The sequence below is a fragment of the Desulfatibacillum aliphaticivorans DSM 15576 genome, from assembly GCF_000429905.1.
Lineage (GTDB): Bacteria > Desulfobacterota > Desulfobacteria > Desulfobacterales > Desulfatibacillaceae > Desulfatibacillum > Desulfatibacillum aliphaticivorans.
On record NZ_AUCT01000042.1, the window covers coordinates 1 to 43,570 of the forward strand.

29 protein-coding genes and 2 pseudogenes are annotated in these 43,570 nt (G+C 53.8%); 18 read left to right on the forward strand and 13 right to left on the reverse strand.

The window, feature by feature from the left end; translation table 11 throughout:
* The 8 genes and pseudogenes from G491_RS0125000 to G491_RS0125040 all read right to left on the reverse strand — a co-directional run.
* Window positions 1-706 (reverse strand): annotated as a pseudogene (locus G491_RS0125000) (hypothetical protein); the annotation flags it as partial.
* A gap of 339 nt (window positions 707-1,045) precedes the next feature.
* Window positions 1,046-1,276: a hypothetical protein gene (locus G491_RS0125005; protein ID WP_028316482.1), complete on the reverse strand. Its 231-nt coding sequence runs from the start codon at window positions 1,274-1,276 to the stop codon at window positions 1,046-1,048.
* A 261-nt stretch (window positions 1,277-1,537) separates the two neighbouring features.
* Window positions 1,538-2,686, reverse strand: coding sequence for a hypothetical protein (locus G491_RS0125010; protein WP_028316483.1), 1,149 nt, complete (start codon window positions 2,684-2,686; stop codon window positions 1,538-1,540).
* Between the two features lie 41 nt (window positions 2,687-2,727).
* Window positions 2,728-3,984 (reverse strand): RHS repeat-associated core domain-containing protein, encoded by a 1,257-nt coding sequence (locus tag G491_RS36445; RefSeq protein WP_248635523.1) that lies wholly within the window; start codon window positions 3,982-3,984, stop codon window positions 2,728-2,730.
* Window positions 3,985-4,768: 784 nt separating this feature from the next.
* Entirely contained in the window at window positions 4,769-5,005 is a 237-nt protein-coding gene (locus G491_RS35685; RefSeq protein WP_157468564.1) for a hypothetical protein, read from the reverse strand.
* Window positions 5,006-5,312: 307 nt separating this feature from the next.
* Window positions 5,313-6,413, reverse strand: a complete 1,101-nt coding sequence (locus G491_RS36450; protein WP_028316486.1) for an RHS repeat-associated core domain-containing protein — start codon at window positions 6,411-6,413, stop codon at window positions 5,313-5,315.
* A 213-nt stretch (window positions 6,414-6,626) separates the two neighbouring features.
* The gene (locus G491_RS0125035; RefSeq protein WP_028316487.1) at window positions 6,627-8,678 is read right to left on the reverse strand and encodes a TRAP transporter permease; all 2,052 of its coding nucleotides are present in this window, start codon (window positions 8,676-8,678) and stop codon (window positions 6,627-6,629) included.
* Window positions 8,679-8,902: 224 nt separating this feature from the next.
* Window positions 8,903-9,895 (reverse strand): TAXI family TRAP transporter solute-binding subunit, encoded by a 993-nt coding sequence (locus G491_RS0125040; RefSeq protein WP_028316488.1) that lies wholly within the window; start codon window positions 9,893-9,895, stop codon window positions 8,903-8,905.
* 675 nt (window positions 9,896-10,570) lie between these two features.
* On the opposite strand from G491_RS0125040, the gene G491_RS34615 reads away from it, so the two are divergent.
* Window positions 10,571-12,562, forward strand: coding sequence for a PP2C family protein-serine/threonine phosphatase (locus tag G491_RS34615; protein ID WP_051327517.1), 1,992 nt, complete (start codon window positions 10,571-10,573; stop codon window positions 12,560-12,562).
* A 41-nt stretch (window positions 12,563-12,603) separates the two neighbouring features.
* On the opposite strand, the gene G491_RS0125050 is transcribed toward G491_RS34615, so the two are convergent.
* Both G491_RS0125050 and G491_RS32450 read right to left on the reverse strand, forming a co-directional pair.
* Entirely contained in the window at window positions 12,604-13,362 is a 759-nt protein-coding gene (locus tag G491_RS0125050) for a slipin family protein (protein ID WP_028316489.1), read from the reverse strand.
* A gap of 85 nt (window positions 13,363-13,447) precedes the next feature.
* Window positions 13,448-14,755, reverse strand: a complete 1,308-nt coding sequence (locus G491_RS32450) for an NfeD family protein (protein ID WP_035220129.1) — start codon at window positions 14,753-14,755, stop codon at window positions 13,448-13,450.
* 213 nt (window positions 14,756-14,968) lie between these two features.
* Between G491_RS32450 and G491_RS0125065 the strand changes: the two genes are divergently transcribed.
* From G491_RS0125065 to G491_RS0125100, 8 genes are all read left to right on the forward strand, one after another.
* Window positions 14,969-19,363, forward strand: a complete 4,395-nt coding sequence (locus tag G491_RS0125065) for a lectin-like domain-containing protein (RefSeq protein ID WP_157468565.1) — start codon at window positions 14,969-14,971, stop codon at window positions 19,361-19,363.
* 249 nt (window positions 19,364-19,612) lie between these two features.
* The gene (locus tag G491_RS34620) at window positions 19,613-22,306 is read left to right on the forward strand and encodes an ATP-binding protein (protein WP_051327518.1); all 2,694 of its coding nucleotides are present in this window, start codon (window positions 19,613-19,615) and stop codon (window positions 22,304-22,306) included.
* Between the two features lie 482 nt (window positions 22,307-22,788).
* Window positions 22,789-24,243 (forward strand): 4-hydroxyphenylacetate 3-hydroxylase family protein, encoded by a 1,455-nt coding sequence (locus tag G491_RS0125075; protein ID WP_028316491.1) that lies wholly within the window; start codon window positions 22,789-22,791, stop codon window positions 24,241-24,243.
* Between the two features lie 3 nt (window positions 24,244-24,246).
* On the forward strand, window positions 24,247-24,525 hold the full coding sequence (locus G491_RS32460; protein ID WP_012610355.1) for a hypothetical protein: 279 nt from the start codon (window positions 24,247-24,249) through the stop codon (window positions 24,523-24,525).
* Window positions 24,522-25,916 carry an acetyl-CoA hydrolase/transferase family protein gene (locus G491_RS0125085; RefSeq protein ID WP_028316492.1) on the forward strand — a complete coding sequence of 465 codons (1,395 nt, stop codon included), beginning with the start codon at window positions 24,522-24,524 and terminating at the stop codon, window positions 25,914-25,916. The genes G491_RS32460 and G491_RS0125085 overlap by 4 nt, the downstream gene beginning before the upstream one ends.
* Before the next feature lie 142 nt (window positions 25,917-26,058).
* Window positions 26,059-27,495 carry a permease family protein gene (locus G491_RS32465; RefSeq protein ID WP_035220132.1) on the forward strand — a complete coding sequence of 479 codons (1,437 nt, stop codon included), beginning with the start codon at window positions 26,059-26,061 and terminating at the stop codon, window positions 27,493-27,495.
* Window positions 27,496-27,714: 219 nt separating this feature from the next.
* Entirely contained in the window at window positions 27,715-28,428 is a 714-nt protein-coding gene (locus G491_RS0125095; protein ID WP_157468569.1) for a hypothetical protein, read from the forward strand.
* The gene (locus G491_RS0125100; protein WP_028316494.1) at window positions 28,412-28,807 is read left to right on the forward strand and encodes a hypothetical protein; all 396 of its coding nucleotides are present in this window, start codon (window positions 28,412-28,414) and stop codon (window positions 28,805-28,807) included. The genes G491_RS0125095 and G491_RS0125100 overlap by 17 nt, the downstream gene beginning before the upstream one ends.
* Window positions 28,808-28,929: 122 nt before the next feature.
* Here the strand turns inward: G491_RS0125100 and G491_RS0125105 are convergent, their stop codons facing one another.
* The gene (locus G491_RS0125105; protein WP_028316495.1) at window positions 28,930-33,648 is read right to left on the reverse strand and encodes a VWA domain-containing protein; all 4,719 of its coding nucleotides are present in this window, start codon (window positions 33,646-33,648) and stop codon (window positions 28,930-28,932) included.
* 478 nt (window positions 33,649-34,126) lie between these two features.
* Here G491_RS0125105 and G491_RS36000 point away from each other — a divergent pair, with 478 nt between their 5' ends.
* The 5 genes from G491_RS36000 to G491_RS0125130 all read left to right on the forward strand — a co-directional run bounded on the left by G491_RS36000 (window position 34,127) and on the right by G491_RS0125130 (window position 37,616).
* Window positions 34,127-34,300 carry a hypothetical protein gene (locus G491_RS36000; protein WP_169829521.1) on the forward strand — a complete coding sequence of 58 codons (174 nt, stop codon included), beginning with the start codon at window positions 34,127-34,129 and terminating at the stop codon, window positions 34,298-34,300.
* A 107-nt stretch (window positions 34,301-34,407) separates the two neighbouring features.
* A complete protein-coding gene (locus tag G491_RS36005) occupies window positions 34,408-34,731 on the forward strand; it encodes a tetratricopeptide repeat protein (protein ID WP_051327519.1) in 324 nt (107 codons plus the stop codon).
* 132 nt (window positions 34,732-34,863) lie between these two features.
* Window positions 34,864-36,258: a hypothetical protein gene (locus G491_RS0125120; RefSeq protein ID WP_028316498.1), complete on the forward strand. Its 1,395-nt coding sequence runs from the start codon at window positions 34,864-34,866 to the stop codon at window positions 36,256-36,258.
* A 191-nt stretch (window positions 36,259-36,449) separates the two neighbouring features.
* On the forward strand, window positions 36,450-37,076 hold the full coding sequence (locus G491_RS0125125) for a LysE family translocator (RefSeq protein WP_028316499.1): 627 nt from the start codon (window positions 36,450-36,452) through the stop codon (window positions 37,074-37,076).
* A gap of 33 nt (window positions 37,077-37,109) precedes the next feature.
* A complete protein-coding gene (locus G491_RS0125130) occupies window positions 37,110-37,616 on the forward strand; it encodes a hypothetical protein (RefSeq protein WP_028316500.1) in 507 nt (168 codons plus the stop codon).
* Between the two features lie 326 nt (window positions 37,617-37,942).
* Here the strand turns inward: G491_RS0125130 and G491_RS0125135 are convergent, their stop codons facing one another.
* Window positions 37,943-38,953, reverse strand: coding sequence for an alpha/beta hydrolase (locus G491_RS0125135; protein WP_028316501.1), 1,011 nt, complete (start codon window positions 38,951-38,953; stop codon window positions 37,943-37,945).
* A 760-nt stretch (window positions 38,954-39,713) separates the two neighbouring features.
* Between G491_RS0125135 and G491_RS0125140 the strand changes: the two genes are divergently transcribed.
* From G491_RS0125140 to G491_RS0125155, 4 genes are all read left to right on the forward strand, one after another.
* Window positions 39,714-40,352 (forward strand): anthranilate synthase component II, encoded by a 639-nt coding sequence (locus tag G491_RS0125140; RefSeq protein ID WP_028316502.1) that lies wholly within the window; start codon window positions 39,714-39,716, stop codon window positions 40,350-40,352.
* Window positions 40,339-41,718, forward strand: coding sequence for an aminodeoxychorismate synthase component I (gene pabB / locus G491_RS0125145; protein WP_028316503.1), 1,380 nt, complete (start codon window positions 40,339-40,341; stop codon window positions 41,716-41,718). Before G491_RS0125140 ends, pabB begins: the two co-directional genes overlap by 14 nt.
* Window positions 41,719-41,731: 13 nt before the next feature.
* Window positions 41,732-42,598 (forward strand): aminotransferase class IV, encoded by an 867-nt coding sequence (locus G491_RS0125150; protein WP_028316504.1) that lies wholly within the window; start codon window positions 41,732-41,734, stop codon window positions 42,596-42,598.
* Window positions 42,599-42,800: 202 nt separating this feature from the next.
* Window positions 42,801-43,313: an AAA family ATPase gene (locus G491_RS0125155; protein WP_028316505.1), complete on the forward strand. Its 513-nt coding sequence runs from the start codon at window positions 42,801-42,803 to the stop codon at window positions 43,311-43,313.
* A gap of 115 nt (window positions 43,314-43,428) precedes the next feature.
* Here the strand turns inward: G491_RS0125155 and G491_RS36795 are convergent.
* A pseudogene (locus tag G491_RS36795) lies at window positions 43,429-43,570 on the reverse strand (IS66 family transposase); the annotation flags it as partial.

The following is a 43,570-nucleotide window of genomic DNA, read 5'->3' on the forward strand; positions in this document are numbered from 1 at the left end:
AACTTCCCAGGTGATCCTTGGAAAAATACTGAATCCCCTCCCCGTCCGTGATCTTGGCGATGCGCCGGTCCGCGCCGAAGATGTACTTGGTCGCCGCGCCGTCCTTGACTTCATACAGGCTGCCTGCGTAGAAGGTCGTGCTTTCGCCGACCACTTCCTTGCGCACCCGGGCGCCGTTTCCGTCATAATAGAAATTGGTGGTCACATCCGGCTGGCCGGACACGGATTTCACCACCTGGGTTGGCATGTTGTCCACGTTATAGTCAATGGCCAGGGTGGCGCTGATGCTGCCGGCCCCTTCCAACTTGGGGCAGGCCGTGATGTTGCCGTTGGCGTCGTAGGAGTAGTTATATACGGTTCCGCCCGCCGTCACCGCATCCAGCTTGTGGGTGACGCTGTTGTAGGCGTAGGTCATGGACGCTCCGTCCTGAGACTTGGTCAGGATGTTGCCTATGGAGTCGTAGGTCCAGGCCATGGAGCCCGTGGTGGAGGCCTCGCTCGTCAGCCGGTGCAGATCGTCGTAGGCGTAGGTGTATGCGTGGCTCCGCATGTTGTCGGTTATGGAGGCGATATTGCCGCCGTCCGTATAGGTGTAGGCGTAGTTCTGGTAATCGGTCGCGCCATGGGAGGTCTGGATGGCCATGAGCCGCGTGGAATCCGGGTCGTAGGTATGCTCCGTGGTCACGCCGTTGGCGTAGTCCACCATCTTTTGTTTTTGGGTAGCCCTGGCAGAGCCCTATCCTGCCAGGGTCGCATAGCGACATGTTGTTCACCCGAAGAGATCGTAGATAGCCTGCAACTTGTCGTAACCGCCGCGTTTCCCATGCCTAAAATCAAATGAATGTTCACCTGTTTCAACGTCATTTCGGCCCTGCTTTATCCCTTATCAAAACCAAAATTATCTAAAATAATATATGATTTCAAAAGGATATAGAGTTAGTTACTTATTAAGGGACGTCCCCCAGAAACAATTTATCTAAAAATAACCCATGATTTCAAAAAGATATAAAGTTAGTGACTTAGTAAGGGACGTCCCCCAGAATTCTTATAAAATGAGCCGGGAGCAGTATTTGGAGTACCTGGAAAGATCGTCCGCCATGGCCCGCAGCAAGATTGCGGCGCTCATGGCCACAAGCAGATGGCGGAGGATGACCGATGAGGCAAAGGGCGCGGCGGTGGAGAAGATTGTCCGGTCTGCCAGGAGCAGAGTTAGGGGGAGGATGAAAAGGGTGGTGCATAGAAAAGCCAGGGCTGCTTGAGAAGAAACCCAGGCCAAAAGCAGTCACAAATCACCCATTATTTCAAAATGATATAGAGTTACTGATTTACTGAGGGACGTCCCGTAGAATCCAAATCACCCATTATTTCAAAATGATATAGAGTTAGTGAATTAGCTAGGGACGTCCCCGAGATTCTATAGAGTTAGTGAATTAGCTAGGGACGTCCCCGAGATTCATAGGGACGTCCCCGAGATTCTTTAAAAGTTAAAATTACCGTTGACAGGAGGCATTATAGGATGTCCCCAACTTCACCAACTTCAATTGTCGTTTTCCTCCGTTGGCAAGTTATCTATCCATACGTATTTGACTCTATGAGTGCCATAAGCTCCGTCAACATGATAACATTTGGAGCTGTCATTGGTATCCACGACCAATACACTGAAAATGTTTTTACTACGGTGGATAATACCTGAACTGGGCCTCATGCACATTAGGAACCTACCGTCGGGAGAAAACATAATGGGAAACCCTGGCAAATTGGAAAGACCAAATGGTTTGGTTGCTTTTGTTTCTAAATCCACACAGATATTTTCATTCATACCCCTGCACAAAATATAGTTACCAGAGGAATTCAACATAGGCCAACTTCCATCTACAATGTATTCTGATTCCCAAGTATTGATATCAAGTTTGAATACCCCCTTGACAAACCGAGGAGCCCCAAATATTGTTTTTATTCCCGGTTCGTCATCTAATACGAACCTTAAAGAACCTTCTCCTTTAGAACCCTGGTCTTCATCATAAAGGGAGGTGTCTTTAAAAGCGCTGTACACAATCGCCTTGGAATCAGGAAGCCAGCATAAACCAGCATCAGAGGCCAATAGGCTATCCGGCGAGATTATTCTGCCGGATGCAATATCTAAAACTACTAACCGACACCGAACTCCCAAGTCAAACCTTTCATTTTTCTCATCCACATAATGAATTTTGTTAACTCCCAATAGGCAGGCAATTTTGGTTTTATCAGGAGAGATTTCAAGGTCCAAAACATTTGAAGCGATTGGTCCGATCTGCATCTTCCGGCAATGTCCTTCTCCTGCAAATGGCACCATGTATATCAGATTATCCTTCGTTTCAGCCCAAACCATAAAATCATCAAGTAGGTCCCACGCTCTTGGGAATGTATAAAAAAAGCGCAACTCGTCCTGAAGGCAAGGGCCGTACTCACTCCAATTATCAAGGCTGGCGTTATAAACCATAAAGGGGTACTTGTATTCTGAATCATCTACTCTAACAATTTTCCCGGGAAGTAAACTGGCTTTAGAAACTGCAGCAACTGTATTTTCATCCACATTATGCAGGATGCCATCTCCCTGTTGGGAAAGAGCATATCCCCCGAAAAATATAAAAAAAATGCTGAACGAGAAAATTGACCGTCTAACAAACAGCTCTAAATATTTGGACATAGTTGGCCTCCCTCTTATCATTTTACAAAACAATGCTGTTTCTAAGGCAATCCGCCACTATAATCATTGCCTTCATCCTCTCCTCCAAATTCCTGTGCCCCCCAGTTGTCATCTTCGCTGAGTTGCCTATCAAAAGTGTCTGGATTAGGGATGCCCCCATCATTTTCTCGGCCGCTTGGTGTTTCTATTCCGTCGACATCTAATGCACTAGTAGTTGCCGTAACACAATTCTCCCCTTCATCTGCATTTAAATCATAGCTTAAATCATCTTCTTCCACTCGTCTGTTCTTTTCCAACATGTTTTTATATACTTCCTTTGCAACTTCATTGGGTACTTCCATTGTATAGTGTTTCCCATATTCATCATTTCTATTCAATAATTCAGTATCGTCGCGATACGCTGCATCCACTGGTTGTCCTGTTAATACTGAGAATGTGGTTGCTTCCTCCGATGGATACAACCCTCTCGTATAAACGGTACCGTCATCAAGAGATACAGTCAATGCAACATGCCCTGCACGATGCCCAAAACTTATCATCCCCTCCTTTCCTGGCGTTGGGTCATGAACAGATATTGTGACTGAGGCATGCCCCGTCGGATCGACATAAATCAACGGATTATTGCTGCAATAAGCGTAGGGATTGAGCTGTTGGGGATCGTAGACATTAGGTATCAAAGAATCCGGGCTGATGAACCGGCCAATGGCGGGATCATAATGCCTGGCGTCGTAATTGTAAAGGCCCGTGGACTCGTCCAGTTCCTGGTCCGTGTATTTGTAGGGCGTGGGCGTTGCCACGGAACCGGTGTAAAAGCGGTCCTCGCCGAAGGGCCGGTAATCGGCCTGTTCCACCACGGCGCCGGAGTCGTCCGTCACCACGGTGGAACTTCCCAGGTGATCCTTGGAAAAATACTGAATCCCCTCCCCGTCCGTGATCTTGGCGATGCGCCGGTCCGCGCCGAAGATGTACTTGGTCGCCACTCCATTTTTGACTTCATACAGGCTGCCCGCGTAAAAGGTCGTGCTTTCGCCCACTACTTCCTTGCGCACCCGTGCGCCGTTTCCGTCGTAATAGAAGTTTGTGGTCACGTCCGGCTGGCCGGACACGGATTTCACCACCTGGGTTGGCATGTTGTCCACGTTATAGTCAATGGCCAGGGTGGCGCTGATGCTGCCGGCCCCTTCTAACTTGGGGCACGCCGTGATGTTGCCGTTGGCGTCGTAGGAGTAGTTATATACGGTTCCGCCGGCCGTGACCGCATCCAGCTTATGGGTGACGCTGTTGTACGAGTAGGTCATGGACGATCCGTCCTGGGACTTGGACAGGATGTTGCCTATGGAGTCGTAGGTCCAGGCCATGGAGCCCGACGTGGAGGCCTCGCTCGTCAGCCGGCGCCTTTTTTGGGTAGCCCTGGCAGAGTCCCTGCTTTACGCCGCCGGGATCGCGGAGCGGCATTTTGTTCAAGCAAAGAGATTGTGGATAGCCTGCAACTTGTCCGAGTGGGCAATGCTTGGATAGCCTTCAAACCAACGGCATTTCCACCCGCCTCACCGCCGTTTTTGCTAAAATATGGCCCCTATGTAATGAAAAATAATATATGATTTCAAAAAGATATACAGTTAGTCACTTATTAAGGGACGTCCCCACGAATTCATTAAGGGACGTCCCCACGAATTCACAGCAAGGTGTGGGACGCCGGATACTGATAACGATGAGGCCAAGGGAGCGCCATTAGGAGGGAAACCCGCCATACCAACCGCAAGGCATTGCCTGCAAATGCCTCAGGACTGGTGCGGCCGAAAAAGTGGCAAATTGATATCTGCTTGATTTTATGGGAATTACAAAAAATCAAAATCACCCTTGACAGGAGACATTATAGGATGTCCCCAAGAAACTTCACCTGTTTCACCGTTACTTTTGCCTTAATTGCCCCTCACCCAAACCAAAATTATCCAAAATAATTTATGATTTCAAGAGGATATTGAGTTTCTTAGTTTCTTAAACACGTCCCCCAAAGTCACTCATTTTTCCCTTGACTTTACTTATCATGGATGTCCCGCAGAATTTAAAAGTCACTAAAAGTCATTTTCGACGCATTTGTCCAATTCTACCCCACTCAATATCAATTTTGTACAACTCCAAAAAGGAAAAAAAATCATCTTGAAATGCAGGGCATCCATAAACTCTTCCATCCTTTAGAACAAAATGTACAGCAATATTTACTAGCATTGAACGCAAGTCACTAAGTGGAAACTTTATTGGTTGATTTTTAAAAAATAACCAAATAGTTATCTCTCTTTTTTTCATATCAAATATCATCTTATAAGGCATCCTAAAGAAAAATAATCTTACAATAATATATAAAAAGCAAAAAACTGGGGCTATAAAAGTGAGGACTGTTTCTGGGTACAGGGATGAGATTGTTGGGCAATGGGTCCACCTATCATATGCTTCAATAGATAGTAATAGCAGGAGCAGAACGATTATGATATATAGAATATTATTGAAAAACTTTGATATCAATCCCATATCATATGAGTATATCATCCCATCAATATTACTTACCATGCTCATTTCCACTCCATGCCTGACAACAAGTTCATCGCTTGAAGACAATCCTCTACTGTTATAGTTGATTGTCAGTACTACCCTCAGAATTCTGAAATGATTCGGAATTCATACTATCCTCTTCCCCAGAACGGGCATCTGAATGGGAGTTAGATTCTTGATCGGTATCTAAAGAAGAGCCTCCTGTAGGAGCATTGGAACCTGTTGAGGTATCATCGGAAAGAGGTCCATACTCTTGTTCATTATTCTTTTTCTTATTGTTCCTGTAACCTCCAATGAGGTTCTGCAAAAGTCCTTCGAGAGATTCCAATGTAAATGTGACTGTCAAACCAGTGAGATTTTCAAGTCCTTTTTCTTTTCCAACTCTACTTACAACTGCTTTCACGGCCGTTTGTGCAACCTTTGCATTAGTAACGCCAAGGGTTGTATCCACTATCTCAGAGACAGGATTGCAGGCTTGGTTCCTTGCTTTAGCTAATGCCTTTTCTTTTGATAAACCTTCCTCCACTCTTGCATCATGATAAGTACTTGCAGCTCTGTTAGCCATTCCACCAGCAAGTGCGCCAGCGGCGGCCCCTAAAGTTGTCGCAACCTTATCACTTGCACCCAAAAGGCCGACTGAACCAAATATGCCGCCTACTACACCACCAACAAGTGCCCCAGTTACCGCTCCAACTATACTTCCCATGGGAGAAGTATTAGAGGAAAATCCTGCAACAGCCCCAGATACTGCTCCTATTGCCGCCCCTGCAACAGCCCCTGCCCAATGCCCAGTCGGATCAATATAAATCAACGGATTATTCCGGCAGTAGGCGTAGGGGTTGAGCTGTTGGGGATCGTAGACATTGGGTATCAAAGAATCCGGGCTGATAAACCGGCCGATGGCGGGATCATAATGCCTGGCGTCGTAATTGTAAAGGCCCGTGGACGCGTCAAGCTCCTGGTCCGTGTATTTGTAGGGCGTGGGCGTTGCCACGGAACCGGTGTAAAAGCGGTCCTCGCCGAAGGGCCGGTAATCGGCCTGCTCCACCACGGCGCCGGAGTCGTCCGTCACCACGGTGGAGCTTCCCAGATGATCCTTGGAAAAATACTGGATGCCCTCCCCGTCCGTGATCTTGGCGATGCGCCGGTCCGCTCCGAAGATGTACTTTGTCGCCACTCCATTTTCGACTTCATACAGGCTATGCCATAAATCGGGTCATGCTCCCGATTCCGTCCTCAGCACGGCCGAAGGACACCGTCATCCCGTGGAGGAAAACGGCGGAACAATGACAGGCATAATAGCGAAAATACAAACGGCCCGAGGAAAATTCCCCAGGCCGTTTTTTTGTTATCATGCGGTAAGGCGGGACGCCCTAATGCTTCCGGGTAATCAGGCCGCCTCCACCAGGTTTTTTTTCCTCATGCTTTGCATGAAGACGGGGATGGCGTAAATCGCCAGGCCGAGCAGGAAGAAGTAATACTTGTATTCCTCCCCAACCCCGAATCGATGCGCGACTCCTCCCGGATGGAAAAGAGTAAACGAGGCCGCCAGGAAGAAGGGGATATCGTACCATTTGTTTTTTATCAGGCACCAGTTCTGGGCGAAGCACTCAAAGGCCGACATGGCGACCAGGGCCATGACGAAAATCATGATGGCCTGGGGCCAGCTTGTGATCTCCCAAAGAAGCAGATCCGGGTTGAACACGAACAAGAAGGCGATGACCGATGTTCGGATGTCGTACTTGAATCCCTGGATGCCTGTGGGGATGGGATCTGAGTCGGCGATGGCCGAGGCGGCGTAGGCCGCCAGCCCCACCGGAGGCGTGTCGTCCGCCAGAATCCCAAAGTAAAAGCAGAACAGATGGGCTGCGATCAGGGGCAGCACAAAGCCGAAGTTTCCGCCTACCTGCACAATGATGGGCGCGGTCAGGGAAGCCATGACGATGTAGGTCGCCGTGGTGGGCAATCCCATGCCCAGAAGCAGGCTGGCGATGGCCGTAATCAAAAGCAACAGGTAAATGTTGCCCTGGCTGAGCGTCTCCACGATCTGGGCGACCATGCCGCCTATGCCCATGTTCACCACGCCCACGATAATGCCGGCTGCTGCGCAGGCCAGGGCCACGGGCATCATGTTCTTGGATCCCTGGATCATGCCCATGCCGATGATTCGTATGGAGTCCATAAATCCCTGGCCGATTCCGGTTCCCGCTTTGAACGACCTCCTTAGCTCCTGATAGAAAATAACGACGAAAAGAATCAGGATGGCCCTGAACGCCGCCATTTCCGGCGAATGACGCAGGATGATCAATTCGTAAAGCAGGACGCCCAGGGGCAGAAGGTAGTGCAGCCCCCCCTTGAGGGTCTGGAAAAATACGGGGACCTCATGCTTGGCGAGTCCGCTGATTCCCAGCTTGGAGGCTTCCAGGTGCGTGATGCAAAACAAGCCGAAATACGAGGCGAAGGCCGGAATGGCCGCGGCCTTGACCACCTCGATGTACGGCACGTTTACATATTCCGCGATGATGAACGCCGCAGCGCCCATGATGGGCGGCATCAACTGGCCGTCCGTACTGGAGGCCACCTCCACGGCGGCGGCTTTTTTGGCGGGATAGCCGACCTTTTTCATCAAAGGAATGGTGAAGGGCCCGGTGGTCACAATGTTTGCAATGGAGGACCCGGAAACCAGGCCGGTCGCTCCCGACGCCACGACAGCCGCCTTGGCCGGCCCGCCCTTGTATTTTCCCAAAAAGGACAAGGCCAGGTCGGTAAAAAATTGTCCGGCGCCGGCTTTATCCAGCAAGGCGCCCAAAAGGACGAAGAGATAGACGATGGAAGCGGACACTCCCAACGGGATGCCGTAAATGCCTTCCGTGCTCAGGCTGATGTTGCTGCAATATTTACGGAGGGAAACCCCTTTAAAGGCCAGGAAGTCCGGCATGTAAGGCCCCAAAAAGGCGTACACGGTAAAAACAATAGCAATGATGGATAATGCGGGGCCTATCACCCTGCGGGCCGCTTCCAGAAGCACCACCACCAGAACGACGCCGAACGCAATATCCCGGGTAATGGGCATGCCCGCCCGATAAGCCAGTCCGTCGTAATCAATCACAATATACAGGGAAGCGATGACGGCTATGACAGCCAGGGCGTAATCCATTAAAGGAATGCGGTCCGTGACGAAAAAATACTCCATTCCTTTGCGCGCTTTGCGCATGAGCGGAGTTAACAGGAAAAGCAGGGCTATGGCGAAGGCCAGGTGGAAGGCGCGGGTTTTGGTGCCGTCCAAAATAAAGGCGCCCCCTGCCAGAGCCATTTGGAAAACGGCCCAGCCGGTGGCGATGATCCCCACCAAATATTTTTCAAAAGGACGGAGGGATCGGACGTCTCCGCTCTCCGCCTTCAATAATTCTTGTGCGTATGTCAGATTTTGCTGCTCACTCATGGAATCCCTTTGGCAGAGAGCGCGAGCGCTTAAGCATATGGCATGACGCAACGGGCCGGGCTTCAAACCGGCCTGGGGGCCCTTTCAGCAGTAGATTGAATGGGTTGCGATTCAGCGCTATCCGGTGCGCGCCAAAGCAGCCGTTGCTATCTCACACTCCCTGTGAAAAAAGGCGGCGGGACGTTGTGATGCGATAAACGTCCGGCCGCCTTTGGGTGTTTCAGTTATTTGATGAGTTCGGGCTTGATGTATTTCACCAGACCGGCTTCTTTGTAGTACTTGAGGGCGCCGGGGTGAATGGGAGCGGAAAGGCCCTGAAGCATTTCCTCGGCGTTCAACACAGCATAAGCCGGGTGCAGTTTTTTGAAGGCTTCCAGGTTATCGAAAACTTCCTTGGTGACGGCGTACACCACGTCGTCGCTGACATTGGCGGAACTCACCAGAGTGGCCTTGACTCCGATGCTGGGAACGTCTGCATCATTCACGGCGTTGGGGTAGTTTTCCACCTTGATGAAGCTCTTGGCGTAGTAAGGATACTTTGCAATAACAGCGTCCAGGCCGGCGCCCGCGATAGGCACGATGGAAACCTTAATGCGGCCGGAGGTGGCTTCCTTGATGTTTCCGTTGGGATGACCCACGGTGTACACAAAGGCGTCGATTTTTTCGTCCTGGAGCAGGCTGGGGGCTTCCACGGCCTTGGCGTATTCGGCCACAATATCGTCTTCCGTCATGCCGTAGGCTTCCAGCACGTCCTTGGAGTTCTGCAACTGGCCGGATCCGGGGTTGCCGATATTCACTCTTTTGCCCTTGAGATCGCCGAAGTCTTTGGCCTTGAGGTCCGCGCGGGCCACACAGGTCATCAACTCAGGATGGATGGAGAATACGGCGCGCAGGTCTTTCTGGGGACCGGCTTGTTCCCATTCAGCCATGCCTTTGACAGCCTGGAACTGCCTGTCTGACTGGGCGATGCCGAATTCCAGGTCGCCTGACAAAACCGCATTGATGTTGTAAACGGAGCCGCCGGTGGATTCCACGGTCGCTTTGATGTCATACACGCTGGACTTTTGGTTGACCATTCTGCTGATAGCGCCGCCCGTGGGATAGTAGACGCCCGTGACGCCGCCCGTACCGATGGTCACAAAAGTCTTGGCGAACGCGGGTCCAAACCCGGTGATGCAAAACAGTACGGCAATGAACAGAATTAGCGCTTTTTTCATAATTTCCTCCTTCGATTGTGTTTACGACGCCAAACGCAAAGATCTACTATGCCTGTTTCAGGCTGAATCCAAACGCCTGACGCCAGATTTTGATCAACTAGTGGAGAACGGGTTTCTTGTCCGCTCCTGGGGTTAACCCCGGAACAGGCAAGTCCGGATTTTGCTTGAGGTGTATTCCGGTGTCCAATACTTAAATCACGTATAACATAAATTTCACGTTCTTGAAAAGAAATTAGGAATCTTTCTCCAAAACACAAGTCCATTCTAGGGAAAACACATTGCCCTCCCTGCTACGGCCGGTTTCAACTTAAAGTAAATATTCCTCGCCCGAAAAACTTACAAAAAATCGGCCGTTGATTTTACCGTTGGGCTCCAGTTCCGGGCTTGAAAGCCCTTGGCGCCTATGCTAATGTTTTTTCCGTTGTTAAGACGCCTTTTGCCCTAACAAAGCATTTTCGCCGTTTTTTTGAATGCGGACCAGGAGTCCGGCAACTCGCCCTTTCTCGGATTTCTTATAAACTATGGATACGAAATCCTTAGAATTTTCGCCCCTGCGTCAATACAACTCCGACGGCGCAGGCTCGGCCCTCCTCCCCTGGCGCACGGCCTTGCCAATGAAAATCACTTTATCCATGCCGTCTGGTCAACCTCATTCGAGAGCCGAAAGGACATAACATGCGGACTCTCAAACTAACGATCAGATGGAAGTACTTCACCACGCTTTTGGCCCTGTGTCTTTTCCCCCTTCTCGTCATCACCCTGGCAAGCCATGCAGGCATAACGCAAATTGTGGATATTATATCCCTGGACACGCGATCCGCTTTTAAGGAGCTCTCGCAAAGGACGCTGCTTCAGACAGCCCAGACCCAGGCCCTGATATTTCAGCGAACCCGGCAAGCCATTGAACTCGGCCTTTTGGAGCTTAGCAAAGAAGCTCAGTTGGCTGAGTTGGAACAGGGCGGCTTCCCGGCGGACATGTTTCAGCCCATGGCCGCGTTATTGGCAAACTTTCCCCATTCCGCAAAAAAGGTGGTTCTGATCAGCGAATCCGGCCAATCCATGTCCCTGGAAGCCGGCTCCGTGACCACGGAATCCTTGGACGCGGCGGCCGTGGGCTGGTTTCAGGAGGCCATGAAGAATCGGCGGGAATCCGGAAGCGTGTCCTGGATGGAACATGACGTCTATTCCGACAGAAACTCCTCAAAATATACAGCTTTGGCCGTTTTCGAGGGGACTCATGGATTCAAACGGATTGCCGCTTTGGAAATCGACGCCCTGGACAAGCTCAATCAGGGAGTCACCCCCGCCCCCTGGAGGGAGACAACTCTTTCCTTTTTGGTGGAGTTCGGAACCAGCGCCAGCAAAGGAAACCCGGTCCTGAAAATCCTGGCGCAAAAATCGCCGGGGTCGGATAGTTGGTCCGGGCCGAGGCACGGGCGATGGTTGGCTTCTCCGGATGCAAAGCGCATGAAAAGCGTCCTGGACTCCATTTCCCGGGGCGGATCCGGCGCCGGCGAGCTTCCGTATATGGGTCAGGACTACGTGTGGGCCTGGGCCCCAACCCAGAAAGGGCCGTGCTTCGTCATCATGGCGCCTCTCTCTGTGGTGGAGGCCAGGTCGCAGCAAGTGGAGGAAACGCTGCACGGCTACACCCGCTCCACACTGATACTTTCGGGCATGGCGGCGCTTGCCACCTTATTATTGGTCACCCTGGCCGCCTTTGTAGGCGCCCGCCGTTTTTCGCGCCCCTTACTGGAAGTCATCCGAGGAGTGACCAAAGTCTCCAGGGGCGACTTCTCCGTCAGGGTTGACCTGAAAACAGGCGACGAGTGGGACTCCCTTATCCAGGGGTTCAACAGGATGGTTCCCATGTTGGAGGAAACCATGGCCTGGCGCAAGCGCCTGGAACTGGCCCGGGAAGTGCAGCAGAGCCTGCTGCCCAAGCGGCCGCCCAAGGTGAACGGCCTGGACATTGCAGCCAGAAGCGTTTCAGCGCAGCAGGTGGGCGGGGATTATTTCGATTTTCTGAAGGCCAATGAAGAACAGCGTTTGACTGTAGCCGTCGGAGACATCACCGGGCATGGCGTGGGCGCAGCGCTGCTTATGACCACGGCCCGAGCCCTGGTGCGCAGGCGATCCAGGCGTGACGGGGATCTGGCGCAAATCGTGTCGGACATCAATAAGCAGCTGGCGCCTGACGTGGCCGACTCGGGCAAGTTCATGACCCTGTTCCTGGCGGAAGTGGATATCAGCAAAATGGTGGTCCGTTACGCCAACGCCGGGCATGATCCGGCCATGGTCTACGATCCCACGAACAAGGTTTTCGAAACTCTGGAAGGCGGCGGCCTGATTCTTGGGCCTTTTGAAAGCTCGGTTTACGAGCAATACGAGACCGGCATCAGCCCCGGGCACATCATCATCCTGGGTACGGACGGCATCTGGGAAACCTCGAATTTTGAGGGAAAATACTACGGCAAAAAGAACCTGCAAAAGGTTGTTGCGGACAAAGCGCATCTGCCCGCGGAGCAAATTGTGGACAAGGTGCTTGAGTCCTTGAATGCGTTCCGTTCCCCCAAAGTGCAGGAAGACGATGTAACCCTGGTGATCATCAAAATCCTGGAGCAGGGCGCGGAGTATAAACAGCTTAAGCTGCCTGACATGGTTTAACCGAAGCGGACGAATGAACTCCGCCCGCTCCGGCTTCCCGTCTATTCCTTATCCTTGGACATGGCCTTTAAAAGCGGGGTAAAAAGGTCGATGGGCAAGGGAAAAATCGTGGTGGAATTGTTCTCCGCCGACATCTCCCGCATCGTCTGCAAATAGCGCAACTGAAGGGCCACAGGCGTTTTTTCTATAATCACAGCGGCTTCTGACAGCCTGGCGGCGGCCTGGAACTCGCCTTCCGCATTGATCACCTTGGCGCGCCTTTCGCGCTCGGCCTCGGCCTGTTTGGCCATGGCCCGCTGCATTTCGTTGGGAAGATCAATGTGCTTCAACTCCACATTCGCCACTTTGATCCCCCACGGATCCGTATGGGTGTCCAAAATCTCCTGCAACTGGTTGTTGATCTTGTCCCGGTCGGAAAGCAGTTCGTCCAACTCGGCCTGGCCGCACACGCTTCGGATGGTGGTCTGGGCGAGCTGGCTCATGGCGTATTGATAATGCTCCACCTCAATGGTGGCCTTCACCGTATCCACAACCCGAAAGTAGATGACGGCGTTAACTTTAACGGAGACGTTGTCCCGGGTGATTACGTCCTGGGGGTCCACGTCCAGGGCGACCAGGCGAAGGCTGACCTTCAACATCTTGTCGATTCCCGGAATCAGGATGATCAGGCCCGGGCCTTTGGCGCCGATGCACCGGCCAAGACGAAATACGACGCCCCGCTCGTACTCGTTCAAAATCCGGATGGACGCCAGCAACAAGATAATTGCAAGTACAAGAATAACGCCTATTGCTACTACCATGCCGTTCCCTCCTTTAAGAAAATTATCAGGATGACAGCGATGAAGAACGCCAATAAAAACTTAGTCGCCTTCATCCGAGCAAATGCTACCGCTCTGTGTCCTTTTCCACAATCAACAGCAGTCCGTCCACGGAGGCAACCCGAATGGGATCCCCCGGCGCCATGGGCTGCAGAAACCTGGCGTTCCAGATTTCGGCGTGCACCAAAACTTTGCCCTGGGTTTCCGAGGAAGCCTGGGTTACCTTGCCCTTTTCTCCCACAAGCCCGTCCTCGCCGGTCCTTATCTTCGCCTTGTGGGCCTTTACCACCAGGGCCGCAACGATTGCAAAAAACGCCCCAACAAATAAGACCGTGGGAATCAAAACGCTCCAAGCCACTCGCAATCCTGTAACATCATAGTCAAAAAGCATGGTCGCCCCCAAAAATATGGAAACAATTCCGCCTGCGGCAAGCGCTCCGTGGCTTGCGATTTGCGTCTCCAAAACAAAAAAGACGCCCGATAGTAGAATCAACATGATCCCCACGTAGTTGACCGGCAGCGTATGGAGGGCGTACAGCGCAACCAGTATGCTGATAACGCCGACCACTCCGGGAAAAACAGCCCCTGGATTGGCAAACTCAAAATAAAGGCCCAGCATGCCAAGGCTCATGAGTAAAAAAGCGATGTTGGGGTTGGCGATCACGCTGAGTATTTTTTCCCGCAATGTGGTCTGATAGTTGATTATCGTGCAGTCTTTGGTCCTTAATACCCCTTTATCGGGAATTTCCATGCCGTCCAGCTTTTCCAGCAATTCGGGCATGTCTTTGGCGATGAAATCGATGACGTTCAGTTCCAGGGCTTCGGTTTCCGTGGCTGATACGCTTTCCCGAATGGCTTTTTCGACCCACTCGGCGTTCCGCCCTCTTTTTTCAGCCACACTCCTGGCGGCGGCCGCGGCGTCATTGGTGACTTTGGAATTCATGGTTTCGCTGATTTCCTTGCCGTCTCCGCTCACCGGATGGGCGGCGCCGATATTTGTGGCCGGCGCCATCACCGCCACGTCCGCGGCATTGGTGATCATCACTCCCGCCGAAGCGGCCCTGGCCCCGGAAGGGGAAACGTAAACCACCACAGGAACCTTGGCGTCCAAAAAGGCCATGACTATGCGGCGCATGGACTCCAGGGAGCCTCCAGGCGTATCCAACTGGAAAATCACGCAGGCGTAACCGGCTTCTTCGGCGTCGTCCAGGCATTTTTCCATGAGAAAGGCTGTGGCTGCGCCGATGGGTTGGGAAATCTCCATAACCATGATTTCCCCCTTATCGGCCCAGGCAAGAGGGGCTAAGCCCACAGACACGCCAAAGACCAGTAGAGCCAAAGCAAAAACCAACCCGGATTTGGTCAATATACGCATGATCCCTCCCTAAAAAGGCGCCCTTTTTATAAGAATGATATGTATAATTACCTTAGCTCGCACGGCAAAGCAAGGGCTTTCGGCCGAAAGGCGCTCCCTGGTAAAAATAACGATTCTATTTTATTCGGGAAGTTGACTCCGAGGATTATTATGGGATACAATGCTCAGGCCTGAACAAGGCTAAATTTCATCAGAAAGCCCTGCTTGCTTGGAGTGATAGTGTTTAACCGCCGCACCTATATTCTATTTTTTTCCCTGACCATTGCTTGTTTGCTTTTCGCAAACGCCGCTTTCGGCGGCTGGGCGGTCAATGGCCACGCGATATGGCTTGACCAAGGCGGCCCCAACGAACGCATTCAGCTAACGGCAAATACGACCAATCAGGCAGGCTCCGCCTGGATTGAAACCCAGATTGACCTGGATTACGACTTTGACATCTCCTTCAGCATCTATCTGGGAACCCGGGATAGCAACGGCGCGGACGGCATTTCCTTCGCCCTCCAGAACGACCCGGCGGGAACGTCGGCGTTTGGCGACACATCCGGCGGCGGCGAATGGATCGGCATGAACGGCATCTGCCCCTCCGTGAGCGTGGAGGTGGACACCTGGCAGAACTCCAACCGCGGCGATCCGGCGGCCGATCATGTGGGCGTCAATGTGTACACGCCCTCCGGCTCAAACTGTTCGGGCACGCCCAACCACGCGGGCGCAGGCCCCATCCAGGCGGATCCCTCGTCATCGAACATAGAGGACGGCGATGAACACGACCTGCGCATCACCTGGAACGCCACCACGCATGTGATGACCGTCTATTTCGACGGAACCCAAAGGCTGACTTACACCAACGACATTGTGAACAACGTCTTCGGCGGCGACAACATGGTGTATTTCGGATTCACCGGCTCCACCGGCGGTTCGTACAACGAACAATACATCATCCCCAATACGCCGGACGTCACCGCCGACAAGACCGTAAGCCCGTCTTTCGTTTACAAGGCTGACTTGTATTCCGGAACGGAGCTGACCTACACCATCAGCATTTTGAATGAAGGCCGGGTGGCGGCTATCGGTACACAGATCACGGACACCTTGCCCGAAGGCTTTCATTACGTGACCGGCTCCACAACCGGAGCGACAACGACCGATCCGACAGTCACCACTTCCGGCGGCAGGGAAGTGCTTGTCTGGGACATGTCGGCCACGCCCATTCCCCCTTATACAGGGACCATGAGCATTTCCTTTGACGTATCCCTGGACACGGATCTGGATCCGGGCACATTTTCCAACGACTTTTCGGTTTCCGGCGACAACTTCGGCTCCATCAGCGAAAGCCAGACAGCGGACGTGATCATAGGCCCGGTGGATGTGGAAATTGACAAGTCCCACTCCGGCGATTTTTATGTCGGCCAGAACGGGACGTTTTCTTTTGACGTTCATAACAACGGCCCGGATTATTGCGAAGACATCGTCATAGAAGATACCCTGCCCGCGGGTTTGACGTATGTAGGCATTTCAGGAACCGGGTGGTCTTTGCTGTCCTCTTCGGGGCAGACGTATCAGTGGACCCACGCCGGCCCCCTTGCCAATGGAGCGGACCTGCCCGCCTTGACGGTGACCGTAGCCGTGGATGAAGACGCCTACCCGTCAGTTACCAACACGGCGACGGTAACCAGCGACTCCCAGGATCAAGACAACACAAATGATTCGGACTCGGACACGGTGACGGTCCACGCTCTGGCGGACCTTTCCATAACTAAAAGCCACACCGGCGATTTCGGATCGGAATCCACCGGCTCTTACGACATTGTGGTGACCAATAACGGCCCTACGGAAGATCCTGCAGCGACTATTTACGTGATGGACACCCTGCCGACGGGCCTGACCTACAACTCCGTCTCCGGAACAGGTTGGAGCCTGGCGTCCTCCTCGGGCCAGGACTACACCTTCGCCCATGCAGGCCCCCTGGCCTCGGGCGGCAGCCTGGACACGCTGACCGTTACGGTTTACGCCTCCTCCAGCGCCGTGGGAACCGTAGTCAATACAGCAACGGTTTCCAGCAGTACAAACGACGATGATGCAACCAACGATACGGCGACGGACTCTACAATCGTCCTGCCCTCCGTGGATCTTGCCGTAACCAAATCCCACACCGGCGCCAGCTTCAGTATTGGCGACAACGTTACATTTGACGTCGCCGTAACCAATAACGGACCCAATGACGAAACCGGAGCCATCACCGTTTACGATGAGCTTCCAACAGGGCTGACATACGATTCTTTCAGCGGGACGGGCTGGTCCCTGGCTGCGTCCAGCGGTCAGGAATACACCTTCACCCACGCCGGACCATTGAACGTCAGCGCCTCGCTGCCCACGCTTTCCATTGTTGCGACGGTGGGCGCGGCGGCCTATCCCACGGCGGACAACACCGTAACGGTGTATGCGACGAGTTTTGACCCCACGTCCAGCAACGATGAAGCCACAGACACGGTGACGGTGGAGCCTTGGGTGGACCTTTCCATCACAAAATCCCATACGGGAAACTTTTCCGTAGGCTCCACGGGAACCTACACCATTGACGTGGCAAACACGGGCTCGACGGCCGACCCAGGGCCGATTTACGTGGCGGACACCCTGCCCGCGGGCTTCAATTACTCATCGGCGTCGGGTACGGGCTGGTCCTTGTATTCCAACTCGGGCCAGGTATACACCTTTGTGCATGCCGGCCCCTTAGCCACGGGCGCCACCCTGCCCTCTTTGTACATAAATGTGACGCCCGCCTCCGGGACCATCGGGACCTTCACCAACACCGCCACGGTCTCCAGCAGTTCCACGGATACGGACGCGGGCAACAATACGGACACGGATCCCACCACGGTGACGGACAACGTGGACCTGGAAATCAACAAGAGCCACAGCGGAAACTTCACGGTCAGCACGAATGGAACCTACACCATCGAGGTGGACAACAACAGCTCCAACGCCGAAGCCGGCCCCATCTACGTGGTGGACACACTGCCTTCCGGACTAAATTACACGAGCCACTCAGGGACGGGGTGGTCCTTGTCCGCTTCGTCCGGCCAGGATTACACCTTTGTACACGCGGGCCCTCTGGCGGGAAACGGATCATTGGACGACCTGGAAATCGAGGTGTTCGTCCAGCCTTCGGCTTATGGAACGGTTGTTAACTCGGCCACGGTCGCCGGCATTTCCACCGATACAAATGAAACCAATAACACGGATACGGACTCCACCACCGTGGTCAGACCGTCCGCGGGAAACAAGCCTCTCTATGTAAGAGGGAATGATTCCTGGTGGCTAAATTACGGGGACCCGAGGATATTGACCAGAGATCCCACGGCGGGCGGCGACTCGGAATTTACAGTCAATGGCAACTATCAAACCGGCACCTGGGCATTGTCCCCCAACCTCACCGGGACATTGGTTATTCCCGGCGGAGTTCCTCAGGTCGTATATTTAGTCTTGTCCGAAGACGGCCCAGGGAGAACCCGCGATCTGACAATCAGATTATATGACGACAATTTCAGCCTGATAGGATCTGTTGATCAGAGCGTAACCATTGACGGAAAGCAGCAGTACGTTTTTACAATCACGCCAAGCACAACTACGACGCTCTATTCAGGGGAAGGCCTTAGACTTCAGGTATACAACCGTTCAGGCAGTTCAAACGAGCGTGTTACCATATGGTCTGAGGAAGATGGAACCGATCCCGACATATCTTACCTGGACCTGACCACCACCACGGTCATCTCAATAGACAGTTTGGCTGTCTATGACGACGACTATGCTTCCGGAGGCGGGTCGGTAATTACAACATATGACGCTTCCACGCTCGGCTCCATCTATATTCGGGCTGTGGTATCCGACCCCTTTGGCTATGAGGACATCGCCAGCGCCTCTCTGGCAATTCTCGACTCATCATCGAACATTGTCTACGAGGATGCCTCGCCAGTGACCACGGATGTAGCCAACACGGCCGGAACGAGAACCTTTGAATGGGAAATTCCCATTACAGCAGCTACGGACCCGGATCTGTATACGATTCGCGTGACCGCCAATGAAGGAACGGAAGGCTTGGTAACCGATATGGCGACAACTCAGTTCAGGGTGTACCTGCCCCCCGACTTCACGGTGTTGAAAACCGCCCAGACGGTGTACGATCCCTATAACAACACCACCAATCCCAAGGCCATCCCAGGGGCCTACGTCATGTATTCCGTGCTTGTGACTAATTTCGGAGGCGCTGCGGACGCAAATTCCTTTGTCATGACAGATCCCATTGACTCCAACATCGAACTCTTTGTGGGCGATTTGGGAGGCTCAGGCTCAGGCCCGATTCAGTTCAACTGCAGTTCCGGCACGCCCCCCTGCGGCCTGACGTACACCTTCACCAGTTTGGCCAGCACCACGGACGACGTGGATTTCTCGGAATACGCCGCGGGAACGGATTTCTCATACGCGCCCTCCGGGGACGCCGACGGATTCGACGACCAGGTCCGGCGCCTGCGGGTAAGCCCCAAGGGGACCTTCGCCGCTTCGGGAACGGACGATCCCAGTTGCACCATCTACTTTCAGGTGCGCGTCAAATAAAACCCATCTCCCGCCTCGAGCCGCGCCGTTGTATGGGATGGAGGGGAAAACCCGCGGTGTTTCACGTTAAAAAAAAACACATAACCACCCTTCATTGATCAAAATTTTATATTCATTTCAAAACCAAGGTTCTTTTTAAAAAATAATTGCACGCATTTTGCATCACAATTTCCTGACTGTTCGCCCAAACCGGAGCAGGCGTTTATTCGCCCGAAATAAAATCTCCATCCGCTCATAAAGGATTAACCTATGGAATGGCTGGCGCCCAGCATTGTCGCCACATCAGTCGGCACTGCGCTGCTTTTTTTCGTTTTTTGCTACCTGTATCACCAGGATCGCAAAAACTATTTGGCAGTGTGGGCGTCAAGCTGGTTGGTGTATCTGCTGCGATACGCTGTCATGCTCTTCATTATTAACGGGTACAACAACGATTTTCTGTTATTATTGAATCAAACGGCCAGCCTGGTCAGCGGAATCCTGCTGTTATGGGGCGCATATCTATTTGTAAAAAGGCCTTTCCCCAAAGTTTTTGCATACCTGGGCGCCGCGGGCTTCTTATGGATTATTAGCAGCATCCTCCTGAAATTCTCTTTCCTGGTTATGTCTTTTCCGACATTCACCTTTTTGGCGGTAGTCTACATTTGGACGGGCATTTGCTTTATCAGGTCAGACGGCCTCAAAGGGCCGGAAATGGCCTTTACCGGCTGGCTCTTCATTATCTGGGGACTGCACAAGGCCGACTATCCGTTCCTGCGTCCGGTGGAATGGTTCGCCCCATACGGATATCTGATAGGCGCCACCCTGGAATTCGCCGTGGCTTTGGGCATATTGATGGTTTACTTCCGCAAAGCCAGAGTCGATTTGTTCGATAGTGAAAAGCAACGCCATGAAATGATCTCCAACATTTCCGACGTCATTGTGGTTATCGGTCCCACGGGAAAAATGCAATACGTCAGCCCGAACATGAAAAAATGGTTTGGTTGGAAGCCGGAAGAAGTCGTGGGGACCTATGGCTTGGAACGGGTCCACCCCGACGACAAACGGAAAATCCAAGAGGAATTCATCAAAGTGATTGAGGAGAATCTTAAAGTCAGGCCTCTCAAGTGCCGTTACCTGTGCAAGGACGGTCAATACAAACCCATTGAAGTTATTGCTACGGACATGACGCAAGACCCCTCCATCCAGGGGGTTCTCATGAATTTTCGGGATATTTCCGGCCGGGAGCAGTCCGAGGCTGCGCTCAAATGGGAACTGAGGCTGAACACCGCCAGGGCCGACATTTCCCGCGAGCTCATGTCCCAGGAATATGACATCAAAAAGGTCAGCGACATCGCCCTGAAATACGCCCTCAATCTTACCAACAGCCAACACGGCTTCGCCGCCTCCATCAACAAAAACACCCGGAATATGGAGGCCCACACGTTGACGGACATGTTCACGGGCCAATGCCGGGTGGAGAATAAATCAACCATTTTTCCCATTGGCAAGGATGGAAAATACCATTCCCTATGGGGAGTTCCCTTGAACACGAGAAAATCAATTTGCACCAATCAACCGCTCGAACATCCCGGGTCTGCAGGAGTGCCGGAAGGGCATATACCTATTGAGAACTTTATGGGAGTCCCGGTCCTTATGGGAGGGGACCTGGTGGGTTTGATCGCCTTGGCCAATTCGGAAAACGGATACACGGAAAAAGACATGAAAGCCATCGAAAGGCTTGCCGAGATTTACGCCCTGGCTCTGCACAGGCAATTGTACGAAATGGAAAAAGACGCCATGGAAAGGCAACTTCAACAAATCCAAAAGCTGGAGGCCATCGGCGCCCTGGCAGGGGGGATAGCGCATGACTTCAATAACCTGTTGTTCCCCATTGTAGGCATGTCGGAACTCCTCTTGGAAGATCTTGACCCGGAAAGCCCGGAGCATGAGTACGCCCAGGAAATTTTTTCCGCGGGCAGGCGGGGCAGCGATCTGGTGAAACAAATCCTGGCTTTCAGTAGACAGGCGGAGCAGGAAAAAAGCCCTATCCGGCTCCAGGACATCGTGGGAGAAGCCCTCAAGCTCAGCCGGGCGAGCATACCGGTCAATGTGGAAATCCAGCAGGACATCCGGAAGGATTGCGGCTGGATTTTGGCCGATCCCACCCAAATGCATCAAATCATCATGAACCTGGTCACCAACGCCTTTCACGCGGTTGAGGACATAAGCGGAACGATTTCAGTAAGCCTCAAGGAAACGGAACTGGCTTTGGACGACCTGTGGAGCAAAGCCCTGGCCCCGGGAAAATACGTCGTCCTTTCCGTTTGCGATAACGGCGTGGGCATAGATCCCAGCATCATGCAAAAAATATTTGAACCCTATTTCACCACCAAAAAACAGGGCAAGGGAACCGGCCTGGGCATGGCCCTGGTCCATGGAATCGTGAAAGACCACAAAGGGGACATACGCCTATACAGCGAACCGGGCAAAGGAACCACGGTAAACGTGTACCTTCCCCTCATCATCGACGCCTCCGAAACCCAAAAAAACAGCATCCCGGACAGGCCCCTGGAAGGTACGGAGCACATCCTTCTGGTGGACGACGAAGCGTCCATCATCCATTTGGAGCGCCAGGTGCTGCAGCGCATAGGATACAAGGTGACCGCCTTTAACAAAAGCCCCCAGGCCCTGGAAGCCTTTCAAGCGGCCCCCCAGGACTTCGACCTGGTCATGACGGACATGACCATGCCCAACATGACCGGAGAGCAAATCATCAAAGCCGTGCTGGCGATTCGGCCGGACATTCCCGTGATTCTCTGCACCGGATTCAGCGAAAAAATCAATCAGGAAACGGCCCGGATCCTGGGAGTCAAAGGCTTTCTCATGAAGCCCATTGTCAAATCGGAGCTGGCCCAGACCATCCGCGCGGTCCTGGACGAGGCTAAAGCCCGTCAACCCTCTTAAAAACGAAATTACAGTGCGCATGCCCCCTGGGCGGCGCCCCGGAATGGCCTTTGCGGCCAATGCAGAAATGCATCGATGCAAATAGGCATCAAATATCTCCCTGCGCCGTGTTTCCAAAACATTCCCGCTTTGGGTTCTGATTTTCGATGCAAAAAAGCATCAAGCCGGCTTTGTTTGAAAGAAGGCCCCCGCCCCCATTATCTCCTCCGCAACAAAAAATTAGTTTTTTGTTAACGGTTATTTTTCCATATTATTTTTAATTAGTTATAATTAAATAAAAGGATCCGTCTCCCGGATTTTCCCTATGACAGCCCCGTGTTTTTCCACGCTGGCGCCGCCCTTGCTATATAGAGGACCAGGCGGACGAGAGGGCATCTTGTCAAAATAATTCTTTACATATATACAATGTGTTACAATAATATTGTAGAGTCACGCTATACGCACACATTGTTTATTAATCTTTAGCTTTGGAGGACACCCCCATGGCCATGATGACTGGCGAGCAATACGAAGCAAGTTTGCGCAAACTCAATCTGCAGGTGTACCAGTTTGGTAAAAAGGTCGAGAACGTGGTGGACGATCCCATCATCCGGCCGTCCATGAATGCAGTCAAGCTGACCTATGAGCTGGCCCATCAACCTGAGTACGAAGACCTGATGACGGCCACGTCTCACATCTCCGGAAAAAAAATCAACCGCTTCACCCATATTCATCAAAGCACGGACGACTTGGTCAAGAAGACCAAAATGGGCCGCCTGCTGGGCTCCCTCACAGGGTGCTGTTTCCAGCGGTGCGTGGGTATGGACGCCATGAACGCTCTTTCCATTGTCACCTACGACATCGATCAAAAGCTGGGAACCGAGTATAATAAACGCTTTTTGAAATATCTGGCCTATGTGCAGGAAAACGATTTGACCTGCGACGGCGCCATGACCGATCCCAAGGGAGACCGCTCCCTGCCCCCGCACAAGCAGCCCGACCCTGACATGTTCCTCCACGTGGTGGAAGAAAAGGAAGACGGCATTGTGGTGCGCGGCGCCAAGGCGCATCAGACCGGCGCGGTGAACTCCCACGAAATCATTGTCATGCCCACCATCTCCATGCGCGAAGGCGACGCGGATTACGCGGTTTCCTTTGCCCTTCCCGCGGATGCGGAAGGCATTACCTACATCATGGGCCGCCAATCCTGCGACACCAGAAAGCTGGAGGCGGGAACCATCGACCGCGGCAACCAGCTTTTCGGCGGCCACGAAGCCCTGGTGGTGTTCGACAATGTATTCGTGCCCTGGGAACGGGTGTTCATGTATAAGGAGTTTGAATTCGCCGGACAGTTGGTGGAAAACTTCGCCTCCTATCACCGTCAAAGCTATGCCTGCAAGGCGGGCGTGGGCGACGTGCTGATCGGCGCCGCCCAGACCATCGCCGAATACAACGGCGCGGCCAAGGCCTCCCATGTCAAAGACAAAATCATTGAAATGAACCACCTGAACGAGACCCTGTTCTGCGGCTCCGTGGCCTGCGCCTGCGAGGGCGGCAAGCAGCCCAGCGGCACCTATCTGGTCAGCACTCTTCTGGCCAATGTGTGCAAGCAGAACGTCACGCGTTTTCCTTACGAAATATCCCGACTGGCGCAGGACATCGCAGGCGGCCTTATGGTGACCCTGCCTTCGGAGGACGATTTCAAATCCCCGGAGGTGGGCGAATGGCTGACCAAATACTACAAGACCTGTGAAGGGATCAGCACGGAAAACAGAAACCGCATACTGCGCCTGATCGAAAACATCACCCTGGGCACGGCGGCCGTGGGCTACCTTACCGAGTCCATGCACGGCGCCGGATCCCCCCAGGCCCAACGCATCATGATTTCCAGGCAGGTCAACATGGCCCAAAAGCAAAAGGTGGCCAAGCAACTTTGCGGCATTAAAGAAGAGGACTAACACTTGGTTTTTGTGGGGCTCAAATACTGCGGGGGGTGCACACCCCGCTACGACCGGGTGGAATTCGTGAACCGCCTTAAAGAAAAAATCGCCAAGCATGTTCGGCTCGTATCCTACGACGATCCCCGAGCCGAACATGTCCTGGTGGTGGTGGGCTGCGAGTCGGCCTGTGCGGAAACCGAGCCTTTTAAGGATAAGACAGTGCACTTGGCTTCTCAAGAAGAAGACCTGGAGCGCATGGCGGAAACACTTATAATGCTGGATAATGGGAATAACACATGAACTGGCAAGAGCTATACAATCAAAAATGCGTTTCAGCCTCGGAAGCGGTCGCGCAGATTCAATCAGGCGACCGGGTGGTGGTGGGCCATGCCTGCGGCTCCCCCGAGACCCTGCTTGCGGCCATGGTGGCCGGCAAGGAGCAGTACACGGGCGTTGAACTGGTTCACATGGTCTCCATGGGGCCTTCGGAATATTGCTCGGAGGAAAACGCCGTGCATTTTTTCCATAACTCCCTGTTCGCCGGCGCAACCAGCCGGACCGCGGTCAATCAGGGACGGGGCATCTTCACCCCCTGCCACTTCAGCCAAATACCCCGGCTGTTCACCGACAACATTCTTCCCGTGGACGTAACCCTTTGCATGATCAGCCCGCCGGACGAGCACGGATATTGCTCCTTCGGCATTTCCGTGGACTACACCAAGCCTGCGGCCGAAAGCTCCAGGCTGGTCATTGCGGAAGTTACGCCCCACATGCCCAGAACCCTGGGCGACTCCTTCATCCATGTTTCCGACATCGACTTTATCGTGGAAACCAACGCCAAACCGCTCACGCTCCCCCTGCCGAAAATCACTCCTACGGACGAAGCGATCGGCGGCCATATAGCCGAGTTGATCAAGGACGGCGACTGCCTGCAACTGGGCATCGGCGCAGTGCCGGATTCCATCCTGGGCTTTTTAAAGGATAAAAAGGACCTGGGCGTCCACACCGAAATGTTTTCCGACGGCGTGGTGGATCTGGTGGAGTCGGGCGTAATCACCTGTGCGAAAAAAAACCTGCATAACGGCAAAATGGCGGCCACCTTTTTCATGGGCACGGAAAGGCTCTACAAGTTCGTGCACAACAATCCCATGGTCATGATGTTTCCCGTGGACTACACCAACAGCCCGGCCGTGATCGCCCAGAACGACAACATGGTCAGCGTCAACTCCGCCCTGCAGGTGGATTTCAACGGCCAGGTGGTTTCCGACACCATCGGGCACAAGCAGTACTCCGGAACAGGCGGCCAAGTGGATTTCGTGCGCGGAGCAGCCATGAGCAAGGGAGGACGCAGCATTCTGGCCTTCCACTCCACGGCGGCCAAGGGAAAAATTTCCCGTGTGGTCCCCAGGATCGATCCCGGCGCCTGCGTCACCACGGCCCGCACCGACGTGCATTACATCGTCACGGAATTCGGCGTGGCCGACCTGCGCGGCAAGTCCGTATCCGAACGCGCCAAAGCGCTGATCAACATCGCGCATCCCGATTTTCGGGAGGACTTGCGCTCTGAGTTTGAAAACATCTACCTGAAGGAGAATCCGCTGTTGCGGCCCTTGCCTGAAGAGCATCGTAAAAGGTACTGGCCCCACGAGGCCCGGCAGGACTTTCTGAAACAATACGCCCAAGCATCATAAGCCAAAACGGATAAGCGTTTAACCTGATCGGTCGAAAAAGTCGGCCGTCATCGCCAGCGGTGCGCCTTTTTTCCAAAAAAGACTGTCAAGTCAGGCGCTTATTCGTCCGAATATACCACATAGAACATGGAGGAGAGTTGAAATGAGCATGAAACGTGAACATGGAGGCATACAGCCCGGCATCCCTTTGGGACCGCTGACATTGCGCCTTCCCTTTATCCATTACCGGTTTGAATTCCCCGATTATTTGCAGGGCCTGCTTATGTGCACGGTGTGCATGGCCATCATTCCGGTTCTGACCGGCAAGCTGGGCATGTCTTTTGAAATCGCCTTGGCCATCGTCATTTTTAACGGCACCCTGTACCTGGCCCACGTGACCTTTGGAGACCCCGTGGTTCCTGGGTGGGTGACGCCGGCCATTCCCCTATTGATCGCCTATGTGGAGACATTCGCCCCCGGCGTGGAACGAATGCAGGCCCTCATAGCCTTTCAGCTGACCTTCGGGCTTTTCTGCATCCTTATCGGCGCGACAGGCCTGGCCAGAAAGGTGGTCAAGCTGATTCCCAACGCGGTCCAGTCGGGCATTCTCTTGGGCGCGGGATTTTCGGCCATCATGCTGGTGTTCAAACCGGGCGAAGGCCTCAAGAGCTTTGACAGCTTCCCCTGGACGGTCACCATCTGCATCGGCATCGCCTTTTACCTCTTATTCTCCGAACACTTCAAACGGATTCGCAACAAAAACAAAGCTCTTTATTACCTGGCAAACCTGGGCATGATGCCCGCCCTGGCCCTGGCCATCTTTGTCGGCCCCCTTTTGGGCGAGCTTTCCTGGCCCACCTACAGCAGCGACATTTTCACCAGGCCCGATTTTGCAGGCCTTTTCCGCGACTTCACCATGCTCGGCTCCATTCCCGTGCCGCCGCTCTCCATGTTCCTGACTGGCCTGCCCATGGTGATTTCGGCCTACATCGTGATATTCGGAGACGTCATCCAGACCCAGGCTTTGCTTGAAGACGCCCAGAAATACCGCCCGGATGAAGAAATCGATTACGACCCCAATCGCTCCCACATCATCTTCGGCGCCCGCAACACCATCATGAGCGTCATCGGCCCCGACATCTCCATGTGCGGCCCCCTGTGGGCGGCCATGCAGGTGGTTATCTGCGAAAGGTACAAGCACGGCCCCGAAGCCATGGATTCCATCACCGGCGGCGCAGCATCCTTCCGCATGGGCACCTGGACCGGCTACTTCCTGGCCCCCATCGCCTCCTCGGTAAAGCCCATCCTGGGCGTGGGCCTGGCTTCGACCATGCTCATCCAGGGATACGTGAGCGTGCGCGTGGGCGTGCTTAAGGCCCGGTCTTTCAACGACCTGGGCATCGCCGGCGTGTCCGGCGCCATCCTGGCCACCCGCGGCGCAGCCTGGGGCCTGGGCGCCGCCATCCTGCTTTGCCTGCTGATCTACCTGGGCAGCGAAAAGAAATACGCCTACATGCAGGAAGAACCGGTCTTCCCGGGCAATCCTCCGGCCAAAAGGCTGGCTGAGGTGAAAAGCTCCGAGGAAAAACTGGCCGCATAGGAAAAATAATGGTGCGGCCCGCCGGCCGCACCATTGAATATAACGATCTCCTTTAGGCTAACTAAAACGATTTCCGGCCGCCATGCCGTCGCATTTTGCAATCCCCCAAGATACTCGTTAAAATGCGATAAAAAGGAAGTCGTCAAAGCCTGCACCCCAGCCCTTCCCGCCGCCCCCCCAGGCGGGAAGGGCGCCATTTCCAAAAAAGGAAAACAGACCATGGCCCAAGTCATCGGATATCCAACCAGACAAAGCATTAAAAAAGACCTTTCCGGCCTGCTGATCATGCTGGGCATGGCCGTCCTGACCGCCGCGCTCATGTTCGACCCCGGCGCCAACTTGAAATCCGAGGTCTTCTCCAGCCTGGCCGTGGGCGCGGGAATCGCCCTGGTCCTGGTCTTTGTCTATTCCCGGATCAATCCCATGGGGTTCCAAAGAATCGTCTCCCCCAAAACCTTTGAACGCAATCTCTTCCAGGATCAGGCTGCGGCCGACGCCTTGAACGGCCTGGACGACGACGCCTATGTTTTTCACGGGTTCATCCTGGAACTGTTTCGGGTGGAGCATCTGGTGATTTCCGGGCAAGGAATTTTCGTCATATCCAAGGTGAGAAAAAACGGGGAAATCGCGGAGAAAAACGGCGTCTTGTATTGCGGGGAGGATACTCTGGAAACCCTGACCGGCAACACCTGGCGCATTTGCCACTTGATTTCCATTGTGCTGAAAAAGTATTTTAGACTGGAGCTTATGCCCAGGCCGGTGATTTTGGTTCCCGAAGGAAGCGGCGGAAGCATCAAGGAAAGCGGCGGAATCGCCATATTGACCAACGGGGAACTGGGCGAATTCATCCAGGACAAGCCGGATTGCCTGGATCAGGAAACCGCAGCCTCCTTCGCCGCGTTTGTGAGAAAACGCTATGCAGCCCACAAATAGGCCCAAATTCGCCCAACTGCCCGGAGCGGTCAAGGCGGCCATGGGGTTTTTCTTAGCCGCCTGGGGCGCCTTTTTCGGCGTTCAGGCCGTGCTCTTCGGGACCGTCTCCATTATTCATATTACCTTTGCCGGACTTTTCGGCATGCTGATCTTATCATACCGGAACATCGGCCGCCTTTTATGCGCAGTGTACCATCTGATCATGGCCGCCGTGCTTGGAGAGCAGGCCTTTTCAGGCGATCCAAACGCCCTATTCTCAGGCGCCAACGCCCTGCTCTTTTTCCTCTCCGCAGCCATTCTTTTACACCCCCAAACCGCCAGACTTTTTAAAAACAAAAACACCAAAAACGCAAAGACTGACAAAAACGCAAAAGAGTAACTGCAGCAATCAACTGTTGAATAGTCTTTTTGCCTCCGGCGAAGAGCAAAAAACAGGCGAGGGCCGCGCCCTGTTCTCCGTATCGGTCCGGGAGGCCCACAGGAGCCTCCCGGACAGGTGTATTAGCGTAAGGCGCCGATAAAACAATCCAATCCGTCATCGTTCTTGATGTCGGGATTGGGAGTGTCTTCTGCGGATTCCACTGATTTTTTCAGGGACACCGTTTCCTCATTCTCCACATCATCCCCGGCCACGCCGGCGGAGGATTCGTAAGCGAGACTGGCTTTGAACACATAGTCTCCGGTGGCCAGGGCCAAGGGTTGATAGGTCACAGCCGTAAAATTCGATCCAACGGCGGTCGCCAGGCTTGCGATGGACCACGTAAGGGTGATTTCGCCCTTACGGGCGCCGATTACGGCGTCGCCGATGCTGTCAGGATCGGGGATCACGTTGCCCGGGATAGTTTCCACCAGACTCAGGTTGGCCAGATCCATGGACCCGGTGTTACGGAGGATGAGCGTCATGAGTCCGCTGTTTTCATCATAGATGCGCCCGACCTCCGCGCTGGCCAGGGAGGCGATTTTCCCGGCGATTTTGGTGAAGGTGACCGTAATATCCTGGTGAACCGTAGCTGTGGACGTGGTGGGATCATATTGCACGGGGTGAATTCTTATGCCAACCGTCTGTTGGCCGTTGACCTCGTTAAGCAGTTCATACTCCACGACATTTGCCGGCCAGTCGCCCGTGTATGCAAAGGGATTGCCGGTAAACGGATTAATTCCGCTGGAAAAAGAGGCGTTGACCATGTTGGGCATATCAATGCCGGCCACCTGAACATCGCCTGCAATCACGACTTGTACATTCTGGTCCACGGTCACTCCTTGCGGCAGGGTGACCTGCTTCACGATAATGGGCACGGGAGGGTACCCTTCCTCGTACTTGAGGGAGTCGGTATTGTTTGTGATGTACTCCCTGGTTCCATCGTCGGTCTCCACCTCCATCCTCTCCCAGGTGGACCAGTCAACCGTCACCGTGATGGAGTCGCTGGTTTCCTGGACGGATGTCGCTTTTCTATCGAAGATTGCCTTTCGGGCGCCCAAATTGGGCTCCACGGAGGGAACGCCGTAATGATGGGTCGCCAGGGCCAGCAAGGAGCTGTTGGCCGTGCCGTCCAGCAGCAGCCGCCTGCGCGTGTCGTGCAGGGCCAGCCCTGCGTTGTCGGAGCGCAGATTGTCATCGGGGTTCAGCAGTTTTTCAAAAAGCACCGTGGAAAGCGTTTCACTCCCGTTGATGGGCATGAACACCGTTCCTCCGAAAAAGGCGCTGCCCCCCTCTGCCAGGACCTGCGGCCCCATGGTGTGATCCGTGGCGTCATCAGCGTACGTGGAGCCGTGATGACAGGCTACGGAGACCCAAATGGGATTATTGGCCCCAAAGTCGATGTCATCGGTTTCCGCCAGCACGTCATAGAAACGGCCGTTTCCGTCCCAGTCGTTTTCCTGGTAAAGCGTCTGCATGGCTGAGCCGGGGTCCCTGTGATTGCTTCCATGGGCCACCGTGTAAATAAAGGAGTATCCGTCATCCAAACCGTTCTGGTAGTCGGTATGAATATCCCCGTTCCTTTCATAAAGCAATTCGCTTGCATTCGCGGCAGCGTCCGGAGCGTTCAAGTCCTGGTCATTCCACAGCTCGGCGGCGGCGTTGGTGTAAGGCGCCGGATTCCAGCGGGCCGCAAAGGCATGAATCACGCCGGCCAAAGCATGGGTTTGTTCGGGCTGGGGATCCATGGCCGTATCAATGGCTTCCGTGATCACCTCGGGAGCGCCGGGCAGGCGCGAGACCGCCAAGTCCGGGGAATTGTCGTTGTTGACTTTCCCGTAGACCACGTCCGACCACATATAATTCCGGGCGGCTCTTCCTGTAGCGGCTACCACGGCTCCATTAATATACTGATAGGGGCCTGTGCCGCCTTCCCAATTCGCTATGGGGCATGTGATGCGCTGGTAGGGAATGACGTTATCGCCGCCCACCAGAAGGATGGATTCCGCCTCCCGGGCCAGGGCGTAGGCGCCGATGACCTCATCCAAAAAGGCGGGATACTTCAAGGTCGTGTCCGGTCCGTTGGTGTCCCAGTCGTACCGCCCCTTCACCGAACATTCGGAAACGCCCGCGGCGTAAATGTCGCTGAAGGCGCTCTTGTCGTTGTTATTCTGCGCTTCCCACTGCCCCCGCAGCGGTCCCACGTCCAGGAACGTGGCGTCTTCCACAGTGGCGTAATCCGTCAATTTCGTCATCACAGTGTTGATTTTCGCATCGCCGTAGATGTCCCTCATACGTTCTTCATCCACAACGATAAGAACGTCGCCGGTCGGCTCCTCCGCACGGATCATAACTTCCGGGAGGTCATCCTCGCCTAAATCAGGATGGAAAACGCCGTTTCCGGTGAATGCGTCCTCGTAGTAAAGGGTGTCGCCTTCCGCAATCGCCGTGTAGGTCAGGCCCGCTCCCACATCAGGGATTTGCAGGCCCAGAGTAATCTCCAACTGCTGCATGGGCGCCAGGCTCAGGCTGTTGAACAGGGCGCTGGTGTTGCCTTCCGAGGAGGAGAATATATACTCCTCCGTCTCAGCGTTGGAGTTGCTGGAGAGGACCGCCCATCCGGTAAAGGAGTCCGCCGATCCCGCGGTCTTGCGTACAGCCTTGGCCAGGTTTCCGTCTCCCATCCAGGAGGAAAGCCAATTATGGGCGTCGGCGGTGGTGGTTCCCTTGGTGAGCAGGGTCCAAAGCTCCACGTTTCTGGCGCTGAACTCCACCTGCTGACCCAGGGCGGCGGTGAGGGTGTCAATCACATCCTGGTCGTTGCCCCAATAGAACGCCTGAGCGCCCGTATTGGAAGCCAAACGCTGCATGTTGGGCAGAATATAGGTCGTCCCCTGGGAACTGCTGTACCAATCGCCGTACATGGGGTATGCAATGACCTGGTTGTTGTTGCAGGCCGTAATGGCCGCCGTTACGGAATTGGTGTCGTAGGAGTCCCAGTTGTCGCCCTGGTAGGCGCCTTCGTCGGAAACCGGCAAAATGACCCGGATGGCGTCCGGTCTCCAGGGGTAATTGTCAGCCAGATATTCCGTGCCGGGCCCCCAGCTTTCGCTGTGTCCGGTTTCGTGCTGGGTGAGAAGAAGCACGTCGGTAATGACGCCGTCCACCGAATACTCAGTGTATGAGGAACCGTAATAACTGGAAAGAGCATAGATGTCGTAATTCACGTCAGCAAGATCGGAAAGATCGCTGATAATGTCGCCCATGATGCTGAGCAGGCTGCCCCATTCTCCGCCCATGCTGCCGGAGGTGTCGCATACGAATACGATATCCAGTTCCGTGGCCAGATCCTCGCCCACGACGAAATGTCCGGCGGAACGCAGGGACTTGGCGTTTTTAGGCGGGGCAATGGTGTATTTTACCAGAACGTCCTTGGGATCCGCCTTGACGTTCTGACTGGCGGACAGCTTGCCCACCTCGGCCGGGTCCAGGTCCCCATTGGAGTTGGCGTCTTCGCCGATGGCCCTGTCCAGGGTCAGGCTGGGAAGAGCGTTTTCCATGGCGCCGATCACCTTGGCGCCAATGATGGTTTCCAGAACCGCCGCCACAAACCCGGTGCTTTGGGCTAACCGGACGCAAAATCTATAGTCTCCGTTGGCTTCCGCACCGTCTTCGGGAAGATCGTATTCCAAGGGATAGAGGGAGGCCAGGGAGTAAGTGCTGCCCTTTGCAATGTACACTCCGGACTGCTGATGCAGCATTTCCACCAACTCCCATTCCTTGGCGTCGGAATCGTATTTATAGAGTATAACCTGCAAAACACCCGACAAATCCACATTGCCGTCGTTTTCAATGGAGGCCGTCTGCTTGAGCGTCACCGTGTCGCCGGCCTCGTATTGGGCGTCCTCACTCTCGCAGTTCACAAAATTGGCGCTTTGGCTCCGCCCGATCTGGAACTGGGCGCTGCCGATTGTTCCTCCGTCCCCTTCCAGTTCAAAGCGGTATTCCCCCATGTCTTCACTGGCGGTATCCCACGTGAAGTTGAGGGATTCCGTGCTTGCGGCGGTTACATTAATAGTGGCGCTTCCTAATTGAGCCACTTCCGAGTACCGACCCACGGCGTTGCGTTTAGACACCCGCACCTTGTAGGTCAGGTTTTGATCGACCGCACTCACATTTTGCAGGCCCACTCTCACATCGATTTCCTGGTTGGAATACACCACAGGATCCTTGGAAAGAGGGTACCCAAGGGGCCAGTTCCCCAATTCCCAGACTACGCCGGCCATGAAGTTGGCGCTGAGAGACTGCAGCGCGTCGAACGCGGAAGCCTTTCTCGCCCCAGAGCCTGCCTCGGCCTCGGGATATTCTATCTGATTTTCACCCGCGGGGAGGGGCGTCTGCACGGACAACAAGGAGCATTCCAGAGTTTGACTCACGCCGTCGGAAAGGTTTATGACAACGGCCTCCAAGACTCCGTATACGTTCTCTTCCGGCGGAGCTTCCAGTCTTATAGCCCTGAACAAGGATTCTCCCGGCTCAATGGAAAGATATTGGGACGGATTCAGAACCCGCCAACCCGCAGCCGAACCTTCGGTTATCCGAGCTTCAATTTTACACGCGGTTTTTTCCGCCGCATACAGGTTGACATTAACCCCAATGCTTCCCAAAACAGGGGCGTCCGCCGTTTCGGGTAAAGAGGCGCTGATGGAGGCGCCAATAGCGGCCCCGGAGCCTGAAAAAATGAGAAGTCCAAGCATTAGCAGCAAGAAAGGCCCAATTGACTTCATAGAGTCATTTTTCATACTTTATTCCCTCCCTCACTTTTTGCGGCAATATCGCCGGCCCAAGAGGTGACTTATTAATTGTTACAAATAACGCAAAGCCGTCTACCGGCGGACAGCCGATAACAGCCCCTCGAATTTGCTAGGTTTCTTGTTGGGATGAGTAATAGCTTAAACCCCATAAAATGGACTGTCAAGGTGATTCTCATCCACAGATGATTCTCATTCACCCGCTCTTCAATCTTTTACCAATCCTAAAAAGGCGGGCTGAACCTGCTCAAGCAGGACTATGTCCTCCTCGTTGATTTAGCGCAGAATACCTTCAATGCTGTTATTTTTATTGTAATAGAAAAAACGATTCGCCATTTTTATCAAATAGCCTCACTATGAGGGTTATGGCGTCGCGCTATTACCAGGCGGCCCAAAGATAACTTTACGGAAAGGCTCTCCATTGCCCGAAAACGCACCAATCCATGAAATTAAGCCGCCAGATGACAACATGGGCCAACCTCCTGTCCCGGAATCCCATGGATGGTTCACCATCGTTTTGACGGCCTCGGACACGATGAACATCGGCAATGCAGTCCACATTTCCGGGTTGATTTTCGGCGTCATGGCTGTTTACGCCTTTGTGCTGAAAAAATACCGTGCTCTGATGACAATGTCGCCCTAAAGGACTTGGACTATATACTTAAACTAAACCCTGACAACTTTTGGGCTTTGGAATTAAAAGGCCTTATTTTGTACGATGCGGGGGCGATTGAGGAATCGATAGTTTTGATGCAAAAGGCGGTGAATAACAATTCGTCAACAACTCGTACGTACAACGATCTTGCCTGGGCTTATGCAACTTACCCCGGCGACGACGTCCGGGACGGCGCCAAGGCCGTTGAATACGCTGAAAAAGCAGTGAACCTGGATCGGCACGCCATCTATCTGGACACCCTTGCGGCTGCCTATGCGGAAGCGGGAAACTTTGAAAAGGCCGTGGCCGCACAGGAAGAGGCAATAGCGATATCTACGGACATACCTAAAGAGGAAAAACTCGGTCTATACCAGCGTCTGGATAACTATAAACAAAACCAGCCTTTGCGGGAGTATTGACGGCTGTTTTCCCTAAGCCGTATTACCGGGCGCTGGTTTGAAAGCAACTTGGCATTAAGCCGGTTCCGTGGTAACTTTGCCCAAGTGTTTGTTTGACGCCGAAATTCCTGGGGAACCGGAGAGAGCCTATTTATGCGCATCCTATTTAAATCCGCTACGGCGAGTTTTCTTCTGCTATGCTTTTTAGTTTCGTCCGGCAGCGCGGCCGGTCCCATGACCGCCGATCTTCGGCTTGAAAAAGCCGTCGCCGCCGGGGACTTTTTGTGCACCGCCCTCAAAGACGACGGCCGGTTTCTTTATGAATATGCGCCCCTGGATTGCAAGGAGCAGCCTGGATATAATTGGAACGAACATTGGGGCGCCGTGCTTTCCCTGCTCAGGCTTTACGAAGCCTCCCACGACGCAAAATATCTGAAGGCCGCGCAAAAGGCGGCCAAGGCTTCCCTGGCCCGGTTGACTTCCGTGAAGATCGACGGGCGGGAGTTCCGCGTCTTGGCCGGCCCTTACAAAGACAATCCCCAGACTCTGCGGGTAGACAGCGGGGAGTGCGCCATGGGGCTCATGGCACTTATCCAACTGAATCAAGCGGCAAACACCGACGCCCATAATCAGGATATCGAGAGTCTTCGCCAATATCTGCAAAGCCTGCAAACCAGCGACGGGTCCGTGCAAAGCCTCTGCCTGATTAACGGGGATGAAACCCGTTTCTCCAAAAAGCGCATCATGAACGACCAGGGCCAGGCGCTGGCCGCCCTGGCCATGGCGCAGGAGGCGTTCCCGGACAAAGACGCTCCTCAAATAATCAACCGGCTTATCAACTTTCTGGCGCTGGAATGGGTGATGGACGCTTATGAAGGACATCAAAGCGGATTCGACCACTGGAGCCTGCTGGGCGTAGGCCGGGCCTACAAATACGCGGACGACAAAATCCTGGCTCAGGCCCATGACGAAATGCTGCAAGCCCTTCAAGCAGAACAAGCGGAGATTCTCTCCCGGCTGGAAGGCAAGCCCCTGTTTGACGAACGAAGGGCTCTTGGCGTGCGCCAGGACAGGATCAAAATCAAGCTCCATTTGGCGGAAAAGAAGGGGCCGCAGACCCGAAAAAGCCTGATCCCCTTGATTTTTTCCTACGGAAACGAGGAGATGAAAGGGCAGATCCTGGAGCCGGGGAGTAACGAGCACGGGGCCTTCCGAAACGCCCAGGGAGTTTCCGCGGGAACGGCCGTGCGCCTGGAAGGCTTGCAGGCCATTTACGACCTGTTCGTGAGTACGCCGGACACGCCTTACCGGGGCTGGATTCGCCGGTGGGAGCCCCGCCTGAACCTTGTGCGGGTTTATTTGATTCAATGCCAGTACACCAAAAAGGATGCGGCGCAATTCGGGTGTCCGGTTTCCCTGGCAGGCGCCTTTCGCAAGGCCATCAACGGATCCCGCGGCACGCCCGTGCGCCTGGATTATTGCTGGCACGGCGTCTTCGCCCTCCTGGGTTGGAGCGGATCCAGCCTGGACGAGCAGGAAAATCGGTAAAATGGTTGAAATATGCTGCAATCAAGGAAAGGCCCCCAAAACCTAATTGCGGCGAGCGCCAACGTTCTCCGTCATCCCCGTGGAGGGATGCGGCGGGATGATTGCGGCAGTTATGCAATCATCATGACGCAATCCCGGAAACGGGGATCCAGCGTCTTTCTGATTTGAAGCACAACCGGAAAGGTAATAAAATGATAGGCCTCGAATCCATCATCCCGTTTTTTATTGCGTCCCTGCTTCTGGCCCTGGCGCCGGGCCCTGACAATATTTTCGTGCTGACCCAATCCGCCGTAAACGGTAAAAAGGCGGGCGTCGCCGTCACCTTCGGCCTGTGCACGGGGGTGATCTTCCACACCACGGCGGTGGCATTAGGAATTGCCGTGTTCATCCAAAACTCGGCCGTGGCCTTCTCAGCCCTAAAATTCCTTGGAGCGGGCTACCTCGTTTATCTGGCCTGGCAGGCCTATAGAACCTCGTCGTCGGTCGATCTGACCGCCGATCCGCTCCAACTCAGCCTGCGGAAGTTGTACTTCCGGGGCATCTTCATGAACGTCACCAATCCCAAGGTGTCCCTGTTTTTCCTGGCCTTCCTGCCCCAATTCGCCGACCCCGCCAGAGGGCCGGTGGGCGTTCAGATATTCATCCTGGGAAGCCTGTTCATCCTGGCGGCCATCCCGGTTTTCGGAAGCATCGCGCTGCTGTCGGGAAGCATCGGGGAAATCCTCACCAAATCGCCCCGTGTGAACAAAATCCTGAACCGGGTCGCCGGAACCGTGTTTTTGGCCTTGGCCGTCAAATTGGCCGTCACCGAAAGGTAAAAAGCAGCATATCGTCAATATGGGGGTACACATTTGAATTCAACAAAACGGGCTGCCCTTTTCCTCACCACCTGCTTTGCACTCTTTCCGTCCATGGCCTACGCCAATATAATTTGGCCGGGGTTAATTGTCACCAATTGCTATTGGAGTTGGCTACCCATCATTTCATTAGGTTTCATATTTGAAGCAGCCATTCTTCGATGGAGGCTGGTTCCAAGCGCGAAAAAGGCCTTACTAATTTCTCTGGCAGCCAACGCATTCTCCTCGACGATAGGCATATTCGCCTTATTCTTGGGAACGTTTAGTTTAGCTACCGTTGAGTATAAAATCACCGGCCGCGAGACTGTCTTTGGCGGTTACGGAGGAACAATCGGAGTCATGTTTGCGGGAACCACTTTTTTTGAGGTTCTGGTCACACGCGTTATCTGGAAGTATCCTTTAAAAAGAACATTTCCCGCTTTTGCCTTGGGAAATCTCCTCTCATACGGGGTGGTTGTTATTGATCTGTTCTTTTTAGGAGGCCCGAGGCAATATTATTAAATTTGAAGCATCTGCTCAAATCTACTTTTGGCGTTTAATCTTGCGCGACTTTGGTTTTCATGAATTGGCACCGGCGTCATTTTTGTTGGGTTTGAAGTCCAAGTGCATCATCGGCGCATTGAATGTTCAAAGCCGGACTTCGTAACCCAACCTATTGTCTTTATAGAAAAATCGTAGGTTGGATTGAGCTTGCGAAACCCAACAAAGCCCCCCTATATCATTCTTAAATATAACGGTCCAAAATCCGCCTTTAATCAATTGATTAATCAACAAACCCGGGACAGGCGACGCCCATCCCGGGTTTTTGTTTTTAGGGAAAAATTGGTTTAGGGCAAACCTTCAATCACCGGAGCAACCGGCTCGCTGTCGCTCCAGGCGCCCATGTCAAAGGCCATGTCGATGAGGCCGTCCAGGGCCTGGTCCAGGCCCGCGTAAAAGTAGCGGTAATCCAAAGAATCCTCTTCGCAATCCCCGCCGAACATGTCCATGAGCAGGGAGGGCATCCACCCGTCGTCCTGGGCGCAGGCCATGTGGTCCGCGATGATTTCAGGGTTTCCATTGTCATCGGAAAAAGCCGTGTATAGACGAATGCTTGCGGCGTTGGGCAGGGCGTCGACCACGCTTTCCATCTGGCTTGCCGTGGCCAGGGCGTCGTCATTGCCCCAAAGGATGGTCACGGGGCATTGGGTCGCCGGACCGAGGGCTTCGTAATCCAGATTGGTAATCAGGCCTTCCATCATGCTGCTGACAAACGACGGCATGGCTTCCGTGTTATCCAGGCAGGGGCTGGCCAAAACCACCCGTTGCACTGCAGGGCCGTCAAACCCGGCCCAACACAAGGCCATAAGGCCTCCTACGGAGTGTCCGTACAAGACCATGTCGTCTGTTTCCGCAATGCCGCCCAACTGGGTCAGAGCCAGATTGGTCGCATCAATGGCCCGGGTCAGAAAATCGTTCTGGTCGGCGTTCAACATCATGTCCTGGATAACGCCGCTGATCCCGCCTTTGTTGAACTGGGGGAAGATGACGATATAGCCCTGGCTGCACAAATGCTCGATGTGGCCCATGTAGATGTCCGGGGCCACCATCAGGAAGCCGTGGAGGAAAATCACCACGGGGGCGCTGTCTCCGTTTTTAAGGACCTCGGGCACATACCACCACACCCGTTCTCCGTCGCCGGAATCCCCCATTTCATATTCAGTATAAGAATCCGTAATGTAAAACTGGGTCGATCCGTAGCCCGTTTCCGGCGGGTCCGGCGGGCTGGGAGCCATGGCCCAAAGACAGACGGGCGAGGCCAGGAGCAGTATTAACGTCGCGACAAGGACTTTTTTCATGGTGCGCCTCCTTAAGGGTTAGGGGTGAAATTTAATTGACTATCAGGTCAATTAATCATTGACCTTACAGTCAATAGTATAATTTTATCGCAGCCTTATTAGCCGCGATTTTATAATTATTACATAATTAAAACAATTTAATAAACTGAAATGGATGAGACAGACGTCCAAGGCATTATACACCAAGAAAGATAATGAATAATAAATGATTAGTTATTGTAACTATACAGTCAATCCCCTCTTGTCAACAAAAAATTTCAACGACCGACCAAAACCTGTTTTGGGGAAAATCCTAAAAGGGATTGAGTTTGAGAAACCCAAACAAAGTGTGCCTAAACCATGCAGTCGAGGATACGAAGCATTAACGCGTAATCGTTTTCGACGCGCTTCCCTATGGAATGAATACAAAACCTGATTTCAACAAAAGAAATCATTGAAAACTTTATGGTTTCAGGATGTTACAATATGCATTCCCACGCGTACAGCCCTTATCGCAAAAAAACTACTGCGCGACAAGGGCTGACAGCATGGGAACGAGCCGTTGGGTTGAGCTTGCGAAACCCCACAAAAAGCCTCAGACGCCTTGGTTTGGCATTACCCCCGCGCATCTTTCCTTGACTCCCCGCGCACCCTGTGGCATAGATTTTGGTGAGTTATGTCAGGTGAAAGCCATCCCGACTCGTAAAGGCGGGATGGCTTTTTTTACGGCCGCTCCGCAAAACCTTAATAACCATTTAAGATTATGGAGTTTTGTAAGGCTATGCGGCTGGTGATGATTGACAATTACGACTCGTTCACCTTCAACCTGGTGCAGCTTTTTTACGAATTCGACGTCCAGGTGGAGGTCTACCGCCATGACGAAACCAGCCTGTCCCATATAGAACAGCGCAATCCCGACGCCATTTGCATATCGCCGGGCCCCAAAACGCCTTCCCATGCGGGCGTGAGCAAGGATGTGGTGCGCCATTTCGGGGCCCGGGTTCCCATCCTGGGCGTGTGCCTGGGCATGCAGGTGATCAACGAGGTATACGGAGGCCGCACGCCCAAAGCGCCGGTATGCGTGCACGGCAAGTGCTCCATGGTCAGCCACAAGGGCATAGGCGTGTTCCAGGGCCTGCCCTCCCCGTTTCGGGCCGCCCGGTATCACTCCCTGTGCGTGGACGTCCTCTCCCCTGAACTGGAGGTCACCGCCATTTCGGACGACGGCGTTATCATGGGAGTTCGGCATCGGGTCCATCCTATCCACGGCGTGCAGTTTCATCTGGAATCTTTCATGACCGAATACGGGCTGGAAATGGCCGCCAATTTTCTGGAGCAGGCCTGCCGGGGAGTAAAAATCCCGCCGCCGGGGTTAGAGCGCTATCCCCGCGCACAGGGGGAAGTCCATGTCTTCGCCTGATTTTCCAAGCCGCACTGTCGCTGTCAAAGCCGTAAAAACATCCCCCGGCTCCGACGCCGGCTTTCTGGATCTGGCCCGTGAGATCGGCAAGACCAGTTACAGCGCCGTGCTCATGAGCGGAGGCGACCTGGATTGCTCCCGCTATTCCCTGGCTTTTTCCGAGCCGGTGTGCTGCTTGAAATCCTTCGGCGCCAAAATCATCCTGGAAACCGCACAGGATAAAATATCCTGGGAAGGGGATCCCCTGGCCGAACTGGACCGCCTGATTCAATCATTCGCCCCGGATTTTGACTTGGGCGCCCTCCCCTTCGCCGGAGGCCTGGCCGGCTATGCAGCCTATGAGCTGAAAAACGTGATTGAAAAGCTGCCCCAGACCGCCGAGGACGACTTGGGCCTGCCCGACCTTTTCTTTTTTCTTCCTTCTAAAATAATGATCCACGACCGTCATGAAAGCGCCCTGACCTTTTTGGAACTGGAAACCGGGCTGCCGCCCATGGCGCCGGACCCGTCCCACGATTTTTGCGGCGGCGATCATTTAAAAACCGGCGTTCCGGTCAGCAATTTCAATCCCAAAGACTACATGCGGGCCGTGGAAAAGGTCATCGCCTACATCCAAGAAGGCGACATCTATCAGGCCAACCTGTCGCAACGGTTTCAGTTTTCCTTGGAAGGCAATCCCTTCGCCTTGTGGGAGCGGCTGTTCGCCAGAAACCCGGCCCCCTTTTATGCGTTCATCCACGCCGGAGACCATCAGGTCGTGTGCACCTCCATGGAGCGCTTTCTCTACCGCAAAGGGTCGTACATCGAAACCCGCCCCATCAAAGGCACCCGCCCCCGGGGAAAGACGCCGGAGGAAGACCGGCGCATGAAGGAGGAACTGGCCTCCAGCGTTAAGGAGCATTCCGAGCTGTCCATGATCGTGGACCTGTTGCGCAACGATATTTCCAGGATATGCGTGGGAAAAAGCGTAAAAGTGACAGAGCATCGCCGGCTGGAAGCCTACGAAAACGTGCATCATGCGGTTTCCATCGTGGCCGGGGAGTTGAGGCCGGACATAACGCCGGGGGAAATCCTACGGGGAACCTTTCCCGGCGGGTCCATAACCGGATGCCCCAAAATTCGATCCATGGAGATCATCGACGAACTTGAACCCCACGTCCGGCACGTGTATACTGGGTCCATCGGCTATCTGGGCTGGCACGAAAACATGGACTTGAACATCGCCATCCGCACGGCTGTCCGCAAAAAGGACAAGGCCTATTTTTCCGTGGGCGGCGGCATTGTTTTCGATTCCCAACCGGCCGACGAGTTTGACGAAACCCTCCACAAGGGCCGCACCCTTTTGGAAACCCTGAAATCCCTATAAAACCGGAACCCCCATGAGCGACAAACAGGAAACCGCGTGCGCTCCCAAGGAACGCATCATCTGGCTTAACGGAGCATTTCTCCCTGAATCCCAAGCCCGCATATCCCCCCTGGATCGGGGGCTTTTGTTCGGCGACGGATTGTTTGAAACCATACGCGCCCAAAACGGCGAGCCCATGTTTCTGGAGGATCACCTGGAGCGCATAAAGGCGTCGGCCCGGCGCTTCAACCTGCCTTGGAACGGCGGTCTGGATTGGGACGGCATCCTCATAGGGCTCATCCGAAAAAACAACCTGCAGGACGGCCTTGCCCGGCTGAAAATCGTGCTCACCCGGGGATGCGCCCCCGGCCTGGGCCTGCCCCACGCCTCCAATCCCACCTGCATGGCCCTGGCGGAAAACTATCTGGCCCCGGCCAGCGGCGCCTACGCCCAAGGCTGGGACCTTTACATCCCGGAGCAAAGCATCTCCCCGCCTCTTTCCGGGCATAAGACGCTGAACTATCTGTATTACATGGCCATGAAGCAAGAGGCCATCGACAACGGCTGCCACGAGGCCCTAATCCTGGATAAAGACGGCATGGTCGCCGAAACCTGCACGGCCAACCTTCTGGCTTATGACATTAACGGGTGGTACACCCCGGCCACCCATTGGCGTCTGCCCGGTACGGCCTTCAAACAGGTGGAACGGCTTTTAAAACGGCAGGGGCATATCATCCGCAGGCAGCCCGTCATGGTCAGGCAATTGGCCAACGCCCAATGGGTTTGGGCGCTCAACAGCCTCATGGGGATCATGCCCGTGCATTCCATAGGCGGCCAGCCCCTGGCCTCCCTGAACAACGACTCCGCCGCCGCCCTTCGCGCCCAACTTTTTATGGGGTGATATATCCCTACAGCATATCCATTTGATTTTTCTGAAACCAAACTTGGCCGCGTCATTTGGTTGATTTGTTCACACCAGAGCCAAAGACGGCGTCCGCTGACGCCCTGTGAACGTTTGATTAAGGGTTGCCGGACCACAAAGAAATGTTGTATTAAAAAATATTCCATATAAATAGGCCCTTATTTGCCCGGGAGACGGAATCATGCTTAAACATCTACGAATAAAAAACTTCAAGCTATGGAAAGATACAGGGGACATCCAAATGGCCCCCATCACATTGCTTTTCGGCGCGAACAGTTCCGGCAAATCCAGCATTAGCCAGTTGCTGATGATGTTAAAGCAAACCGTGGAATCGCCTGACAGAAAAGCCGTCTTGTTCCCAGGGGACGCCAACTCGGCCGTGCAGCTTGGCTCTTATAAAGAGATGGTACATGGGCGCAATCCTCGAAATGATATTGAGTTTGCATATACTTGGGATCTTCCGGAAGTACTTAACATCCAAGATCCGATTTCGGATGAAGCCTTTTTTGTTGACGTTCTGGGTTTTAACGCGAAAATCGGATTAAAAAACTCTACGCAGCAAACCATCTTCCTTGAATCTTTTAACTATGCTCTGTCATTTAATGAACGGGCGGTTTCATCTGTCGGTTTGCTAAAAAAAACGGGAGAAGATGTTGAGTATAACTTTTTTGGTAGGCCTTCAGGGGGTAGTTAGCCCGGGTTACTGATCCATGCAAGGTCTGTGGGTTGGTTTTTCAGGAAGTCGGAGATAATTTGGACGAGTCTGGGATACACAGGAAGGCCGTGCATTCTTAAGGTATGTTTGAGGCTGAGGATGCGTTCCACCCAGCGGTCGCCTTTTTCGCTTTGGGTTCCCAGGCTCCGTTTGCGCCAGATCACCCCGTAACGCAAGGCCCTTTCCGCCCGGTTGTTGGTAGGGTCAACGCCCGGCTCGGACAGGCAAAGCCAAAG

Bases quoted from the DNA above. Each gene is read 5' to 3' on its own strand.
- pabB (WP_028316503.1), top strand. From the start codon at position 40,339: ATGTCTTCGCCTGATTTTCCAAGCCGCACTGTCGCTGTCAAAGCCGTA.
- G491_RS0125075 (WP_028316491.1), top strand. From the start codon at position 22,789: ATGGCCATGATGACTGGCGAGCAATACGAAGCAAGTTTGCGCAAACTC.
- G491_RS0125095 (WP_157468569.1), top strand. From the start codon at position 27,715: ATGGCCCAAGTCATCGGATATCCAACCAGACAAAGCATTAAAAAAGAC.
- G491_RS36445 (WP_248635523.1), bottom strand. From the start codon at position 3,984: ATGACCTACTCGTACAACAGCGTCACCCATAAGCTGGATGCGGTCACG.
- G491_RS0125010 (WP_028316483.1), bottom strand. From the start codon at position 2,686: ATGTCCAAATATTTAGAGCTGTTTGTTAGACGGTCAATTTTCTCGTTC.
- G491_RS0125120 (WP_028316498.1), top strand. From the start codon at position 34,864: ATGCGCATCCTATTTAAATCCGCTACGGCGAGTTTTCTTCTGCTATGC.
- G491_RS0125040 (WP_028316488.1), bottom strand. From the start codon at position 9,895: ATGAAAAAAGCGCTAATTCTGTTCATTGCCGTACTGTTTTGCATCACC.
- G491_RS0125105 (WP_028316495.1), bottom strand. From the start codon at position 33,648: ATGAAAAATGACTCTATGAAGTCAATTGGGCCTTTCTTGCTGCTAATG.
- G491_RS32465 (WP_035220132.1), top strand. From the start codon at position 26,059: ATGAGCATGAAACGTGAACATGGAGGCATACAGCCCGGCATCCCTTTG.
- G491_RS32450 (WP_035220129.1), bottom strand. From the start codon at position 14,755: ATGCGTATATTGACCAAATCCGGGTTGGTTTTTGCTTTGGCTCTACTG.
- G491_RS0125140 (WP_028316502.1), top strand. From the start codon at position 39,714: ATGCGGCTGGTGATGATTGACAATTACGACTCGTTCACCTTCAACCTG.
- G491_RS0125085 (WP_028316492.1), top strand. From the start codon at position 24,522: ATGAACTGGCAAGAGCTATACAATCAAAAATGCGTTTCAGCCTCGGAA.
- G491_RS34620 (WP_051327518.1), top strand. From the start codon at position 19,613: ATGGAATGGCTGGCGCCCAGCATTGTCGCCACATCAGTCGGCACTGCG.
- G491_RS36005 (WP_051327519.1), top strand. From the start codon at position 34,408: ATGCAAAAGGCGGTGAATAACAATTCGTCAACAACTCGTACGTACAAC.
- G491_RS0125035 (WP_028316487.1), bottom strand. From the start codon at position 8,678: ATGAGTGAGCAGCAAAATCTGACATACGCACAAGAATTATTGAAGGCG.
- G491_RS0125050 (WP_028316489.1), bottom strand. From the start codon at position 13,362: ATGGTAGTAGCAATAGGCGTTATTCTTGTACTTGCAATTATCTTGTTG.
- G491_RS34615 (WP_051327517.1), top strand. From the start codon at position 10,571: ATGCGGACTCTCAAACTAACGATCAGATGGAAGTACTTCACCACGCTT.
- G491_RS0125150 (WP_028316504.1), top strand. From the start codon at position 41,732: ATGAGCGACAAACAGGAAACCGCGTGCGCTCCCAAGGAACGCATCATC.
- G491_RS0125135 (WP_028316501.1), bottom strand. From the start codon at position 38,953: ATGAAAAAAGTCCTTGTCGCGACGTTAATACTGCTCCTGGCCTCGCCC.
- G491_RS0125100 (WP_028316494.1), top strand. From the start codon at position 28,412: ATGCAGCCCACAAATAGGCCCAAATTCGCCCAACTGCCCGGAGCGGTC.
- G491_RS0125155 (WP_028316505.1), top strand. From the start codon at position 42,801: ATGCTTAAACATCTACGAATAAAAAACTTCAAGCTATGGAAAGATACA.
- G491_RS0125125 (WP_028316499.1), top strand. From the start codon at position 36,450: ATGATAGGCCTCGAATCCATCATCCCGTTTTTTATTGCGTCCCTGCTT.
- G491_RS36000 (WP_169829521.1), top strand. From the start codon at position 34,127: ATGGGCCAACCTCCTGTCCCGGAATCCCATGGATGGTTCACCATCGTT.
- G491_RS35685 (WP_157468564.1), bottom strand. From the start codon at position 5,005: ATGATATTTGATATGAAAAAAAGAGAGATAACTATTTGGTTATTTTTT.